This window comes from Exiguobacterium sp. BRG2 (assembly GCF_031844245.1).
In the GTDB taxonomy this organism is placed as follows: domain Bacteria; phylum Bacillota; class Bacilli; order Exiguobacteriales; family Exiguobacteriaceae; genus Exiguobacterium_A.
Window position 1 is genome coordinate 1 of record NZ_JAUZUW010000005.1, and the last position, 55179, is coordinate 55179.

A 55179-nucleotide genomic window follows, 5' to 3' on the forward strand; every position below is an offset into this window, starting at 1 on the left:
CTTTTCGATTATTCAGTTTTGCGTGTCGAGCCAAGCGATTGCCTCTGCCAAGTCGTCGGCGATATAGTCGACGTTTGCTTGATCCATCCGGTCAGCGTAATCACGAATGGAGCTCTCTCCAGCACCGGTTCGGACTAAGATTTTGATACATCCAGCACGAGCGGCTGCCACCATATCACTCCAGCGGTCTCCGATGACGACACATTGCTCGAGTCGGAGATCGTGTTTTGCTTGTGCTTGCCATAATAAATCTGGTGATGGTTTGCGACAGGTGCAGTGATCTTCCGCTGCATGCGGACAAATTAGTATGTCATCAAAGCCGAAGTCCTGTAATTCTGTCCGGAACTCCTCTTCACGCGCGAGTCCTTTTGAAATACCAGGCTGATTCGTAAACGCAATCAACAACATACCTTGGTTACGTAAACGTTCCATTAGTGAAGCGACGTGAGGGAATAACGTAAACGTTCCAGGATAGTGGACGGTGTTATCTCCACCAATCGTTCCGTCTCGGTCAAAAAATATTGCTTGAATAGAATTCATGTGTACAACTCCTTAGTTTACGAAGCATCTTTTAATTCTTGATACGGTTGAACACGTGCTGCCAGTTGTGCTGGGATGAAGGCAGCGATGACACCGAACAAAATCGGTAAGGCAAGTGATACGCCAAACAATAACGGTTCATTCCACGGAACAAGATCATACAGGAAGTAAATCGTTGTATAAGCGACAATCAGTCCGACGATGCCGGAAATGAGACCGACAAGGAATCCTTCGAGGACGATCAATTGTCGGATCGCGCCGTTCGTCCAACCGAGCGCTTTTAAGACAGCAAGTGATGCCCTGCGATCGGTGACGTTTTGCCACATGATCTCTCCCGTCGTCAAAATGGCGATTGTGATGGCAATACCCATCGTCACGTAATGCATCGGACCGACTTGCAGGGCGACGAATTGACCGAGCCACGATGTATAAAGCACTCCTTGTAAATGGAACGTCACGAATAAGAAGAACGTCAGCAATGCCGTCGGTAGAGCGATCGAGAGGACGGACAAACTGTTCCGCTTCCATTTCCCAAGTAGTTCTTTTAGCGCCAATGTCACGGTCGAACGAAGCTTCAGTCCGATACGAGCCGATTTCGCGTATTCGCCGGTCTTGATCGCTTCATACGGCGAGATCCGGCGAATCGTCCACGCCGACCAGGTCGCGCCAGCCAGGTAGATGACGAGACTGAATAGGGCAATCCAAACAAGACTCCAGCCGTTCATCGCTTCGTTCCGAACGAGCGAGAAAATGCCTTCGACGATCAAGGCGACCGTCGAGACGAATCCGGCTAGGATGGCTGCCTCAATCAAGACGATTTTATAAAGGTCCTTCGTCCGCCAACCAAGTGCGAGTAATACGGCAAACTCCTTCCGGCGAGCGAGCATCGAGACGTAGCTCGTTGCAAGGACATAAACGATGGCGACGGCGAGCATCGCGAAGATGACTCCTGAGAAACCGACACTTGTCTCACGGAAGATTGTCATCGCAGCACCGATGTGGATCCACGGTTGTTCGATCCAACCGAGCGTCTTGCCGTCATCGACGACCTTCGTAACGACCGGTTGTGGGGAGGAACCCTTGGTGATCGTAGCGATAAGACCAGTCTCTCGTTCGATTTCCGACTTGATACTTTGTAAGGTTTTATCTGATTGTTCACCGACAGAAGAAGCACCCTTTACTTTTAACCGGATCGATGAAATCGATTGATCGCCCATCACCTCTTGGACACTATCGACTGTCGTAAGAACGTTTGGAGAGTTCGTCAACAGACCAATTGGATTCCCGGTCGTGTTGATCGGTTGGGCAGGATTGACTGGTTCATTTTTTGAGTCAAGTACGATACTCGCAGCCGATGGTCGATAGGTCTCCATCGGTAATTCGTTCAATGGATCTTTGGAGACATTGATCTTGTTCGGATCATACAAACCGACGACATTAAACGTCAGATAAGGATTCATTGACTTAAAAGTAGATCCATCCGATTTTTTCATTTTTATTTCATAAGAATCTACCATCCGGAAGCCACGCTTCGGAAGATAAGAGGATGGTAATATAGCATTTTTGAATGCAGTAGGTGCTGTGTGTATTTCATAAGCATTCTCCCATCGTGTAGGGAACGGACTCTTCACCGTTTGATAAGTCAATGAGCCTGTCTGGGCGACGAGTTGAGCGTTAGTATTTGCTTCCGAATGCGGAAGTACCTTAGTTTTTTGACCGAGTAGGGAATCAAAAAAAGCGCTCTCGACTTTAGAGGCATCGACTTTAATATCTTGGATGATCTTTCGTTTTTCTTGATCGAGAGGTTGAGGAGCGTTCGATTGAGCTAGTCGTTGATAAAATGTGTCGCGTGCTTGTTTCGTTTTCAGATCGACGTTAACTTGTTCTAACTTGAATTGACTATATCCCGTATTGAAGGATTTTGGATTAATCAATACCGGAATATTGAATTCATTGGAACTCTTCTTGCTGACTGAGGAGACATCCTCTTGACTAAAGTAACGAAATTTCTTTTGATTCAGGATGCTCTTATCCAAACCGACGAGTTGCGCTTCCGCCTCCGGATCGATTCCGACGATAAGACTATAGGTAAAGGGTTGTATGGATGAAAAATCTTGCGGATTTTGAAGATGGATCAATCGCGTATTCGGAGGAACGAGCGGCTCTTCCATAGTTGAAAAGTAGGCACCATCCTGTGCGATGAGTTCTTTCGAAAATCCACCAGCACCATAATGTGAATTACTCAGTCGATAAATACCAGGCTCGTCCGGAAAGTGGATTTGATTTGGAATCGAGATGCCGATATTGGCGTACCCCATGACAGCAACCGGAGCTGCAATATCAATCGCATTCATTTGTTTGATTTGTTGGTATTGTTCAAAGGAAATTCCACCATTGATACCATTTAAATAGTTCGGTTCGAGTAAATCATTCGACTCACTTGCAAGCTGACTGCCTTTCGGTCGTACGACGATGTCATACGCAGATGACCATTTCTTTTGTAATGTTTGTTCGACCGTTCCCTGACTGGAGTCGGTCAAGTTGAACATCAGACTGAGTCCAGCGCTGATGATGAGCGCACCGACGAGCGTAAGGATGAATTTCCCGCGCTGCCGGCGCCATTGATTGATGACGAAACGAAGCATATGTAGTCTCCTTTGCTTGTTATTGGGGGATTTGCGTCTTTAAATAATGTGCAAGATCTTGTTCGAAATGGTGAATCGCTTGTGCATCGAGTGCTTCTACTTCTGCTTGCGCTGCGTAGCGGGTGACGAAGTAAGGAGAGAGTGGCGTCACCAGATGAATGCGCTCCGTCCAGTCTGTCAACGACTCATGACTTCGCCGCTTGAGGGCACGTGGTAATCGTTGGTTAAAATCAAATAGCATCAGGCGTAATGATTCTATAGGAGGAGTAGGCATAGACTGAGTTGTTGTAGACGAAGTTTTATTCTTGAAAGAAAGATTTGATTGATCTTCCATAGTCTCCGTAATGTCTAAAGTATGTTTTCCTGTGAGTCGCTTTCGTTTTTTGATTACAAAATAAATGATGAAACTTCCGACAAGAAGCAACAAGAGAAGGATGATTGAAAAACTAGAGCCTGCCTTTTCTTCGGCTGATTTCAAAAAGCCTGGCGACTTGATAGCATTGGCTTTTCCACGTGCTGTTCCATCCACTTTTTCCGTTTTACCTGTACTTATACCTAAAATTTCACCTTCAGAATTTTCGTCGATCGTGTTATCGAGTGTACAACTATTTTTTTTGAAAATAAGTTTTGATAAGTCATCATGATTACAATCTCGTACGATCGTCGTCTCCTGTTCCGAGAAGTCCGCATTCCGAAACGCTTCATACGCAGACTGCGTCGATACCGACAACAATAGAAAAACGACAAGTGAGCCGATAAAGCTCGTGATTAATTTGGCACGAAACGTGTGCAACGCGAGACACCTCCCTTTAAACAGTACTTAAACACTTTGCACCGTGCGTTTTCGGCGGTCTTCGACGATCCGACCATCCTGCATGAAGAGAATTCGGTCAGCGCGTTCGGCGAGTTCTAAGTCGTGTGTGACAAATAAAACGCCACATTTGTCTTCACGATGCAGTTCTAGCAACAGTTCAAAAATCGCGTCACCGGTCATGGAATCAAGATTACCAGTCGGCTCATCTGCAAGAATCCATTGCGGATGATGCAACAAGGCGCGGGCGATTGCCACCCGTTGTTGTTGCCCGCCGGATAGTTGAGCAGGTAAAGCATTTCGTTTGTCGTCGAGTCCGACCCGATCGAGCAGCTCGAGGATTCGCTCTTCTTGATTAAACGATGTCTTTTGTTTTAACAAGGCGACCTTTAGGTTTTCAGACACCGTCAGTGACGGTAGGAGATGAAACTGCTGGAAGATGAAGCCGATCTCTTGCGAGCGGAATTGCGATAAACGTTTGTTCTTCCAAGACGTGATGTCCTGCCCGTCATAGAGGATTTGACCGGACGTCGGACGATCAAGCGAACCAAGAAGACTAAGGAACGTCGATTTTCCGGACCCGGACGGACCGACGAGTGCCGTCACCTCACTTTGCGAAAACTGACCGTTTAGTTGATGCAAGACATCGGTCCGGACACCGCTTCGCTCGAACGAGTGCGAAACATCTTGAAAGGTAATATTCATGCGAGCACTCCTTTTACATAATTTGGTTAAATATAGTGTATTATTTTTAGAAAATTTTGTCTATTGTGTTTTTATTTTCGAAATTCTTACTCAGTTATGTTTTTCCCATAACTTCTCTCTAAGAACGGATAAACACCGATCAAGGAAGGCATTTAAAACGAAATGAAGATGCAAGAAAAGGCTATGGATCAGTGGAAGAATCATGCTGATGCTCCTGTGAATCGATACCACCATCTTTTTAGGACGATGAGAGACATAAGGAACGAAAAGAGTAGTGGAATCGAAGACATTAAAAATATTCTTCTATTTCTCAGAAACGCTTGAAACAAAAAATCGGTAGACGGTCATTGAAAGGAAACGGTACCGCCTCGATAAACAACCTCGGACGTCACACCTAATATTGGAACAACAGTGGACGAAGAAATCACTTCGAATTGTCCTTGATTTACTAGACGTATCTGTTAATCGTCAAACGGATGATCGATTCACATGATGGTGAGGTAACGATTGAGAATCATCTGCATCAAGGAACTATCGTGACCGTTTTGTTGATGATGCACGAGATTCGAGCATGATGACATAAAAAAAGGAGCGAGAACTCACACGAGATCTTCGTGAAGTGTGGCGCTCTTTTAATATGTTTCTAGTCTGATATGAATTGCTCGTAATTGTTTTTCCAAAACCGTTCTCGCTAAAGGTTCACCCTTTCCTGGACCAGGCTTAAAGGCATAAGGGCTAAAGACTTTAGCACCTTCTTTGAGCCAGTTCGCGCGATACAAGTCGTGTGTCTCACTTCTCGATAAAAAAATACCGTCTTCGATTTCGACATCATCGTCTACTCCGAACTGAAAGCCGCAGCAAGAACAAAGTTCAAACGAAGCGTCACCATTTTCGTCATAAGCAACGTCGTCCATTTGCGCATATCCGCAGACGGAACATGTGTATTTCATGAAAGCACCTCATTGTTCAAGAATCTTTTGATACGTGTATCCTTTTAAGATATCTGCTTGATCCGTATAGGTCCAGTCAGCAATGGACTGATCTGGATGCGATTCAAAATAGTGATTGAGGATATCACGCCCCAACATGTAGTTACTCCAACGAGGAATCTCTTTTTGTTCGTTACCTACGACGAAGTCGAGTTGTGATACTTCATTGCTGTTGACCAGATGTACGACATGTTTCTTCGTTGCTTCATCCATTTCGACATTCCATGGAGGGGAGACGCCTTTGACGATTCGGTCGGCAAAGGCATCTGCCTTTCCTTCGACGATGACGGAATTAAGAGTCGTACTTAAACTAAAATCAGGTGTATCCTTGAGGACTAAGTGATGATATTCGTGTGCCGTCGAATATGCCAGGATGTCTTGATCGTAGTTTGTATCCAGGTAGAGAATGAATGCATCTTTATAGGCTGCTCCTGTAACACCTTTCATCGACTGAAGATCGAAAGAGGATTCAGGATTAACCGGAGCGACGATAATGGTACTTTTCTTTTTGGGAAGGATCTTATGAGAAGCGATGTAATTTTTTTTGATGATTTTTGTAATGTCCTCTTGTTGTTTCATCAAGTTCTCGATTTTATCGAGTAGCTCTTGTTCGTACACGGTTGATTGCAACATCGGGAAACCTTTCAAGTCGGCTGTCGCAAACTGCTCCTTTTCCCCGATTTTGTCGATATAGCTTAAAACATATTTCGCATAATTCTTTTTATCTACTTCAGGATCATTGTTTTTTAAGGACGATTGTAGATATTGTTTATATGGTTCATAAAGAAAAACAATGTTCAATGTACTTTCGGCATCGATTTTTACAGATTCGGATTTTACTTTTGTACTCTTTGATAACATTTTAGTAGTGGGTTGTGTTGTCTTTTGCTCTTCTGTACAAGCAGATAAAAGCAGAAGGGGAGCAGTTAAAAGTAATATTAGTGTTTTTTTCAAGCTACGTTCATCCTCCTTTTTTTATGATGTAACAACTGGTGTTCAATCAATCCTCTTTCGCCATAAGATCAATGATGATTGGATCACTGTAGGACAGAATATAAAAATCTTGTTCATGCGTCCTGATGGCAAATAAGTGCAAGTCGCCCCGTTCCGTATAGATTTCCTTCGTTTTCATATACTTCGCAGCGAACTCTCCCAAGATCGATTCTTTTGATTTCACGACCGGGAACGGATTTCGGAGTCTGTCGTCGATGATGCCATGCTCTTGTAATGTCCCTAGGAAAACGGCGTACTTTTCAAAACGCATTAAAAAGTAATCGCGCGAAGGATCGTCAATCAAAAGCTTGAATGTTTCGTCAGCGCCATAAAAATAGAAATCAATCGCGTAATGGTCGTTCGCCTTTAACGACATTGTATCTAATTCGAGATCGTATTCTTCTATTGTCAGTAGAAAATCAAGATCAATCGTTTTCACGGGAAATCACTCCTCTATGAAGATCACGGACATCTAACGTGAAAGATAAACTGTTATTTTTCTGATGAATCTTTATCGATGAACCACTTCTCCCCATGTTCCGCGATGAAACGGTATTCCGCGCGGTAATGTGTGTCGTGACCTTCTTCTTTCATCTTGATGAAGGCAGCATCACCTTCCGTAGCTCTTTGATCAATTAATAGATAGAGGGCTTCGATGCGCAACAATAACATGGATCGCAGTTCGGAACGCGGTCCTTCATAGCCATACGCATCAAGGAACCGACTCACTCGCTTGGCGCAACGTGTGTCATCTTGCTCCGGTGAATAAGCAAGAACGGATCCGTCAGGTGCTTGTCGTCTGCTGCTAAGCGGAACGAACGTATAGAGCGTGTAGACGATATCCCAAGCACGTGGACCGGGTGCCGCGAGGTCAAAGTCAATCACGCCACTCAGTTTTTGATCCTGAAAAATCGTATTGTAGACGGCAAAATCGTTGTGACAGATGACTTCGTATGGAGTCGGGGTATTGAGCAACGGTGCCCAGTCCGGTGAGACGTCGAAGTCGACTGTCGCGTCATGATACTGGCGCATCAGACGTGCGACATCGTCCAATACGTCATCATGCCACATGTATGCTTTTAGGGGATAATCGGCCGTTTCGCCAGGGAGAAAGGTCAGGATCTCTCGATTTTGTTCGTCGATACCGACGAAACGGGGAACACCGGATAGGCGTTTCGCTTCTAAGTGGCGTAATAACCGTTGGACGTTGTTGCTGTTCTCTTTTTGTGAGCGATAGACATGCTCACCTTTTTGATAGACAGCGGAGACATTTCCGCCGGTCAATCGTTGTTCTTCAGACATGAGTGTTCCTTCTTTCTTTTGTAATCGGTTACATATCGGCTAGTCTTTTTGCATGCGTTGATGAAGAAGCGGGTGCTTTACGTGCGATTGTCATGTTCTTCAATCAGTCGACACCGCATCGAAGAGAGCATCAAGCGACGGATTCGTGACATGGTCGAGGAGTGTGTCAACGTCTTCCGTCGAACGAAGACGAACGATTTGGTCCGCTTCACCGGAAACTGGCGGCTCGATTCGTTGCCGCTGATAGATGTCGTAGTACAACGAGTCGCCACGAATTTCTCGTCCATCGCGTTTGGAGTGAGTCAGTCGGTCTGCAATTGTCACTTCGGGTAAATCGAACCAGATGAGGATCGAGCGGAACGTCGAAAGGGGAAATTGATTTAACAGCTGTTTCCGACCGGTCCTTGTAGTGTTGGCATTACATAAAATGATTGTCTCAACGGAGGAAGTAATCGCCTTTTCGATCAACCATCCCGTCAAGTCATGTTTGATCTGATTCGGTCCTTCTGTTGGAACGAGGTCTGGATAATGTTCGAGCAAAAAACGTGCTTGAAGATCCTGATCGATGACAAGGCTTGCTGGTAGACGTTGAGCAAGCTGTCGTGCGAACGTCGTTTTCCCGGCATGGGTCGGTCCAATCGTCAACAGGACGGTCATCATGACGTCAGTTGTTCTTCCGGTAAACGATCGGCAAGAATTTGCGCGAGCCAGTCTTCTTTCGTTCCGAAGCAAGGAGTCGTCCGTCCGATATGATAAAACGTACTGGCCAATGGTCCGGTGAAGTACGTCGCATCCGGCATGCATAAGTAAATCGGGCGATTCGTCGCGAGCGCAATCCCGAGTTCGACGTGACTACTTTTCCCTGCTGGTAACACGAGGACGAAGGCGTCCGCTTGTTGCACGGCTTCGAATTCAGCAAGACCAATCTTTCGCAATGCCTCAGGATCCTTTGCCCGATTGTTCATCGTCCAGTCGTATGTTACATCGTGTCCACGCAAGCGGAGTTCATCGCGGAGCCAGCGGACGGTCAACGTGTGATCAAACCGAGAAGCAATATAAAGGTTCATGTATGGATTCCTTTCTCAAGTAAAAGTAGTTCGATGGCCTGAACGAGCGCGTAGGCTCCGTCAGACGTATTCGATAAGACGGTGACGATCGTTTCCGATTGTGGATAATAGGCGGAATGAAAGCTGACACCCGGGTCGTAACCCATGATGTGCCACTTCTCGCGTTTGGCATCGAGTCGTTTCAGCCAGACGCCGTAACCATAAGACGCAATATCGTTGACTTTGACGTGGGGATGAAACAGTTGAGTAGTCATCGATTCAGACAGCAACTGATGCGTCAGAAGACTTCGCCAAAAACGTTCCATATCTGATGCTGTGAGGAAGGCACCGCCATCTGGTCCGCCAATGATTGGTAACGCATAGTGATTCGTTCGTCACGTAATCCGAGAAGGGTTGTTTCGTCAATTGTTCGATCACGAGACCGAGCAGGATGTATCCCGCATTGTTGTAATGAAAACGTTCGCCCGCAGTGAACTGTCTTTTTTGGTCCTGAAACAACGGTAAAAAATCGATGGGACGACGCAAACGGTACATCGGGAAATCTTGAAAAACCTCCTCGAAATCGGTCATCGTCGCTTCGTCAAAATAATCACCGATGCCTGACGTATGGGTTAACAGATGATGCACGGTCACGCTGTCTAGATCGATTCCTATGTCCGGTAGAATCGTCGCGACGCGTTCGTCGAGTGCTACCTTTCCTGCCTCGACTAACCGTAAGATGGCGACCGCCGTGAAGAGTTTCGCACCAGAAGCAATTCCGAATCGTGTCGTTTCTGTATTCGATGCGCGGTAGCCCCGATGTGCGAATCCGTTAGCATGGCTAAAGATTTGTTCACCTTGCTGGTGGATGGAGACCGCCCCTTCGAGTTGCGTAAGCTCCGGTAAAGCAATGAGTTTCTTGTACACGTTCATCACCCTCTCTGCTTCCCATCCTATCGAATTCATTCATGCAAGAAAAGGGAATTATAAGAAAAATTTGAAAAAATGAAACTTTTTAAACGTGTCGCGTATCTAATAGGGGAGTGATTGTAAAAAAGGAGGATGCCGATGTGTTTCGAAAGTCAGGTGCAGCATTATCCGACGCTGCTTTTGAAGCAGCTTTATTCGCAGAAGAAGACTATGTGTACCGTATTTCCTTCATTTATCTGAAAGAGGAGGTGGCAGCGCTTGAGAACGTCCAAGAGGTCGCGTACCGGGCATGGCGTGGGCGAAAGAGTTTACGGGATGCTTCGTATTTTAAGACGTGGTTGACGCGCATCACGATGAATTGCGCTTTCCAGCAACATCGAGCGTCGTTTCAGCCGCTCGCGATCGAACCCAGTCAAACGACGTCGTTTGAAGAGCGTCTCGTCGATCGCTTGTACTTGGACGATTTACTGGATGTCCTCGAGCCGACCGAGCGATCAATCGTCTACTTCCGGTATGAAGAAGATTTGTCATTGCAAGAGATTGCGCAAACCTTCAATGTGCCACTGAGTACGATCAAAAGCACGTTGTACCGCGCACTCGAGAAAGTACGACGACAGAAGGGGATGAGTCTATGAATCACGAGCCAAAATTCTTGATCGACGTACCGTCATCCGTCAGGCAACGAACAATTCAGGGTATCCGAAAAGCAAAACGGCGCCGGCGCTCGGTACGAGCTGTTTGCCTTGCTGCAGGTCTGACGATCATCGGTTTCAGCTCCTTGCATGAGACCGTTCCCGAGCAATCGTCGCAATCGATGGTCGTCGGCATGTATTATGATGAACAGTTTTACAAAGTAGCAAAAGAGATGACGAATTTAGACTGGCAACAGCTGAAAGGGAAACGACTTGGGGTCACGGATGATGTCTTGACCGATACGGGACTGGAACAGGACACATCTGATTTTGCGTCGAACCTTGATGCGTTTACCGTCTATCAAATCAAGGATGATCCGGTATCTGAGCACGTGCTGGTCGTCGGTGAGGAAGAGGGTCGAGAACGGGTGATGATTCTGTCGCCCACACGATAATGGGGGGAGAGAAATATGACCATCCGGTCTTGGACAACAGACGATCTACCACAATTGGTCGGATTGATGACGCAGCTTGGTTATCCGGCAAGCGAGGACGTCTTACGCGAACGATTTTCGCGGGTCACCCGTCATCCGGATTATGAATTGCTTGTGTTAGAAGACGACGATATTCTTCTCGGCTGCGTCGGTCTGTTTCAGGCGCAAGCGTTCGAGCATGATACGACCTATGTCCGAATCGTCGCGTTTGTCGTCAACGCGAAACATCGTCGGCAGGGAATTGGACGCCGTTTGATCCGAGCAGCGGAAGACTGGGCGCATGCAAGAGGAGCAACTGCCGTTTTACTGAACAGTGGTAATCGACCAGAACGCGAAGCAGCCCATCACTTTTATCAATCGATGGGCTACAGCGTGACGAGCACGAGTTATTCGAAATCACTCGCTTCATCGTGATTTACGGAAACCATGGAAAGCACGAAATCCTTGTTGTTCATAAAAGGAAGCAGCTTGACGGTTTGCCAGGAGATCGATCCGCGTCGGATAGGTGAGTTGCAAGTGATCGAGCAACTGTTGCCCATACCCACGCTTGCGTGCGTCTCGGCTGACGAGGAGCTCACAGACGAACGTCGTCACTGAACCGTCCGTTAAAGCGCGGACATAGGCAAGGATTTCTCCGTCAGACTCAAGGACGAAAGCGGCATTTGCATTCATCCACGCGTTGCGGGTCCGCTCTTGATCAGCGACGAGATCCTGCCATCCTTCTAATGCGTTCAATCGATGAATCTGCTCAAAATCGTCAGGTTGGAAACGGCGAATCTGTTCCGTCATGGCTGGTTCTCCTTTCGTATCAAGTCTTGGAGTGGGGCAGGTAACTGGCGCCAGTCCGAAAATTGCGTGTCAGTCAATGGAACATCGCCTGTGCGCTTCCAAAGCGCCTGCATACCGAGGGCGCGCGTGCCGGTAAGATGTCGTGGTCGTAATTGTCGCCAACATAAAGGACTTCGTCCGGGCGAACACCTAAACGATCCGTTAAGCGAAGGAAAAATGTCGGATCCGGTTTACGAACGCCTTCTTGTTCCGAGATCCCGATCTGCGTAAAGGAGGGAGACAGTCCGATGGCGTCACAGACGGCACGTTGGTACGTCGTCCGACCGTTCGACAGTAAGCCGATGGGTAGCTCAGGCGATAATTGCGCAAAAAAGGTGTCGACTCCCGGAAAGCTCCGTGCGAAGAACGGATAACGCGTCACGTAGTCGTGTAGCAGTACTTCAACAGAAAGCGACAACTCGAAGCGACGAATCATTTCCGTATAGACGACGTCCTTCCAGACGCGTCCTTCTTGATCAAGCAATAAGAACGTCGTGATGTAGTCGTCGATCGGAACAGGCGCAACTTCACGAAAACGTTGATGCTGATCCCGAAGGAAACAGGGAAGAGAACCGGATCGGTCATGTAACGTCTCGTCTAAATCAAACAATAAAGCACGAATCAAGATCAACAACACCTTTCATACTATAGAGGAGTGATTTCATTGGAACGAATGATTCAGCAACAAGAGAAACAAGTGACGTACTACGATGACGGTTCGACAGGTCGACCTTTGTTAGTGTTACCCTCACTCGGTGGAACGTATCAAGACTGGGCGGACATTTTGACGAAACTAACACCGGACTATCGCGTCGTCAGCTTTCATCCGCACGAATGGTCGGACGATTACATGGACGGAACGACCGGCATCTTACGCCAAATCGACCAGTTCCTCAGCGCGACGAATATCACGACCCCGGTCACACTCGTCGGTCATTCCTACGGTGGTCTTGTCGCGCAAGCTTTTGCTCTACATCATCCAGAACGTGTCGCCGGTCTCGTTCTCGTGGATGCGACGTCCGTTGATTTAGCAGAACTCGATCAGCTGGATACACCGATGCTCGACCGGGAAGGGGATGACGCCGTCTGGATCGATCGGTTCGAAGAACTATCAAAAGCAACTGATTTACGTGACCGTTTCCCGGACGGGGATGACCGCACGGATTGGAACCCAGCGTATTACCGGGCGATGCATGCGATCATCTCGCGGTGGAAATCTGATGCGAAAGATCTTCAACCACGCATGCGCGATCTCGGTGTTCCGTTGACCGTTCTTGGACGGGACAAAGCGCAGTCGATCGAAACGATGAGCGCTGCTGGTTTTCCAAAAGACGAACTGGAGCGAATGGAAGAAAAATGGCAGGAACTGATTCAGCGACAGGCGAAACTATCCGATCAGGCGAACGTGACGTTCGTTCCGGGCACATCTCACCTGATGCATCGCGATCGTCCGGACGTCATCGTAAACGCGATATTGACACTACATCAACCGAAGGAGTTTAATTTATGACACGCATGTACGTATTACATGGATTAATGGGAACGGCAGCAACACACTTTGCACCACAGCTCTCCGCTTTAGCGGATGATTTTACGTTCATTCCGATCAATCTACCTGGTCACGGAATGACGACGGAACCGGCAACGGAGGATTATCTACAACAAGCAACACGTGCCATCCGCGAACGGATGGCACAGGAAGGTCCAGGATGGATTCTCGGGTTGTCGCTCGGCGTGACGCTTGCGATGCAACTGGCACTCGACCCACCGGACGAACTCGAAGGGGTATGTATCACGGGTTTTTCACCATTCATTCCTAAAGCGATGGAACCGCTGATGCGCGAACAACGAGAGTTTTTCCTTAACATCGATCAGCAAGCACCGGAAATTGCCGACCAATTTGAACAGTTGCATGGTCCTGCCTGGAAAACGACAGCACGGACAGTCCTCGATTTGATGACGTTCCGTTTCCCGGCACTGACGGAAACGATGTTGCAGTCGATCACCTTGCCGGTCGTCATCCTAAACGGAACGAATGAAACGTACGAAGTCGACGCAACCGCGTTCGTTGCGGAACACGTGCCGAACGTCATCGTCTTACCGGTCGAGGAAGCAGGGCATACGGCAAATCTCGATCAACCAGAACGCTTCAACACCTTACTGCTTCAAGCGCATCAATCCATGCTGGCGACCTAAGCGTTTTTTCATCTTCTCTTGATACATCCGTGCATCTGCCTCATGCAGGACGTCGTCGATCCGGCGTCCTGTTGTCGCATGAACGGCACCGATCGCGAGTCCAATCTCGTGCGTCGCGAACGTCGAGCGGACGTGTTCGACGAATGCCTCAAACGTGTCAATCGACGCACTATCGTCGATCAAGACGAATTCATCACCACCAATCCGGTAACCATGATTTGTTAAGCTGCGGATGCAAAGTCCTGTTTGTTCAAGCAAGGCGTCACCGACCGCGTGACCGAACCGGTCGTTGAGCTCCTTTAGTTCATTCAAGTCAAGTAGAATCAATCCATACGTCGCCTTCTCTTGATCGAGATCGCGGACAGCCTCGTTGAAGGCATGGCGATTCCCAAGCCGTGTCAAGGCATCGATACGGTATTGATCGAGCAATGCCTGTTGTGATTTCAACTGCTCGTCAATGTTACGGATCACCCCTTGGATGGCAACAATCTGTCCATTTTCGCGAATCGGTGTCGCATATTCTTCGAACCAGACGTACGTCCCGTCATTTGTCCGCCAGCGTTGCCGGAACGGTTGATCGTAGTCACAGTCGCCCGAAATCTTCGACATCAAGACTTCGATGTCTTCCGGATGAATCCTTGCAAAACACTGATCCGGATCCATATAGCTGGCTGCTGCCACTCCCTTGCCGATATGGTCATCGAGGGACGGACTGATATATTGGAATCGATATTCCGGATGGACTTCAAACACATAGAAGATATCTTTACATAACGCAATTGTATCCGGTTGTTGCTGGTGGAATAACCGGAAACTGAGCAACATTAAAAGACTACCCATAATCAATCCCAATACAAATATGACGTCCACCTCCTGTACTCAACGTCCATCATATCACGATTGGGTATTATTTCCTATTATTGTAAAAAACCGCTTCGTTTAGACTACGAAGCGGTTTTTGGTTTATTCCAATTCAAGTAAAACACGGAATCCGCGGCTCGCATAATAGGAATCCACTCCGTTGTGATAGATGAATGTCGTCTCATAACGACGATCTCCAAACAAAGCGCCACCTTTTTGACGAATCACGTCTGGTGTTGCGAGCCAACTGGAAGTCTTTTCGTCAAGCGAAAACTGTGTCTGAAGTTCTTGATATTGTTCTGGTGTCAACAGGTCGAGATCGAGTGCTTCAATCATTGACTCGACGCTAGCTTCGGGCGCATTTTTCTTTCGACCGAGTCGAGCGACTTCGTCAAAACAAACGCTTCGTCGACCAGCTGGACTCTCTTTGACCGTATCGATGATGACGAATCGTCCATCAAGGTTTACGACATTCGGTTCTCCTCCTGTTTGTTCCATCCAAGCGAGTGCTTCTCGTTTTGAAGGTGTCAGACGTGACTCGACCTCAATAAACGAAAGACCATCGTGGTAATCAGGTGTAGCTTCAAAGCGATCACGAAACACCGTTAATTGTTCATCCATCGATAAAACCTCACTTTCTTATTCTCTTTTTTCATTATTCTATGAATTCGCTCTCATTACAATCGTACATAGACTGAATAAGTCAATCTGAAGATAATTGACAAATGAAATCGAACTACCTACACTAATTGTACATATTAGGTTTCTGTCACGATCGCGTGTACAGGAATAACATTCAGGAGAGGAGCCAACCGTATGCGCTGGATCAGTTATGCGGCTGTTGTGACGATTCTTTCGTTCTTAGCGTTCACGGCGTATTCGTTCCTGACAACGATTGACTTTGAGATCGTCTATCAGTTCGGGACGTTTGCGATGACGTTATCCTATTTTATCTTTGGATTACCGATGTTATGGATTGTCCGACATTATCCATTGACCCTTCGGTTGCTTATCTACGTGACGACGAGTAGCGTCGTCCTGTTTTTGTTCATTGGTCTATATGAAGTGTGGCATGAAGCATCGCTGTCTCCACTACCACCAATCGGTAGCATGATTCAGTTCACGACTCTTGCATGTATATTGTTCGTCTTACCGTATGAGATCGTCTATCGTAAAAATTTCGTTTCTATTCAACCGAGAGTTTCCTGACAGTATTCTTGTTCCATAAGAGTACTGTTTTTTATTTCCTTTCATTTAGAAGGAATTACCAATCTATTCTTGAATAGTACGTTATCAAGAATAATGGAGGGGTACATATGGAAGGAACATTTCAATGCAAACAGATGGGAAAATCATTTTCAGGAGACGGCGTCGAGACACATGCGTTACAAGACATCGACGTGACACTTGAGGCGGGCGACTTCATTTCGATCATCGGACCTTCGGGATCTGGAAAATCAACGTTACTCAGTCTAATCGGCACGCTCGATCGACCGACGAGCGGGGAGTTGCATTATGACGGGAAACCAATCAACAAATTGAACAGTAAAGAATTATCCGACTTTCGCTTCGAAAACATTGGCTTCATCTTCCAGCAGTTTAATTTGATTCCGACGCTGACGGCGCTTGAAAATGTCATGGCGCCACTGTTCGGTCGGAAAGTACCGTATGGTAAAAAAGAACGCGCCGAGCAGTTACTCGCGCAAGTCGGTCTCGCCGATAAAGCAGGCAGTTTGCCGTCGCAACTTTCCGGTGGACAACAACAACGGGTCGCCGTTGCCCGAGCACTCGTTCATGAACCGAAATGGTTGCTTGCCGATGAGCCGACAGGGAACCTCGATACGGATACGGGAGAAATCATCTTCAATCTTTTACGGTCATTAAACGAAGAGAAGGGATGCGGCGTCTTGTTCGTCACCCACGACCCGGCACTTGCGGAACGAGCGAATCGAACGATCGAGATGCGAGACGGCGTTATTATCAAAGATCGTCTCGTCCGTGTCTGAGCCTCGTTTTTGAACTCCGTTCCTCCACCCTTTACACTTAAGAGGATAGAGGAGGAATGCGTGATGCGACTAGGAATACTGGATCAAGTGCCGTTACATGAGGACGATACGGTCGAAGCGACGATGGAAGCGACGGAACGACTCGTCTTAGAAGCCGAGCGACTCGGTTACGAACGGTACTGGTTCGCTGAACACCATAATACGAACGGGTTGCTCAGTGCGGCACCGGAACTGTTCATCGCCCGAATGGGTGCGAAGACGTCAAAAATAAAGCTTGGTTCAGGTGGAGTGTTATTGCCGCAGTATCATCCGCTGAAAGTCGCCGAGAGCTTTGCGACGCTTGACGCCTTTTATCCGGGACGGATCGAGCTCGGAATCGGTAATTCTCCGGGTGGAAGTGAGCGGACACGACTTGCTTTGACAGATGGTGAAAAAAACCGGGCAGCTGAGTTTAGTCGACTCGTTCAGGAAACGGCTGGCTTCTTGACAGATAGTCTATCGAATCGACACCCATACCGGATCGTCAAGACGACACCGCGTGATCGAAAAGCGTCTCCGATCTCAATCCTTGGTCTGTCGCCACGTAGTGCGAAAATTGCTGCAGAACAAGACCGTGGTCTCGTTTTTGGTCACTTCATCAATCCAGATCGTTGGGAAGAGACACTTTCCACTTATCGTGAGGCAGGAGGAACAGACGTCATCGTCTGCGTTTTCGTCATCTGTGCCCCGACGCAAGAAGAAGCAGAACGTCTCGCTCGAACTCAAGATGCCTGGATTCAAGGCGTTCGACTCGGCAATTCAATCGTTCCGTCGTTTGCCTCGACTGAAGCAAAAGTCTGGAATGACGTTCAAACGGAACGGATCCGTAAAGATCGACGGCGAGCGATTGTCGGTACACCGGACGTTGTTGCGCAGGGGCTTGAGGCATTAGCAACGCGTTATCAAACAGATCAGTTTTTACTGATCAACAATGCCTTTGATCAAGAAAAGCGATTACAGTCGTACCAGCTCATCGCGGAGCGACTTCTTTAAACAGAACAGGACCCCTCAATAGCTGTTTTGCTAATGAGGGGTCCTGTCTACACATCTACATTCAATTAACGTTGCGCTGTCGGACGAATTAGATCTCGTTGACCGCGACATCTTCTGGTTCGTTAACAGCATATGCGATGGCACGCGCAATCGCGCTCGCATCAATGGCTTTCAAGTCACCAATTCCTTGTTTGATCTCTTCATCCGAGATATGGTCCTTCAATTCCGTATCGACCGCTCCCGGTGAGATGAATGTTGCACGGATGTGATTGTCGACCGATTCTTCCTTACGAAGACCTTCCGTGATGGCGCGCACCGCGAATTCGTACCGCTGTAGACGGCGCTCGACAGCATGACTTCATGACCGGCGACAGAAGAGATGTTGATGACATGTCCGCTTTTTTGTTCGCGCATATACGGCAGACTGCTCCGATTCCATGGAGGACGCCTTTAATGTTGACATCGACCATCGTGTTCCATTCGTCCTGCTGATTCTTATGGAGGTGCGATAGTGGCATTAATCCAGCGTTGTTGACGATGGCATCAACAGAACCAAACTTACCACTCAGCTTATCTTTTACTACTGCCCATTTCACTTCACTTGAATATACGTTTTTGCCCATGCAAAAATACCTCCGATGTTAGTACTTTTTAAAAGTGTACCACTCCGAAGGTGTTTTATATTGTCTTAAAATTTTAGGTTAGCCCATAGGAGGTTTGTCTATGAAACGTTTTTTATTTATTGGATTGATTGCGATTGCAGTCGGATGTTTTTTTTTACTTGATCCATTTCGACATCAACCACCAGAACCAACCGTGATAATCGAAAACCGTGAAGTAAAGGTATATAGAGGTACCTATAGTTGGTCAGGCATGTTTCGCGGAGAAACAGCTGATGCAAAGGCCGAAGCCGTCGATTTAGTAAAAGGTGATCCGAGTACGCGAACAAATCCTGATGATCGATTGACGATTCGTTTTGAAGACGGACCAGCTCCGAAGTCCGTCGCGATTGTCTTATGGTCGGTCAAAGATCATAAAAAGATGAAAACATATAAGAAGATTGAGCGGGTTACCGTTCCTTCGACTCCCGGAAAGTACGTCTATCAGATTAAAGCCGATTGGAAAGAAGGTAATGGCGATTTTGCCTTTCCAATTGATGTAAAATGAAAAAACAGAAAAAACGTATTGACGGGATATGTGTTTAATGATAAATAAATCGAATACTGACCTCTTCTTAAGTTGGAAGAGGTTTTTTTCGTGAAATATAGTAATTAAAGCACTAGTTTTGATTGATTTAGTCTGAATAATCAGAATATATGAACATTTTAACGAACGTGTATTTAAATGATTCGGGTTCTAATGAACGGGGATAAACACACCACACACATAATATTTCATGTGTTGAATCACCTAGGTGAAAGAAGTCAATAATCGTAAAGCAGAGGTGCAGATGAATGGGTTCAAACGATTCTTACTCGTCATCATAGGCATTACTCGGACTAATCAGTGTCGGGCTGCTTGTGCTCGGTGTGTATGATGTTCCACGGTTTAGTTCGTTAATCGAGCAATGGCAGGATCAGCAATGTTATATCTATACCGTTCTATCCATTGGAGGATTTTTAGCATTCATATTCGTCATTCTATTATTCACAGGATTATTTAGCCGCTCGAAAGGTCAACGACTGTTAATCCAAACGGGTGACGGAACGATTACGATTTCGGATGGGGTACGATAGATATAAGAATGATCATTTGTTTAAGGAGGCATCACATCTTTGAATCAAAACGATTCGTATTATATGTGTCCCGTATGTGGATGGAATAAACTCGAGGGTCCACCATATTATGAACACTTTGCGGGGAGTAACGAAATTTGTCCATGTTGTGGTTTCGAGTTCGGTGTAGATGATTTCGACTGCACGGAAATAGACATGGAACAGTTGTCAGACGAAGAAATCGTTAGACAAGCACATGAAATCTATCGACAAAACTGGATTGATAGTCACTTTAGATTATTTGATCCAAGTATATTCCAAGCATCGTTGAAAATCGGACGGCGACTACGTGCTGAAGTCGCGATGAACCAATTACAACGAACTAGCTATAGGACCTGACGAAAATCGTCGGGTATTTTTTTCATGGAATCGCACCTGGCGCTGTCGAGACGAACATCGGACAATCGATGTCGAACCTGAATGAATTCGGGATGGGGCGCGCGATGCTTGGCATGGGTCTCAATCCACGAGCCGGTCAGCCGAATGAAATCGCAAATTTGGCATTGTTTCTCGTGTCTGACGAGGCGAGTTTCATCAACGGGGCAATCGTCGTCCTAGATGGGGGATGGAGTGCATATTAAAATGAACACTTTATTTACTAGATTTTATTTAAAATAGCAGGAACTTGTCGATATAAGGGATAATATGACAATAGGTAAATCATGACTTTAGTTTGAATCCAGGGAGGAATCGGCATGTCGATGCATGAGCAAGTAACACAGGTCACCGACACACAAGTCATCCGGGCAATCGAACAAAATCTAGCCATCATTCGTTTTGACGATCGACGCAAAGTCGCATACGTAAATGAATTGTTTGCCCGGACGATGGGGTACGAAGTGGAAGAGTTAATCGGTAAATACCAGCGTGATCTCTGTTTTCCGGCTTTCGTTAATAGTCCAGATTACGAGTTGTTTTGGCGAAAATTGATGCAAGGCATCACGTATCAGGATAAGATTGAACGCCGGGCTGCTGACGGACAACAGAAGTGGCTCGAAGCGACATATATGCCGATTTACTCGGATGACGGACGCCGGGTCGTCGGGGTCTCGAAAATTGCATCGGACATCACGATTCGCCAGCAGGACGTTTTACGAATGGCGGCCGAACTCAATGAGACATCAGCCTTCTTGACGGTCAAATCGGAAAGTGGTCGACAAGACGGTTTGAACGTTCTTGCGACTATCCAACAAATCGAGTCGGAATCCGTCGAGAACTTATCGAGTCTTGTCGCCTTGCGTGAAGACGCAAACTCGATCACTGACATCGTCAAGACGATCCGTGAAATTGCAGCGCAGACGAATCTACTCGCCTTGAATGCGGCAATTGAGGCAGCACGTGCTGGAGAACATGGACGTGGATTCGATGTCGTCGCGACCGAAGTCCGAAACCTGTCGAATAAAGTCTCGCATTCGATCGGAGAAATCAAGGAGAATATCGAAGGGATCGTTGAGCGGATCAAGGAGGTCTCGCACAGTATCGAACGGATTTCAAGCAAGGTAAAGGACAGTACCGGTCAGCTTGAACATACGGTGAGTGAATTCGATCAGTTGGCTGATTCTGCGAAACAACTGGAGCACCAGGCAAAACAATTCGTCGATGTCTTATGAACGAGTGACACTATTTAAATAGACTTAAGAAGTCAGACCCTAGGTCCGGCTTCTTTTTATGCATTTACAAAAAATATGGCAAACAATTAGCAATGCAATGCTGTTATAGAGGTAGAAAAAGAATACGAAAAGATCGCAAATAAAGAAAATATCATACTATTTATTTCACTTACCAAATTCATTCTTGTACTTTTAAATACAACATAAAGTTTAATCTATACAATTGGTTCATGCTACTAAAACCATAGTGTTTAGAAAAAGAGTTTGATATCCTTAGGGCTTACATACCTTGTATGTTCGAAAATTACTTTGAAGGGATGTGAACCAATGATTTTTGAACCCACTACTACATCATTTGTCTTACATATGAAGGTCCAGCTAGTATGGTGAGTACTCAACCGAACCACAAAACGTTTTGGTTACTTGCCTATCCGCTCATTCTCTCAAGTATTGCGACTCCGTTGCTTGGTGTGACCGATACCGTCGTCATCGGTCAATCCGGTGATCCGCGCGCGATCGGTGGCATTGCTGTTGGTGCCGTTTTCTTCAATACAATCTACTGGTTGTTCGGCTTTTTAAAAGTCAGTACGACAGGATTCAGTGCTCAGGCAAGCGGCGCGAATGACGCCCATGCCTTACGGATTTCGCTCTACCGACCGCTGTTCCTAGCAGCTTGTATCGGTTTGCTCATTTTATTATTCCGCCAGCCGCTCGAGCAGCTCGGACTCTATTTACTTGCACCACCCGTTGACTTGCTGGATGCGGTCAAGACATACATCTCGTACCGGATGATTGGCGCACCGTTCGTCTTGATGGGTTATGCGTTACTTGGCTGGTTAATCGGAACGGGACAAGTCAAACATGCTTTGTTCGTCCAATTATTCAGTATCGGGGTCAACGTCGTACTCGATATTGGATTCGTCTACGGATTGAACACCGGTGTTGCTGGAATTGCGCTTGCGACCGTCATTGCGGAAATCAGCATTGTTGCCTGCAGTCTCTATCTGATTCGGAGTCATTTGTTGATGACGCGCGACGAACTGCGTGCCTTGACGGATTGGCACGCCTACCGGAAATTCTTTCGTGTCAATCGAGATTTATTCATTCGAACGATTTTCCTGTTACTCGTTACCGGCTGGTTTACACGAGCGGGAGGACAATTCGGACCGGATATCCTTGCAGCCAACGCAATCCTACTGCAGATTCAGTATCTGATCTCTTATTGGTTCGGTGGACTCGGTCATGCGTCAACCGTTCTTGTCGGTCGGGCGAGAGGGTATCAAGATCAGGAAGCATACCGGACGAGTGTCCGTTTGGCACGGACGTTCGGATTCTACTCAGTCGTGTTCTGGTCACTTGTGCTCCTATTCCTTGAAACACCGCTGCTTCAGTTATTCACTTCAGAAGAAGCGATCCTAGACGTGGCGCGCGACTATTATCTCTGGATCATCATCCTACCGCTGATTGCCGGGTGGGCGATGATTTACGAAGGAATCTTTGCTGGTCGTGTCGAGGCAACTCCAGTCCGGAACTCGATGATTCAAGCAGGGATCGGTTTTGCGATTGTGCTGCTGTCGACATCAAGTTTTGACAATCAAGGAGTCTGGGCAGCATTTCTGACGTTCTTTTTAATCCGCTCCTTATCGTTGATCCTTGTAGAAGCGAAACAATGAATAACCCGAAGTTCCCTCATGTAGATGAAGGAACTTCGGGTTATTTGTCGTCGATCGCTAAAGGACGGACGAATAGGGCATTCAAGTGATGGACAAGGACATGACGCAATCGTTCTTTCGGGAGACGTTCTGGTCGAAACAGCGCATGAAAGGCTAATCCATCAACGAGTGCTGCGAGACGTTCGCTCTCAAGTTCGATGTCTATATCTGCTCGGAACGTACCGTCCGGAATCCGCGTCAGTAATACCAGACACATGTGGTAAATGTCGTCTGGATTCTCTGTTGATTGAGACGCATATGCAGACATCATGAATTGGAACCAGACCTGCATCTCAAGCTGATGCTCAGGTGCATACGGCAAGACTTCTAGTAAGACGTTGCATAACGTCTCTTCTGGTGTTCCTCCTCTCTCGAAAATGGTTGTAATGCGTTCTTGGACCCTTTCTTGAACGAGTTGCATCGAGAAACGGAGCAATTCTTCTTGGGTCGTGAAGTAATACCGTAAGGCACCAAGGGACAGACCTGCTTCCTTGGCGATCGTCCGGACGCTAGCTTGTTCGATACCGACATTAGAAATCGTGCGCCACGTCGCTTCTGCGATGAGGTGTTTTCGTTCTTCGTGATTGACTTGTTTTGGCATACATTAAGTATATCAGCTTTTTTAGCACGAATGTATTAAAAAGACTAGCCAAGTAATGAAAGTGATGTTATCTTTATAATACAGTCGTATTAAAAAGGAGAGGATCACGATGCAACTCGTCGCTTGGGCAATCGTCTGTTGTGAAATTCTATTTTGGGTAGTCATCATCTCAGGACTGATCATGCGTTATGGATTCAGACGAGAGAAGCTTGGTTTTCGATTGATGGCGATGTCACCCGTGATTGATATCGTCTTACTGGTCTTAACAGTGTTTGACTTAAGTCGCGGTAGCACAGCTACGCTTGCACACGGACTTGCTGCGATTTACATCGGCGTATCGCTCGCATTTGGGAAGCAGATGATTGCTTGGGCGGATGGGGTGTATCGCCGAGTGATCCTCAGGGAACAAGTAGCAAAAGAACGCATATCGCGTGCGCGACGCGAACGCAACGGATTCTATCGGCACATCCTGGCATTCTTGATTGGTGGTGCCTTACTCGGAGCAATGATTCTCTGGCTCGGAAATACCGAACAAACTAAAAGCCTCTTGCGGACGTTACAACTGTGGGGACTCGTTCTTGTGATCGACGGCGTCATCTCGATGAGTTATACCGTTTTTCCAGCTCGCTCTAAATAAAAACGAACCTTGGCTGTCAGCGGTCGACAGTGAAGGTTCGTTCCCGAATCGTATTCGTATGTACTTCTTTCCGGGCGTCGATTGAATCCCGAATGTGGATGATGTAGCGACGCCCTTTTTTATATCCAGTACGCGGTGGTTTGATTCGGATTTCTTTGCCGTCTAGGACTTCAATCTCCGTTTGCATCCGCTCACCATTTGAATCCGTCACGGTAACCGTACGGTTTGAGACTTGTTCCTTGCGTAGTCCTTTTGCGTATTCGATGTCGAAAGTATGATACGAGGAGATGGAGCGGGCACGTGATTTGAAGTGTGGCTCGTCCGTCCGTTCGTCGAGAGTGCAGTAGCAACCCGTGATCAAGAGGCTCGCCGAGAGGAGTATCGAAAATAGATGTTTCACGAAAACGCTCCTTTATGTATTTGGTAATTTTAGTATAAGACAAATTTTGGGTTACGACAATCCTTCTTGAGACCGAGTCGTTGACATCTATTAAAATGGAACAGGTCCATGCTATAATCGACCGAGAGAAAGGAAGCGATACACCATGCCAGTACAACCAGACCAACGTGAAATCATCGTCTCGATTCGGACGAGTTATGACTTTAAAGCCGATACCGGACGCGCAATCCGCGTCATCGAGTTTCACGGACGCCGGACGACACTGTTCGATACGTTCGAAGCGTCGTCACCAAAACGAATGATTTTGATCGAGATGATCCGCGCCGTCCAATCTTTCAAGGAACCCTTCCACATCATCTTCAACGTCGAGTGTAACTTTGGCTTCAAGTATTTGACGGATCAGCGGAAATGGGAAAACCGGGACGTCGGGAATACGTTCCTCGACTTGATTGAACAAGGCGGTCATACGTATGAATTACGGGATTGTTCGTTCTATGAAGGCGGTAAAGCCCTCCAAAAATGGCTTGGCAACACATTAAAGCAAAATAGCTGACAAAAAAGGCTGACTCCATTGTGGAATCAGCCTTTATCCGTTGCATCGATCGTCTCGCTTTCGAGATATCGGTATAACGTACTTTTACTAATACCGGTCTGTTCTCGGATATCAGCGAGCGAATACTCTTTGCTTTGATACATCGCAATCGCGCGGCGGACATTTTCATCGGGTTTCCGCGGTCGACCCGTCTGTTTTCCTTGCTCTTTTGCTTTTGAGAGTCCGGCACGCGTCGACATGCTGATGACATCACTTTGCAACTGGACCAGGTGGCGGGCCGTTTCAAGGAACGACAAAGATGCCCGTTCGCTCGTGCGAATGTGTTCGCGGAGCGACCACAGTGTCGCGCCACGTGTCTCCATTTGTTCGAGCATCTCAATCAAGTGCCGCGTCGAGTCTGCTAGGACGTAGAGATGCGTGACGATGACTTCGTCTCCCGCTTGCAGCGCCTCAAGCATCTGTTCAAGTTCCATTCGGCGTTTGGCCGAATCATGGGTCTCAACGACACGTACCGTCACATCAATCTGATCCGCCTCTGCTTGTTGCGCAGAACAGTCTGGATCATCCGGATAGGGTCTCATATAGAAATATTGCATAAATGGAGCTCCTCTCTGTCGATCACGATCGACGTCAGTTCCTCATCAGTATACCGTATTCTCACCTTCGTGCCGCAGAAAACCAAAAACATGCCTTTCTTCTCATGTTCGGATCGACTAATTTGTGGTAAATTGAGTGGAAGTAAGTTTCTCGGACTCATCCTTATACCATTCATTCTTTTTAAATGAGGTGCTCATCATGAACAAAGAAGATCATCAACTCGCCCGTCAGCTTTTGACGACCTATTTCATCGGCACACAATTGGCGACGGTTCATGTCGCAGGCTACGTCACGCTCGAATTCATCAATTTGTTCGATACGACAGCGCCTGAACTGCGACTTCGGATCGAGACGGACCGTCTATTTTATGGCGATGTCGAGACGACACAGAATTGGGTCGTCCGACATGCGACAAAGGAAGAGATGCTACACTTGATCGTTTCACTGCACGCGGAACGGATCACCGGTGTCCGGATCGGCAAGACGGCACCACATTTATTCTTGACCTTCAGTAACGGACAAACGCTCGTCCTGAATGGATCGGATACATATTACGAATCGTGGGCGATTGATATCGGTCTCGCGCCACACCGAGCCGACGCGACGATCGTTGCCGTACCGGGTGACGAACTAGCCGTCTTCTCCGGGATTGGTGAACAAGTTGAAGACTAAGTGGACACGCATGGAGTGGTGTGATTGGATCATGCCGCTCGTCGCGTCACGTTATCCGGATCATTGTGCCGTCTTACTTGCCGGTAGTCATACGCGAGGACAAGCGACCGTACAATCAGATGTCGATTTAATCATCTTTGAAGCAAGGCGACGGCAGGCATACCGGGAATCGTTTACCTATGACGGTGTCCCGATCGAAGCATTCGTCCATTCCTTTGAGACGATCGCGCATTTTTTCGAGAGTGACCGGGAACGTGGTCGCCCGTCCTTGCAACGCATGATTGCTGACAGCTGGACGATCGAGGATCATCCACATCTTGCCTCTGTCCGCAAGGAAGCCGTTCAACAATTGGCGGATGGACCTGTTGCGTGGTCGAATCCGGAGCAACAACGCGCTCGTTATTTTTTAAGTGACTTGCTCGACGACTTCGAGAGTGTGACGAACCGCGCAGAAGGTCTAGCGATTGCGTCACGTTTATATGAACAGAGCATCGAGTTCGTCCTTCGTGCCAATCAATGCTACATCGGACAAGGAAAATGGTCGATCCGCGCTCTTGCAGAGTTTGACGAAGAGTATGCCAGTCGACACACAATGGCTTTTGAGTTATATTATCAGTCGAATGACCGCCGAGTCGTCATCGCGTTAGTCGACGATTATCTCACACCGTTTGGCGGGCGTTATTTTGACGGCTTTATGCTCGGCAAAAGATAACAAGCATACAAAAAGAGACACGTTTTCGGTCGATGATCCGAAAACGTGTCTCTTTATCGTTCGCTTCTGTTTAACGCCAATGGGACGGACGGAGCAAACGCGGCGGTAACTGTGTCGCCGCGTTGCCGATCGCGGCATTGATTTGTGCTTGTGTCAAAAAGAGCGCGTCTGTCAGATCCGCGTCTTTGACGTTACAGTCTCGCAGATCAGCTCCGAGAAAGTTGACACCGCACAAACGGCTATTCGACAAGTTCGTCGCCAGCAACCACTGGTTCTGAACGCTGGCGCCTGAAAAATCTCGTCCTTGTAGCTGTTTTCCGACCCAGTCGCGTGGTGTCTGGTCGCGTCTTCCGCTATACTGAACTTGAACACGAGAAGCGATCATTTCAAGGAGGGGTCGGACGATTTGACGGATTGACATCAGGTCAAGCCGTGCAAATTGATCCGCCGGTAAGGCAGCGTATCGGGTCAATGCGGCAAGCATCTCATCGAGTTGATTGTGGATGTCACGCGTGACATCACGTTTTCCGTCCGTTACGTACCACATCATCTCAAACAAGTGAACCATCTTCGGGAAGGCAGCATAAATCGCTTGGCGTCGCTTTGGTGCATCATCGCCTTGGAACGTCCGCTGTGACAAATGTTGCCCGGCACCAAAACAATCATAGACGGTACAGCCTTTGTAGCCGCTATCGCGTAACCGGTCATGGATGCGGCAGCTGTAATCCGCGTCAAGATTGCGACACGGTGTCGCTTCCGGTTTATCATGACCGAAATCACTGGATTTCGAAAAAGCGAGTGCCGTACAACATAAACCAAAACAATTTGTACAATCAATTTGGAATGTAGGTTCCATCGTATTCACCTCCACTACTACTATAGCAAGAAAGGAGTCCGGATATGCTGCAATTTCAACTCAATGAAAATGAAGACGGACAAGATTGGATCAGACAACAGGTGCGACGCTATAACGTCGAGACTTCGCCGTATCATGCCATAAAACGGTCAAATGGAACACAAGCCGTCACTCTGCTTGCGAAGCGAAACGATCAACCGATCGGTGGCATCACAGGAGATGCGTATTGGGGCTGGTTACATATTGAATGGTTCTTTGTCGTCAAGGAGGAGCGGGGAAGTGGACTCGGCACGACGTTATTTCATCGATTGGAAACATGGGCACGAGAAGCAGGAATCGACCGAATCCGTGTCGAGACCTTTTCATTTCAAGCGCTCTCGTTTTATGAACGAAAGGGATTCATCGAAGTCGGGCGAATCGATGATTATCCACCGGGTGCTAGCTATCACCTGCTCGTCAAGCAGGTCGACCGATGAAACGCCGACTTCTTTTTATCTTAGTTATTGGATTAGTACTCGGAGCATTGACGGGGATGTACCAGCGTCCAGAGACCCCTTCCTTCACTGCAAAAACGGTCACGAAGTTATATAAACAAATGACGAACACGTCGATCGAATCGCGTGATGTCTACTTCGTCGAACGATTGTCTGAACATTATGCCGTCGCATATCTTGAAGCGAAACATGATCGCTTGTTTCTGCTCCTGCAACAAACCGATGAGGCACAACGAATCGATCGAATCATTCGCACCAAGCAGACGACGGAGGCGGATTGGTTCGAGGGACGGTTACTTGCGACACCGGAAGGTCGGTATCTCGTCGCCTACGGCATGAATGGCTCAAAACAAATGAAAACGATTCGGTTCGAGCCGTATAAGATGACGGCTGATGGGGAAGTACCATTACGTCCGATGCAGCGCTCGTTAACCGTCGCGGGTCAGGAACGTTTCCATACCATCCAACCGTTACCGGATGCCTTCCCACATTCGCTCTACTTCGAAATGATCGCGACGCGTATGGATGGAAAAGAGACGATCCAACGCTTGACGTCATGAAGCGAAAACGCATCTGCGTTTTCTATGACCCGTGACTTTTAGTATACTGAAGACGAAAAAGGGGGAAAAGAACATGTGGATCGTCATGAATCAGCTACACGTCGTGAAGGGCGCAGCAGATCAAGTCGCAGCGCGTTTTAAGACGACGAAAGGAATCGAACAGATGGAGGGGTTCCACCGGATGCAAGTCCTCGTCGACATTAGTCAGGAAGAAGAAGACATCGTCACGATCATGACGACATGGTCGAATCAAGCGGCGTTTCATGCATGGCAGGAGAGTCAAGCGTATAAAGGGGTTCACCATAAACGAGATAACGGAACGTCCGAAGTCAAACCGCTCGTGACGTCGAATACCGTCACGGAATATGCGATCGTCGCCGACCATAGCGCTGCAACCGAATAAATACAAGACCCCTTGGGAGGACGTCTCTCAAGGGGTCTTGTCTAGTAAGTTAAAATAGATTGTCTTTCCGTAATCTGGGTATATTCTAACAAACTAGATGAAACGAGGTGGCATCGTATGGTCTATCGTAAACCTGTCGTCTCTAGCCTATCCGTCCTCGGTGGTATGATCCTGCTCTTCGGTTTCTTGACGAGCGGTGGCTTCATTTATCTCTACTTCTTCGTCTTACTGTTTGCTTGCGTCTCCTTCTTACGTGAACCGCTGACACGTAAAGAGTGGTTGCGAGAGGGGATCGCTTTCATCTGCTGGTGTTCCTTGATTTATTTACTGCAACACCTCGTCTTCATGACATAAGTCATTTTTCATACTGCTCGAATAAAGGGAGGATGATGTCACGACCCGTTGCTGATAAGTGGATTGACACGTCACGCTTTGGATCCTTTAAGTAGATGTCAGTCTTTTTGACGCGTTTATCAAGATAGACTTCGTACTGTTGACCAGTCACGCCTTTTCGGAACGTCAAGTATTTCCACTTCGCCCTCTTGCCCCGCACATCAGCCTGTTCACTCGTCTTGATCGCTTTTTTTAATTTTCCGGATTCATCACTTGTCATCATGATCATGTTTTCCCAATCAATATCTTTTTCCGAAAACTGATTTCCTCGATCATCTTCTTCAAAACGGATATGCGAAAACTGTTTTTGATGGAACAGTGTCTCGTTTTGGTTTTCCGCAACGTCGTCGTCTGTTGTTCGATCCGGTCCTTGGAGTTCAGTCGGTTGTTGCATCGTATGGCGAATCGATAATTCGTAGCGGAATTCGCGTCCGTTTTTCTCCGTTGCGATGACCGTTCCATAATGTTCCGGCGTGCCGTCACCCGGAACGAATCGGACCTTTCCTGGTTGTTTCATTGAATGGATCGGGTGTTCCGCACGGCGTCCACCATACAACTGCGGTATACGAACCGAAACGTCGTATGTCGAATCGTATTGCTGATTGTAGACGAGGTAGAGATTGACATCACGGGTGAACGGTGTCAGAGAATTCGCGTATGCGAAAATCGTCGTCCGTGCATCTTTTTTTGTGACATCCGTTGCCTCGATGACGAGGTAACCTGATCCTGGAAGTTCTAATTTTCGAGCAGAATGGTCTGCGATCTTCTCATCAGGATTGAACCAGTCGTCTTTTTTTAATACAACAGGCTTCATGCTAAAGTTCTTCCGTTGTGGAGTCAGAGTAGTCTTCTTGAAGATGTCTTCTTTCTTTGGTAACGGATAATACCCATCTTTAGACGATGTCTGACAATATAAATACGTCTTTTTCCCAGCTTTCACGTAACGAACGGTTTGACTATCATAATCTTCGAATGGATTCGTCATCATGACGGAATAGATGTTACCGACTGCGTAATTGACGGGTGCATCGCTCGCTTTAGATGCGCATGTTTTTTGGATGACGGTTCGCTCTTTAGCTGACAAAGTGCGAGATTCTTTTTCGTTGAATTGCCCTCCATCATACATTTGTGATAAGTAATCCCATTTAAAATTCGGGGCGTCACTTTGGCAACCGCTTAATGCTAGCGTCGCTCCAAGTGTTAGTCCGATCCAGTAACGTTTATTCATTGATTGAGCACCTCACTAAGTGCTTCACTTGTCGTACCTGACAGCTTCGCACCTTTCTTTGATCCCGGTTTGACAACATAGATTTCAAGCTTTTTAGCTCGTTTGCGTTCGAATAGTTCGAACGTTTGACTTTTTCCTTTGCGGATCAAGGTCAATTTTTTCTGTTTCAGCTTTGTTCCTTGTGGCTCCATCACATCGGTCTCTTTTAATTCTTGAGCCATTTTATTTGCTAGTTTATCCGGAATGGCCGAGATGAATTTAAAATCGTTATCGACGAGCTGCTTTGGTGAGTCGTGAATGTAGCCGACATATGTGGTTGGTGATGCATCAAGAAAGCCATATTTGTAATTCGCAGGTTTTTTGTAGGTCTGATTGAGACGCATATATAGCGATGTTTCTTGAACGATTTTGCCTCCTTCTTTCTTCCAAACAGTCGCAAAAGGAACCGTCTGTCCCATTGAAAGCGTAGCAGGAAGTTGCTTTCGCTCGATTTGATATGATTGCCCCATTACATGGTCTTGAATGACGGATGGAATCCCAATACGATCACCACTGGTCATGAGTTCAATCGATGTGTGCTGCAAACCACTATTCGGAATGACACGAAAAGCTAAATTCAATTCGGAACCGACTCGGGACTCGGTCGTCTCGAAGAGTGTTTGTTCTTTATCCTTATTTTTGTCTTTCATGAAGAGAACGAATTGTCCTTCCGGTGGTAAGGACAATTGATACGATGGGAAAAGGTAACGACCAAGTCCTTTCGTGTCTTTACTTTCTTCATTTTCTTGTTTTTGTTGATCCGTCACTTCTTTTGGGACAGGCTTAAAGCGAACGTCTGTCGATTTAGCTTTAAGCGGTTGGTTCGACCAATCGACGAATGGGTAATCACTGCGCTTGATTTGGTGGACCGCATATTCCGCGTGGCGAATCGGCTGACACGCCAAATAGTCCTTTTTTTCGTCTGACAGGAAACGAACGTGTTGGAACTCGCGCCCTTGGACACTCGGAGGTAGGAAGTATAAATCAAATCCTTCGTGTTGCACATATCGATCTGGCAAGCGCATCTTATCTGGTTTTTGCTGACAAACCTTCAACAAAGCCGCCGTTTGTTTTTTCGGGAGATCCGGTATCTCTTGACCATCAAAGGTAGTCGAGATACCGCCCCAGTAATTGGCATCATATGTAAGATCTAAGTATTGTTCTTTTCCGCACCCGGCAAGGAGAACTGCTCCTGCGAGAATACTGGTATGTATATAGCGTCTCATGAAAAACCTCCTCTATACGATTGTCTGTATTTTACCATATTTTCTATAATAGACAGAATTTTCTATAACGTTTCAACATCAAGATGTTTGACATCCATTAACTCGGGAATAATAGAGGCATGCATGGTCAATCTGTTACTATGGGGGTTTTATGGTGGGTACATTCATTCAAGCAGTTGATGGCACGAAGATTTACGTTGAGGATGTCGGTTCGGGTCAACCGATCGTCTTTTTACACGGCTGGCCGGCAAACAACAACATGTTCGAGTACCAAAAGAACCTGCTCGTCGAAGAAGGGTATCGTTACGTCGGAATCGATTATCGTGGTTATGGCAAATCAGATGCACCAGCAACGGGATACGATTATAAGACGATGGCGTCCGATGTCAATGAAGTCATCGAACAGCTGAAATTAGCGAATGTCACGTTGCTTGGCTTCTCGATGGGAGGAGGAATCGCCTTGTCCTATCTCTTGCACTACGGGGATTCAAAAGTCAGTAAGCTCGTTCTTGCGGGAGCTGCGGCACCGGTCTTTACGCAACGCGACGGTTATCCATACGGGATGACAAAAGAAGAAGTCGATGCGTTGATTGCCGACACGAAACAGGATCGTCCGTCGATGCTCAAAGGATTCGGGAAAATCTTCATTGCGAAGGAGCATCCAGAACCGCTACAACAATGGTTCCATGGTCTTAGCATCGCCGCTTCATCCCACGGAACGATTCAGTCAGCAATCGCATTGCGTGACGAAGACTTACGTGGAAAACTCGAGAACATCAAAGTCGATACGTTGATCATCCACGGTAAAAAAGACCAAGTCTGTCCGTTCGAGTTTGCGGAAGAGATGCAAAAGGAAATCCCACATGCGCGACTCGAAGTCTTCGAAGAGAGTGGACACGGGATGTTACTTGACGAACAAGAGAAGTTCAACGAGACATTACTGACGTACGTTAAAGGAAATCAAACCGTCTAATTTAATAAGCCATGGACACGCGTCCATGGCTTATTTTTGTGTACAGAAAAAGCGTGCGCCGGCGCACGCTTTTAAGAGCGATACTTCCGCATGAACCGTTGATCGATCCAGCGCTTCAGGTACCAACCGAACGGGTGAGTCGAATAATGACGACCATATAGGGAAACCGCATGACGCGGTCCCATCGATAAAATCGTCAAATAGTTCGTTTGCGGACGATAGATTTGCAGTGCTTCTTCCTGGAGGTATCGTAAAAGGTTCGTAAGCAAAATTGGCGCTTGTCGGACAGCCGTGACACCATTCTTCGGAATGTCGGGGTAGGCGACGAGGGTCGCCGCGTCACCCGCAGCAAACAAGCTTGGATGATCGAGCGCTTGTAACTGTTCATTGACGAGTAAAAATCCGTTTTCCGTGAAGAGATTGCTGTCTGCAAACAATGCCGGAGCTTTGGCACCCGTCAAGCGGACGATTGCATCTGACTCGATTGGTGGGTGTTGCTTAAAGCGGAGTGGTAGTTCGTCATCTATAGGACGTTCCCTGATCCAGTACACTCCGAGTTCTTTTAACCGTCTCGTAATGGCTTCCGCTGCCGGATGACGAGAAAGGATATCTCGATCCGTGATCAATGTGATCGGTACACCCGCCGCTTTCAAGGACGCCGCCATCTCGACGGCAGCTGGTCCGCTCCCAATCACGACCGGACGCTTTGCTTGTTGCAGTCGCTTTAATGTATCCGGTAACCGGTAGTTCGGTTTAATCGATAATCGCGTCGTATCTTCCGACCAGTCGAATGAACCGATATTCGTTGAGACGACGTCATAGGTGTAACGTCTGCCGGATGCACCGAAGACGACCTTTTCAACAGGGTCGACTTTGATGACGGTCTCCTTGATGAATGGTTTATCATAGGCACGACATAAGGCGGCGACGTCAATACGCATCTCATCCATGTCGTATGTTCCGTCAGCAAGTCCAGAGTACATGCCCGAGTAATATTGGTACGTCGAGGCGTTCAGGACCAGCCACTCGACGTCTTCTGTTGGTCCGTGTGTAATGCAATGCAGGTGAGCGTGACCTGCACCAATCAAGAGGATACGTTTCATGTCGTTCTCCTTCAATCTGTCTTGCTAGAGTGTACCCGTATACGGGTGGCGGTAATCATAGCCAAAAGACAAGACTAATGAATAGGAGGATGACCACAAGATAAATAATATCCTGACGCTGAACGACCGGTACCTCGTAATACGTTCGCTCTGCTGAAAAGTGACGGGCTTCGAGAGCAATCGCCATCCGTTCTGCCCGCTGGATCGACCGTGAGAAGAGCGGTAAGCCAATTGAAAGAAATCCATCACCAGGAAAGCGACTGTGCACATTGCGAATCATCCGGACTTGCCGCAAAACGCGGACTTCTTCGACCAGTTGCGGCAGAAAGCGAATCCCGGCAAGGAATCCGTAAGCAAAGCGGGGCGATAACTTCGCCTGATGGATCAAGCTCATTACGAAACGGGTCGCATCGGTCGTCGTGACGAAAGCGAGGCTCAAGCAGACGAACGTGGCCATCCGCAAGGCAAGTAACCAGCCGTGCGTGACGCTTTCCGACGTGACATGAAACCAACCGAACGACCAAAGAGTATTCGTTCCTTTGCCGAAAGCCGCCATCATCCAGAACGTCAATAAGAATAATAGACTATACGGCGCAAGTCGCTTCAAGAAATCAAAAGGACCCCATCCGGAGAGGAGTAGCAGTGCGATAGCAAAACTCAGGAATACTAACGTTTTGACCCAGTCATTCGTTGCAATCAAGGCAAACATGATCAAAAACAATCCGCTTCCCTTAATGACGGGATTGAGTTCAGCGAACGGGGACACGTTCGTTTGCATCACGTTTCACCTCCTGGAATTGGTACGAAAGTGGACGTTGTAGCTGACAGCGCTCGAGTAATGGAACGTCAGCGAATAACTCGCTTGGGCGACCGTCAAAAGCAATCCGTCCTTGCTCCATGACGAGGACACGATCCGCATACCGGGCGACGAGCTCCATATCATGCGTCGCCATGACGAGTGTCGTACCGTTCTGTTGTTCCATCTGTAACTGTTCCATTAAGCGTCGTGTCGTCAATCCATCTTGTCCGAAGGTCGGTTCATCGAGCAACAACAAGTCTTTCGTTTGTCCGAGCATCGTTGCGACGCTGAGCCGTCGTTGTTGCCCCGTACTAAGAGCAAGTGGTGACTGCTGTTTGACAGATGTCAGTTCCAGCCGTTCAAGCAACGCCGCGCGCTTAACATTCGTCGCTGCCCGGTGACTCCAGTCGATTTCCGCTTCGACCGTCAGCTTAAGAAACTGCAGATCCGGTTGTTGAAAGACATAGCCAACGTGCTCATAAAAGCGACGCCGGGAGTAACGATGAACCGGACGCCCCTGGAGCTGATACGTTCCACGATTGGGAAGCAACCGCCCGAGTGTCGCAAGCAATGTACTTTTCCCGGATCCATTTGCCCCGAGCAGCATCACCCATTCTCCTGTCTGCATGGAAAATGTCGCATCGGTCAACGGATATGGCGCTTTCGTCGATAATGCAGCGACGTGTAACAAAGAGCGCCCAGCTGTAGCGACAGCGGAAGGCACCTGAAGTCGCGCCGCTTGCGGTCCATCTATGGGTAACGTCTCTAAGGTATACGGATACAAAGAGGGAACGGAAATACCTTTCGTTTGAAGCTCTTTGTAATCCTGCGGGAACAGATCCCGTGGATCCGCCGTCGCAGTAATCGATCCGTCCTCAAGTAAGACGATTTGGTCGACGTACGGCAAACAGACATCAAGTTGGTGTTCAATCAAGACGATCGTTAAATCGTGTTCTTTTTGAATCCGAAAAATCAACGCCATCAGCTCATGTTGTCCGATTGGATCAATCTGAGCCGTTGGTTCATCGAGTAATAAGATCGTCGGCTCAAGTGCTAGGACCGCTGCGAGCGCGAGACGCTGTTTCATTCCTCCGGATAGACTCGCGATCGGTGTCGAGAAGGGGAGAGGGAGACCGACGAGTGCGAGTAAGCGTTCAATTCGTTCATCCATCTCCACGCGTGGAATCGAGCGATTTTCTAAACTAAAAGCGATTTCCCGTCCGATCGTCTCCATACAAAACTGTTCTTCTGGATTTTGGAACAGCACTCCGACCGAACCAGAGCGGGTAACAGTTCCAGTCTGTTCGACTTCAATCGTTTCCGGTGTCAGTCCGGCAAGGGCATGAAGTAATGTCGTCTTGCCACTCCCACTGCGACCAAGCAAAAGGGTCGTCCCGTGCTCGATCGTCAGCGATACATGATTGAGCACCGATTTCATCTGACCCGGATAGCGGATGCTAAGGTCGTCGACAGTAATCATGCGACGTCCCGTTTCGCTCGTCCTGCCGCAAACCCGTTCAAGACACCGGTCGCAACAAGGCGACGGACGAGAATTGCTGCAAGCAAGCCACCGAGTAATGCGCCGCTGATCAATTGTAAGCCAGTTGTCGCAAGCAACGTCGTCGTTGTGTAGTAACCGAATCCGTTCGCGATTAGACTATAAACGATGCTACCAATCGCGGCTCCGACACCCGATAACATCAAGGTCCATGTGTCATAACGACGGTAACGCGTCATCGCGAAGACGAGTTCCGCACCAAGTCCTTGGCAGACTCCGATCAGAAGAGCGGATAAACCAAAATGACTTCCCGTGAACAGTTCGACGGCTGCCGCGACGACTTCCGCAATTAAAGCGGCACCTGGCTTTTGAATGATTGCTGCGACGAGCGGACTCGCAATGATCCAGATACCAAACATCCAGTTGGCACCGACAGGTCCGAAGACCGCTGAGATCGGTAACCAGAGTGTTGACCAACCGAGATAGATGACGCCGCAAGCGACGGCGAGCATCATCATGACCATGATTTCTTTCATTTTCCAGTGTTGCATCAGATACGTCCTCCTTTGAATGGGGGAGACGCCAAAAAAGACCGCCCTCCGTAAAAAAGAGAGCGGTCCTCAGAAAAACTGCGCGCAGCAGGAGTCATTGGATGTGATCGCTCCACTTTCCTACGCTAGTATGAACTAGATCAGGTTCGAAGGGTCCGAAGTGAATCGTCTCAGCCAATTGGGCTCCCCTAGTGGATATGGTAATAGGTGATACGCTGTTCACTTTAGGCAATCCAGCGTCTGTTGTCAAGACATAAAAAAACGATACGCCGCAAAGGGCGTATCGTTAAACGACTTATTTGTTGTCTTCGTTCTCTTCCGCTGTTTCTTCTAAAGACGCTTCGTTGTCCTCGCCAGCTTCTGCTTGTCCCTCTGCTTCCTCGATTTCTTCAAGATCCTGCTCGAGTGTCGATTCGACGACAGCTGCGACTTGAATATCGCCTTCTGTAACGATGCGGAAATCTTTTTGCTCTGGAAGATCAGCTATAGAAATCGAATCGCCGATTTCGAGGTTCGTGACGTCGACTTCGACGTTCTCTGGTAATTTATCTGGTGTAGCGGCGACTGTTACTTTAAAGAGTGTTTGTGATAGGAAGCCGCCAACTTTTGCACCGGCTGCTTCACCAACGAGTACAACGTCTGCTTCGACTTCTGTTTCTTCATCCATTTTCACAGCGATGAATTCAACGTGATCGACGGTTGGTGTGAAGACATCCATATCACGGCGATTGATCAAGACGTTAATATTTTTACCGTCGAGTTTGAGTGAAATCAAGACGTTTTCACCGTTTTCTCGGACGATTTTAAGCAATTCTTTTTCTTCAAATGCGATTGGTGTACTTTCCACTTTGTAACCATACACGACGCCAAGAGCTTTTCCTTCATGACGCAATTGTTTACGGAGTGAGCGTGGACGTACCTCGCGTTTTTCGGCTGTTAAATTAACTGACATGTTCATTTCCCCCTTGAATTTGGTATAGCCCTCAAAAGGTAATGAATGTAGGAGCAGGACGAATCCTGAACAATATGAATCATGCTAAGACAATCGGTTTCAGACTCTAATGAATCTGACGCTTTCGTGACTTTGCATTTCTCTCCCAGGTCATTACGCTGATATTGAGAAACATGTGTGAGTAAGTCACCGGTTTGATGCGGTGCTAGTGATTTTATACCCCTATGTTTTAAATCCATAAACCTCTTTTTTTATCTTTTTGAAGTCGAAAGACCTCCAAACTGCTTGAAATCAGGGGTTGAGAGGTCTTTCATTTTTTTCATTCTTTATGGTGATTCGTTGATTTTCACGAACTAAAACATGAACGAGACGTTCAATTTGTCGCATCGTCGTCTGTCCCATCGTCGAAATTTGAAGCCACTGATTGTAAACGAGATAGTCGCTTTCGTACTGGACGTGATACCCCTGAATGCGCAGAGCGTCGCCTAAATCAGTTGCGGACGGATGAACGATCGTCAGTATTCCCGGCGCTTGTGCTTCTTGTTGTGCGAGGAGTTGGAATCCAGTTGCGCGGACGGCTTGTTCGAGATAGGTCATCTTGATTGCTGCTTGATTAAGATCGAGGGCATCAAGCGCTGCCTGACAGGCAAGCAACAGGTTCGACGAGCCGGAAAAGGCAACCCCTTCCGCGTAGAGCCCTAAATCCAGATAACGGGGAATACAGAGAGAAGGTAGGACGCGATCTGCGTGACCAATGAACGCAAGACCCGGTAAACCACCAATCGCTTTCCCGGAAACAGTCGTGACGAAAGTGCAGCCAGCGTATGAGAAATGTCCGGTTCCAACAGCGCTGATCGCATCGACGACGAGTGCGGTTCGTTGATCTAACAGCACTTTTACTGCATCAAGATCGTAGAGAACACCTGTTGACGTCTCACAATGCGTCAACCAGATCCAGTTGTATGCCGTTTGCCTCAATTGATGAGCGAGTAGCCCCAAGTCGATCGGGTGACCGGGGGGAAGCGTATGGACATCAAAAGACTTGCCGGCACGTGCCGCATGGTCAATCAAGCGTTGACCGAACTCGCCACCGTTTAGGATCAATCCATGCCCAGTGAGTTGTTGCGCGACAATATCATTGGCAAGCGTACCGCTGCCGACGGCCATCGAGACATGTGGCAAATCCAGCAACTGACACATTCGGCCACGTAAATCTTGATCGAGCTGACGCATCGAGGCCGTCCGGTGTGGACGCGGTGCTTGTTGCGCCGCTTGACGGACCGTCGGCGCAACCTCGACCGGACCGGCTAGAAAATGCAGGGGACGTAAGACATCCGCGATGACGGATCGTTCGTATGTTGCGCGCGACAACAACATCGGTACAAACTGGGCGTCACCACTACCAAGCGTCGCTGCAATCGGTGTGAAGCCGAACCGCGCGTATAGTTTTGCTTCTCGCGTCGTACCACTGATATAGACATGATCAATCGTCTCCCGCTCGAGGTAGACCATTAGAAAGCGCATCAATTGCATGAACGTACGACTATTGCGGTATTCGGGACGAACGCTAAGTAAGCGGATTTCTGCTGGATCCGTCAGTGTCTCGTCTAGCGTCACGCCCTTTTCCTCAAGCGAAAAGGGACGATGCTTTCGAATGGCGATCATCGCGACGAGTCGATCGTCTTCCTTGCCAATCAGATAAGTATTTTGATCATGAAACCGGTCAATCCGTTTGCGTTCGGTGTTCGGTTGATGTTGTGGAATCTCTTCTGTGAAGGTGAGGTAGTTCAATTCATGGATTGCTTCCGCGTCGTCCGCAGTTGCAATGGAAAAGTCGATCATGGAGACGTCCTCCTTATGTAATGGCTGGCTTGTGGAGTGCATCATGAGCCCACAGGACAAGTAGACTTACGGCAACGGTACACAAGATATTGACTGACCCTGCGTCTAAGAAGACGGGTAGTAACGGAAGTAAAACGACCGGAATAAGCCCCGCTTTGACACTATCTTTCGTTACGAGATAAGACAAACCGAGTATGCCTAATCCGGCAAGATATGCCCACGGCGTGATAGCGAAGACGATTCCGGAAAATACAGCGTACCCTTTACCGCCGCATCGTGGGTGAAACAACGGAAACAAGTGACCGATGAGCACGGTGAGGGCGACCGGATAAAACATGTCTGTGATCTGTAGTGCAAGGACCGTCTTCGCGGCATCAAACAGATAAACGAATACAAAAGCCGGAAGCCCACCGGCACGATGGGCATTGCGGGCACCGATGTTTCCGGAACCAACCTGAGCCAAATCGGTACGACTGATGTACTTAAAGAGCGTACCACCTAAAATACTACCGATGAGATAACCAAGCAGGAGATCAAGGATCACCGTTGTTCCTCCTTTGTTTCTACGAGATGTACGAGTTCTTTGACGGTCAAGGCGTCACTGTCTGGAGCTGTCAGGACGGCATCGACCATTTTGGCTTTTCGATCTTGCAATTCGGTCATCTTCTCTTCGATCGTTCCGCGTGTCAGCAATTTAATGACGGTCACGTCGGATTGTTGTCCAAGCCGATGGGCGCGATCGGCTGCCTGTTGTTCAACAGCCGGATTCCACCAGCTGTCAAACAGGATGACGGTATCAGCAGTTGCGAGATTCAGTCCCGTTCCGCCGGCTTTAAGCGAAATCAAGAAGAGATCGACTTCACCGTCATTGAACCGGTCGCATAACGCGACCCGCTCTTCGAGCGGTGTCTCACCCGTCAATAGGAAGTGGGGGAGGTGACGTTGCGCGAGATCCGAGCGAATGCGCTCGAGCATTTGCGTATACTGCGAGAAGATCAAGATCCGTTTTCCGGCTGCCCGTTTTTCTGCAATCAGTGAGAGCAGACGCGTTCGTTTCGTTGCTTCCCCTGTGTACCCTTCGACGAATAATCCCGGATCGTTGCAAATTTGCCGCAACCGCGTTAAGCCCGCCAGTAACTTCAAACGATCTTCACGTTTCGTTTCGTCTAAATGCTGCAACGTCTCGAGTTGCGATTTGGCGAGATACGACGCATATAACCGTTTTTGATTCGGTCCAAGCTCGACATAATGATGCTCGATCTGCTTCTTTGGTAAGTCCTGTAAGACATCTTTTTTCTCACGCCGTAATAAAAATGGTTGAATGAATTGTTGCATGTCATCAAACGACCATTTCTCAAACGTCGCTAAATCCGGCAGTAATTCCGGAAACAAGACATGGAAAATCGACCAGATGTCGCGCGGTCGATTCTCAAGTGGAGTTCCCGTCAAGGCGAACCGGCGTTTTGCTTGCAGATGTCGTAGTTGACTGACCGTTTGTGACTGCGGATTCTTCAAGTGCTGTGCTTCATCAAAGAAGACGACGTCATATACGGGGTGGCGACGGACGTCGGTCCGAAGCGTCGTGTAGGAGACGATCGTCACTGTGTTTTCAGCCAAGTACTTCAGTTCGGAAAGTCGGCTAGTTTGAGATCCCGTCACGACATGAACCGGTCGACCGGGTAAAAAGCGCTTCAGTTCCGCCTCCCAGTTGCGGAGCAGTGATGCCGGTGCAACGATCAGTGCACGACTATCCGAAATCGTTGCTATATAACCAATCGCTTGAATTGTCTTTCCAAGCCCCATCTCATCGGCCAAGATGCCGTGACAACCTTGCGCGTCCAAATTCTTCAGAAATTGAATGCCCGTCCGTTGATACGGATAGAGTCGTGACTCTAACGAATTCGGCAAGTTGAGCCGGAATCCTTGTCCGGATTTCAATTCGATCCATTTCTCGAGCAAATCGGCATGGAGATGCAGGATGGAGGCACCGATCAGATGCTTCATGTTCCGGACGGCAGGTAAGACGAGTCGCCCGTCGCGTAAGTCGCGTTCACTCGCTTCCATCTGGGCGAGAACCCGTTGCAACTGCTGAAAGGCCCGTGCCTCTAAAGATACGAACTGTCCGGATTTCAAGCGGTGATAGCGTTTTTGTAAGACGAGCGACTTCAGGACACGTTTCAGCTCGTCTTCCGGAATTCCGTCCATCGAAAAGTTGAACACAAGCCAGTCGAGGCGGTCTGTCACGTCGACTTCGATCCGCGGATGAAATGGTCCTTTTGGTAACGTCGTTCGGATGGCTTGCGTTGCAAATAACTCTAGTTGACCAAGCGCAACCCGTTCGTCAAGCAGACTCCGCAAAAAAGCATACTGCGCGGCGTCACTGGTGATGACATAGTGCGAATTCGATGGTGTTGCTTGGAATTCACGTAAATAGCGTAAGACACTTTGCTCCGTTACTTGATCCCGTCCAGCATAAATCGTCTCATCGAGCGGATTCAGTTGAATCCCTTGATAATCAAACGACACGCGGACTTCGACTTCTTGAGCCGTTCGGTCGAGATGGAGCTTAACGATCGGGGTACCGGAAACGATCCGTTCCTGTAAATCAGGACTGAACGAAACATCCGCAACCCGCTGTAAATACTCCGTCTGTCTAAGCAAACGATCGAAGTAGGGCAAGGACAGTTGATGCTGCTGTTTATCCGTCAATCGGTTGAGCGTCACGACGGGTCCGGTCAGTTCGAAATGGATCGCCACCCGACGATCAGGTGTGAGACTGCGTAAATAGTTGCGCGCGCCTGCGTCGTCGACTTGAATCGCCGAGAACGGACGAATCTGTGGTGAGAGCGGTGTTGGTGTGCCGTGTGCCTGTACATGATGCATCGCCAGCAAAACAGCGACGATATGTCCACAAAATGACGTATCCATCGCAAGCGACGGACAATTACAGCCAGCGTCGACGCCGTGCGCCTTGACGCGGACCGTCACCGTGAATCGTTCCTCGCCGTCGACGCTCGCTTCAATTAGCTCGTCACCCATCCGGTAATTGTGTAACGTGACCTTTCGGGCAGCGACATACTTCTTTCCCCGTCGAAAGGCATAGGCATCAGACATCTGTTTGATTTTGCGTTCACTGAGCCCGTAATTCATGAGATCCCTCCTTTAGTTAACATAATATTATTATCGTTCACCATCAAATAAATCGACGGCGCGTTTTTTCTCCGAATCACCGATATGGGCATAGACCTGCGTCGTTGCGACGGATTCGTGACCGAGTAACTGCTGGATCGTCAGGACGTCGACCCCGCCGGTCGCAAGTCGTGTCGCAAACGTATGCCGCAGTTTATGTGGCGTAATTTTTTTGCGCTCTAAAAAGGGGAGGACTGGCTTCAGCCGTTCCGTGTGCCGCTGCAAAATATGCTGGACTGCCCGTGGGCTGAGTGGTTTCCCGTGTTTTTGGAAGACAGGTACGGCGCCGCTCGTTGGCATCTGATAATGGATCGCGTATTTGCGTAAGGCAATTCGTGCTGGTTTCGCAAGTGGAATCAATCGTTCTTTATTGCCTTTCCCGATGACGCGGAGCGTGTTTTCGTGGAAATCGACATCGTTCCAGACGAGTTGCGTCATCTCACTTAAACGCATCCCGCTATAGCCAAGTAATTGGAATAACGTCACGTCGCGAACACGATCCCGTTCATAATGCGACGCTTCACGGGCATTCATCTCAACGTTTGACGGTAATAACTGAATCAATTCGTCCCATTCGCGTTTTGTCAGATAAACCGGTTCCCGTTTCGCTTGTTTCGGTCGATTGACTTTGGCGACCGGGTTTTCCGACAACTGACCGGTATCGACCAAATAACGAAACAGTGACTGTAACGCTGATAACTTCCGGTTGATGACGCTCGGTGCATTTTGTTTCGTTAAGGCAAGGTATTCGGCGTAGGCTTCGATTCCTGCTGCATCGATCTCGACGAATGCTTCAAGCGGAATATCTCGCGCTGTTACCTCTTCACCTGACGCCGCAGCGACGAATTGAAAGAACGCCTCATAATCGTAGACGTAGCGGCGCATCGTTGCTAATGAGAAATGTTTGGCTGTTAACTGATCTAAATAGGACTGAATGAAGCGTGGCATCCGCTCATAACCGGGAATCGCTGGTGCTGTAGCCGAAACGGTCGTTTTATGTATCGTTTTTCCTAGGTTTTTAAATAAACTCATCCGACAATCACCCCTCTAGTAGTAGTATACCAAACGTTGGTACGTCAGACACTTGTTTGCGTGAAATAGTTATTTCACGCAACATTAAATTGTCAGACAGGGAGCGCTCAGTTGCATCGACAAGGTGATAGACGGGTCGTTGGTCAACTCGATGCACGTGAGAATTTAACTTATTTTTAGAGGTTTAAGGGTTGTAGAGTCTATTTAATAACAATAATAGTATTATGTCACCTAAATCACTAAAAAAGAATGAATAGTCAATTTCGCTCTCAGTTGCATCGAGAAGACGTCTGATGGGTCATTGGTCGACTCATTTGATTTCAAGACGATTTCTGAAAAACGACGAAAACGTGCTCGATTTCGCATACTTCATCTTGGTTCGGGTATAGAGTGTTAGGTAAGAGTTATTTTCATAAGGGGGAGTTCTAAATGATTACCGATCAAGAAGCACGTCAGTATTTGAAGGATGCAAAACGCATTGCCGTCGTCGGTGTCTCAAGTGATTCTGGGAAGACGGCGAACTGGATTGCTGACTACTTGGTTCAAAACGGGTACGAAGTCATTCCGGTCAATCCAACGTTAAACGAGTGGAACGGTCAAAAAGTCTATCCAAGTGTTGCAAGCATTCCAGGACACATCGATATCGTTGACGTTTTCCGTCGGTCTGAGTTTTTGGCGGATGTCGCGAAAGATGCTGTCGCTCACGGTGACGTCGGGATGATTTGGAATCAACTGGGTCTCTCAAGTGTCGAAGCAGAGAGCCTGGCGCTCGGCGCTGGCATTCCATATATTGAGAATCGTTGCATCAAAATCGAGCATCAATACCTGTGAATCATCGCACGACTTTAGGCATCTTCACCCGTTCGTGAAGGTGTCTTTTTTCATGCCCATCACAGGTTATGCTTGTCAGGAAGCAAGAAGATGCCTACAATTAGAGACAGACTACTTGAAATAACGAACGAACGTTTGTAAAAACGACGTCGTAATTTTGAATTTTGAGGTGAAATGAATGGCGACAGACTTAAATAACTACAATGATGATGCCATACAGGTGCTCGAAGGACTCGAAGCAGTCCGGAAGCGCCCTGGTATGTATATCGGTTCTACCGATCACCGTGGACTTCACCATCTCGTCTACGAGATCGTTGATAACGCGATCGATGAAGCACTCGCAGGATTCGGGGAACAAATTGATGTCACGATCCATAAAGATAATGCGATCACGGTCCGTGACCATGGACGTGGGATGCCGACGGGGATGCACGCATCGGGAAAACCGACTGCTGAAGTCATCTTCACGGTCCTTCACGCCGGTGGTAAGTTCGGTCAAGGTGGATATAAGACGTCCGGTGGCTTACACGGCGTCGGGGCGTCGGTCGTTAACGCCTTATCAACGGATTTGAAAGTAACGATCTTCCGTGACGGGAAACAATATGAGCAAACGTTTGAAAACGGCGGGATTCCGAAGACGACGTTGCTTGAAACGGGTACGACGCGTCAAAAAGGAACGAGCGTCTACTTTAAACCAGATGGCTCGATCTTCAGTACGTTGACATACAACTACGATACGCTTGCGGAACGCTTACGCGAATCAGCCTTCTTGCTAAAAGGTCTGAAGATTACGTTGACGGACGAACGGTCCGACAAACAGGACATCTTCCAGTACCAAGACGGTGTCAGCGAATTCGTTCAGTACTTGAACGATGATAAAGATACGCTTCATCCGACAGTTGCATTCGAAGGAACAGAAAATGAGATCGAAGTCGATATCGCCTTCCAGTTCACGGATGCGTACTCGGAAAACGTCCTTTCGTTCGTCAACAACGTCCGGACACGCGACGGCGGCACACATGAAGTCGGGGCAAAAACAGCAATGACACGGGTCATGAATGAATATGCCCGGAAAAACACGCTCTTGAAGGAAAAGGATAAGAACCTTGACGGAAATGATATCCGAGAAGGGTTGACGATGATCGTTTCGATCCGGATCCCAGAAGAATTCCTCCAGTTCGAAGGACAAACGAAGTCGAAACTCGGCTCACCGGAAGCGCGGACGAGCTGTGACGCTGTCATCAGTCGTCGTCTCTCGACATACTTGGAGGAAAACCCGCAAACGGCGACGCTGTTAATCAAAAAAGCAATTCGCGCTGCGCAAGCCCGGGAAGCGGCACGGAAAGCGCGCGAAGAAGCACGAAACGGGAAAAAGAAAAAACGTTCGAGCATCTTGAACGGAAAACTGACGCCTGCGGCTTCAAAAAACGCGGACAAGAATGAATTGTTCCTCGTCGAGGGTGATTCTGCAGGTGGTTCTGCGAAACAAGGACGAAACCGGACGTTCCAAGCAATCCTTCCACTTCGTGGGAAGGTCTTGAACACAGAGAAAGCGAAACTTGCCGATATCATGAAGAATGAAGAAATCAACACGATCATTCACGCGATTGGCGGCGGTGTCGGAGCTGATTTCGACTTGTCAGATTGTAATTTCGATAAAGTCATCATCATGACCGATGCCGATACCGATGGCGCGCATATCCAAGTCTTATTGCTGACTTTCTTCTTCCGCTACATGCGTCCGTTGATTGACGCTGGGAAGGTCTTCGTTGCCTTACCACCGCTCTACCGCGTCTCAAAAGGGAAAGGCAAATCGGAGAAGTTCGAATACGTCTGGGACGAAGAGACGCTTAAGAAAACGACGAAGAAGTTCGGTAAAGGTTATATGATCCAGCGTTACAAAGGACTTGGGGAGATGAACGCACCGCAGCTCTGGGAAACGACGATGGATCCCGAGACACGGACGTTGATTCGGGTCACGATCGACGATGCTGCTGTTGCGGAAAAACGCGTCTCTGTCCTCATGGGCGATAACGTCGGGCACCGCCGGACGTGGATCGAGGACAACGTCGCCTTCGGTCTCGCAGAAGACCTCTCGATCATCGAGAATGAGCACGTGACGAAAGAGAGTGTGAACGAACATGTCTAATCTACAAAACATCCTGAACCTGTCGCTCGAGCAAGTCGTCGGCGACCGGTTTGGTCGTTATTCGAAATATATCATCCAAGATCGTGCCTTACCGGATGCCCGTGATGGTCTGAAACCGGTTCAACGCCGGATCTTGTATGCGATGCATACGGAAGGCAACCTGTTCGACCGGGCCTACCGGAAATCGGCGAAGACGGTCGGCGTCGTCATCGGTAACTACCACCCGCATGGTGACTCATCGGTCTATGAAGCAATGGTCCGCTTGAGCCAAGAGTGGAAGCTCCGCTATCCGTTGATCGATATGCAAGGAAACAATGGATCAATCGACGGCGATAGTGCGGCAGCGATGCGGTATACGGAAGCCCGTCTGTCGAAAGTCTCAAGCCTCATTCTTGACGGAATCAACAAACAGACCGTTGATTACACGCTCAACTTCGATGATACGACGGAGGAACCGCTCGTCTTACCATCACTACTGCCGAACCTGCTGATGAACGGTTCGACGGGGATCTCCGCTGGTTACGCGACCGAGATTCCACCGCATCACGCGGGAGAAGTCCTCGATGCTGCGATCGGTCGGATCTCAGGGACGGTCCAGAACGTCGATGACTTATTGACGCACATGCAAGGTCCTGATTTCCCGACTGGTGGTGTCGTCCAAGGGCTTGACGGCATCAAGAAGGCGTTCGAGACAGGACGCGGGAAAGTCATCATCCGCTCGCGCTCAACGATCGAGACACTGCGGGGCGGTCGCCAGCAAATCGTCATCACGGAGCTCCCGTATGAGGTCAATAAAGCGAATCTCGTTAAACGGATGGAAGAACTCCGTCTTGATAAAAAGGTCGAAGGTGTCGCTGAAGTCCGTGATGAGACCGACCGCGACGGCTTACGGGTCGTCATCGAGTTGAAGAAGGAAGCGGACGCAGAAGGTGTCTTACACTTCTACCTCAAACAGACTGACTTACAAATTGCCTATAACTACAACATGGTCGCGATCCACGAGCGGACACCGCGGCAAATGGGCGTCTTGACGCTCCTTGATGCGTATCTCGCACACGTCAAGGAAGTCGTCATCCGTCGGACGGCGTTTGATCTTGAGCAAGCGAAACGCCGCCAGGAAGTCGTCTCCGCCTTGATGACAGCGATCTCTGTCCTCGATGAGACACTTGCCTTGATCCGTTCTGCATCGAATAAAGCAGATGCGAAGGAGAAGCTGATCGCGCGCTTCAACTTCACGGACCGTCAAGCGGAAGCCGTCGTCATGCTTCAACTCTACCGGTTAACGAATACCGATATCGTCGAGTTGCAGGAAGAAGCGGCGAAACTCGAGAAGGAGATCGCTCGTCTTGAGAAGATCCTCAACGATGAAAAGACACGTAATCGTCTCATCATCAAGGAATTGACGGTCTTGAAAGAACAAGTCGCGGACAAACGTCGCTCGACGATCGAAGCGGAAGTAGAAGAACTGAAGCTGAAGACGGAAGTCATGATCGCTGTCGAAGAAACGATGGTCTTCCTGTCGAAGAACGGTTACGTCAAACGTTCATCACTCCGTTCATTCGGTGCCTCGAACGACTTACCGGACTTGAAGGAACAGGATCGTCCGTTGCTCCAAGGGCAAGCGATGACGACCGATCACTTGATTGTCTGGACCGTTCGCGGAAACTACTTGCTGATTCCGGTCCACCAATTGCCGGATACGAAATGGAAAGATGGCGGTCAACACGTCGCGAACCTCGTCCCTCTCGAACCGGGTGACCGGGTTCTTTCAGCGGATCTCGTCCGCTCGTTCGATGAAGCCCATCACTGCTTGTTCGTTACCCGTCAAGGGATGGTCAAACGCTCGAAACTGAGTGATTACAATGCCCAGCGGAAGTCAAAACCACTCCAAGGCGTCCGTCTGAAGGCAGACGACGAAGTCTTGTACGCTCAGGTCTCGACGGGTCAAACGGATCTTTTCCTTGCGACACAGAACGGTTTCGGGCTCTGGTTCACGGAAGATGACGTCCCGGTCGTCGGTGTCCGGGCTGCCGGTGTCAAGGCGATCAACCTAAAGGATCAGGACGTCGTCGCGGGTGCGATCGGCTTCAAGGAAGCGCCGCAGATCGTTCTTTTGACGCAACGGGGTGCCTTGAAGAAGATGCGTCTCGCGGATCAGTTCCAAGTCTCGAGCCGTGCGCTCCGTGGCTTACAGTTACTGCGTGATTTGAAGTCCAAGCCACACCGGGTCGCAGCATTGATCGATGTCACGCAAGCAAAGGAATTGGTTCTCAGCGGGAAAGAGCAGGAGAAAACGATCCAAATCGGTTCGTTATCGTTCCTCGACCGCTTATCGAACGGTTCATTCGCCTATGATGAAGAGAAATTCGGTCCATTGCTCGACTGGTATACACGATGAGATAAGGCTCCTCCGGATAACGGGGGAGCTTTTTTAGATTTAGCAGGGCAGGAGAGGGGATTTTGAGACGAATGCTCGGAATTTTGAGATTTATCGCGAGAAATATCGTTTACAAATTGAAACACTGACCAATAACGGCTACAATAGAAGAAATAGTCAGGTCACGATTCGTCACGAACAAGCGTCGGGTCACGCGTCTCCGCAGCTTTGCTTATAGCGTCAATTGATCAAGCAGCTACGGGACCGTCCCTTTAGCTGCTTGTTGTGCAATCTGCCGACCTTGGAGAGGTGATGAAGATGAAATTCAGACGTCGCGAAAAAGTAGCAATCTATATCACTCGGGAAAAACCTAACGGATGGGAACTACTTGTTTTTCATCCACAATCGGCTCCTGAGAGTGATTGGCAGATTCCTGCAGGTACGATCGAAGATGCTGAAATCGCAAAAGAAGCGGCTGTCCGTGAGACGCTTGAGGAAAGTGGTCTCTCGTTAGCATCCGTCCAGTACATCGGTGAAGAAGAGATGCGCTATCCGGAGCGAATGCGGGTGCATTACACGTATTTCTATCATGCGCACATTGAATGCCAAGAGAACCGCTGGACGCACTGTGTTGCTGGTGACGGTCAGGATTGCGGTGATTTCTTTGATTTCGCGTGGTTGCCGCTTGAACGGATCACGCAACTCGAACGCCGCCATCATATATTCTTGGATCGTTTGATTCATCGATTGGAACGGACACGTCCGTATGATTGTCGAAAACACGGTTAATCCCGTGTTTTTTATTTTGTCTCACTATCTTAAGTTTACCTTGATTATGAGACAAATTCTCATAACTATTGATAATATATGTTATGTTAACTTGAATAAAAAAATGATATTTTAGTCAGATCCATTTATCCCCCTGCCATTTAAAAATCGGTCTATCGTCCTGTTGGTCTTCCTCCTTATTCTTTGTTACTCTAATAACAGTAACACTGCAAATGTTACCTTTTTAACGGTAACAAATTAAATGTTTCCATGATTGTGGTAACAAATGAACAGGAGGAATCGTCATGCAAGCTGTTGCTTTGTCGTTTGATGTCAAAGGCTCCCGCGATTATCCGAGCAAAGAAGAGTTACTTCAAGCGCTTCGTGTACTCGCGAACGATCTGAATACAGCATTTCCATTGAGTATCGTTCCGTTTCAAATCAAATCCGGCGATAGTTTACTAGCGGTATTCGCAGATTATCCGGTTAGTTATCCGGTCATTCTGCACTTATTGAATCAAGAATTGCCAGGTTACATCGGGATTGGATTTGGTCAATATGAGACGATTTCGACGACGCGGGCTGAAGAAGCCAATGGTAGTGCAATCATTCATGCCTTTGAAGCACAGAAACTGGCGAAGACGCTTCCATCGCGGATTGCTTTTGCTGGACCACCCTACTTACCGACTGCCTTGCTGAACGGTTATCTCGAAATGCTGTATCCGGCTTACTTCGGGAAGACGGACCGTCAGATTGAACTGCACCGGTTGATGGATCGATATCCAGATGATACGTATGAGGAGATCGGACTGAAGATGGGCTTCAAGGAACAAGATGCCCGCGTAAATGTCGCAAAACTCGTCTCCCGCTCGCAGCGTAAGCAACGGAAGCGACTTGAAGCTGCCTTGACCCAGGCACTGGAGCAATTCCAAGTCTGGGAGGCGATTCGGTGACCGTCTTACTTAGTCTTTTACTTGTCCATCTACTTGCTGATTTTCCATTACAGACGAAACGAATGGCGCAACTGAAACATCGACACCAACGCATCTTACTCCAACATCTTGCCGTTCATGTGGCTCTGATGCTACTTGTGCTTGCGTTCTTCGTCATCCAAGGGGAATTGACCATCGACATCGCCGGATGGCTTGGAGGCAGCATTCTCGTGTTTCACGCCCTACTCGATGCTTCACCGCTCAAACGCCGCGTCAAACAAGCAGTAGCGTACTGGATCGATCAAGCGTTACATATCGTTGCCATCATCGCCTTGACATGGGTGTTCATTCCGATCGATTGGTCGTTGTCATTCTCGCGACCGGAGCAGATCCTGTGGATTCTTTGCTTTAGTTTAGTGACGACGGAGTTACTCGGTCACGGAATCGCCTTGATGCTCGCACCATTCGCGCCGCGGTTGATTGAAGCGCATTTCGAGCGGACAGTGAGACGCAAAGAGCAGTTAGACGGCATCTCGCGGACCGTCACGCACGAAGTCGAAGATTCTGCACGCAGTTATACGACGGAATTAAGCGGGATCGGACGTTATATCGGTCTCGTCGAACGCGCAATCATCACTCTGCTCGTTGTCACGAATGCAACTGGAGCCATTGGCTTCATCATTGCCTTGAAGGCACTGGCTCGTTTTAAACAGTTTGAAGATCGCCGCTTTGCGGAATATTACATCATCGGGAGCTTGCTCAGTATCTTAGGAGCGATTTTATGTGGACTGGCGATCCGTGTCGCTTTGTAAACGATGAATGAAAGTGAGGGAGACGGTTTAGGTTTAATCCGTCGTACGACATATGAAACAAATTGGATTAGTCAGGCATCACCGGGTGACGGAAGGATATCCGACGAAAGGCTGGATTAGCGCTAGCGATATTGAAAAATGGATTGAACGGTATGATACGTCAGAGATCGATATTCAACCGGTCGAGCTCGGTCAGATTGACTGGACCGTTTGTTATGCCAGTAGCATGCCGCGTGCCGTCCAGACGGCGCAGAGCGTTTATGATCAAGAAATCATCGTGACGGATCTGCTGCGTGAAGTGCCGTTTCCGACGATTCGGTCGAATCTCCGATTACCGTTCCTCGGCTGGGCGGTTCTCGGTCGATTCGCAGCCCCGTTCAGTAAACGAATTCAAGCCGAAATCAAGGATGCGAATGAACGGATTGAAGTGCTCTTAAATCAATTAATGTTCGAAGACGACGAACGGGTTCTACTCGTCGGTCACGGCGGCATGATGATCCTGATGCGCGCTGCCTTAAAACGACGCGGTTACAGCGGACCACGATTCGGTCATCCGCGCAATGGTATGCTGTATCTGTTTGAGAAAGAGGAACCGACATGTTGAAATAGGGATCAACGATTCTATTAGCACTCTGTTTAATCGTCATCTTCTATACGACACGGGACGAAGAACCCCCTGCCCCGACGGCAGGACAGATGGAGATCTATGGTTTTGACGTCGGTCAAGGAGATAGCACGTTCATCCGAACGAAGGAAGATACGATCTTGATTGATGGTGGGAATAACGGCAAAGGCGAGGATGTCGTCCGCTACCTGCAAAAATTGGGTATCAAACGTTTAACAGCGGTCATTGCGACACATCCGGACGCCGATCATATCGGTGGACTCGATACCGTCCTCGATGCCTTTCCAGTCGACAGCGTCTATGCCCCGCGAGTCACGCATACGACGGAGACGTATCGCGATTTCCTCCTTGCCGTCAAACGCGAAGGAGTGACGATCAAGTCAGTTAAGGCAGGTCTTAAAATACCGAGTGAAGCCGCACGCTTTACGTTCCTTGCTCCTCTAACAGACGGGACACAGGATCTTAACAGCTGGAGTGCCGTCCTCCGGGTCGAACATGGACAAGACCGCTTCCTCTTCATGGGCGACGCGCCGATCCGAACTGAACAACAATTACTCGAGTCAAACGCCGATGTACGTGCTGATGTCTTAAAGCTTGGGCATCACGGGGCAGACACATCGTCCTCCCTGCCCTTCCTACAGGCTGTATCACCAAAACGTGCCTTGATCTCAGCCGGAAAGGACAATGCCTATCGTCATCCACGTCCTTCCGTCTTACAAGAACTGAAGGCAGAACGGATTACGATTGACCGAACCGATCAAAGTGGAACGATTCAGTATATCTCGACTGGTGACGGTATCAAGGAATCGAACCGTCCTGATTTACGACCGGAATAACTAGACGCGGAGGTGTATCAGATGCGATTGACCGTAGCTGATTTTGAAGATGATTTAGCAATTTGTGAGACCGACGACCGTGAGACGATCACGTTACCGAAAAGTCGTTTACCGCGCCAAGCGACGATTGGCGACCGACTCGATTGGAGCGGACGCTCGATTCGAATCTTACGCGATGAGACGAACGTGCGTAAAAAAGAGATCACCGAGCTGATGGATGATCTCTTTGAAGAATGATGGGATTCCTTCGGTGCGCTGAGGGAGTCTTTTTTAATCAAGTAGACTGATGATGAGTCCAGTGAGGATGCTTGCTGTGAATAAGAAACCAAGCGTATACGTAAGCAAACGTAATCCGATTGGGAGTCGACGAATCGCGGCAAAGGCACGACAATTCGGGGGACCTCCGGAAACGACGCGTTGGTAATCATCGAGCGGACTATGGACGACGTCATGTTGAACGACTGGAGTGGTATCGGATTCCGTAGTGTATGGTTTCATGAGTCCATTCCTCCTTATCTTAGCAACCCTAAATACATTATTCGATCAATGACTTCCTAATCCTGTTTCAATGTTTTTGATATTTCACGAAACTTTTGGATGATAATGGTAGTATAAAAGGTAGACGTATTTCTAGACCAATCGTTTTAGGAAAATCACTAGCGATTTTTTCTGAATTTTCGTACACTTTAGAGATACAAAGCATCTTAAAGGGGGAATCATTTATGTTTCAAACGTTACGGACATCACTTAAGCAATCCGTCCTTGGTCAGGACGATGTGATTGATCATTTGTTGATTGGTTTACTTGCCGAGGGGCATATTTTACTCGAAGACCGTCCCGGGACTGGTAAGACAACACTAGCAAAAGCGCTCGCGCAGACACTCGATGCAAAATTCTCACGTGTTCAATGTACAGCAGATACGTTACCGACGGATTTACTCGGAATGGAGCTGTTCAACCCACTCACTGGGTCGTTCGAACAACGGTTTGGTCCGCTGTTTGCCAACATTGTCCTCGTTGATGAGATCAACCGAACGACTCCACGGACCCAGTCCGCTCTCCTTGAAGCCATGGCAGAGGCGCAAGTGACAATTGGTGATATGTCGTATACGCTACCCCAACACTTTCTTGTCATCGCGACACAAAACCCGTTCGACGGACACGGCACATTCCCGCTCCCCCATGCGCAACTCGACCGCTTCTTGTTCAAGTTGTCGTTCGCTCCCTTGACGCGTCAAGCGGAAAAAGCATTGTTACATGGAGCGCATCTGACCGCAGCCGATCTACACATTCCACTTGAACAACTCAACGACTGGAAAGGGGAAGTGGTTGCGGTCTCGATTGAGGACAGCGTCGAAAATTACTTACTTGATGTCTGTGATGCACTCCGCGCCCATCGTGACGTTGAGATTGGACCAAGTCCACGAGCGAC

General features: G+C 48.2%; 64 protein-coding genes, 2 pseudogenes and 1 riboswitch (1 of these 67 only partly in view). Of the genes and pseudogenes, 32 read left to right on the top strand and 34 right to left on the bottom strand.

Features of this window, described 5'->3' with window-relative positions; all coding sequences use genetic code 11:
• Window positions 1–12: 12 nt before the first annotated feature.
• The 12 genes from Q9R23_RS08020 to Q9R23_RS08075 all read right to left on the bottom strand — a co-directional run bounded on the left by Q9R23_RS08020 (window position 13) and on the right by Q9R23_RS08075 (window position 9958).
• Window positions 13–540: an HAD-IIIA family hydrolase gene (locus Q9R23_RS08020; protein ID WP_214853976.1), complete on the bottom strand. Its 528-nt coding sequence runs from the start codon at window positions 538–540 to the stop codon at window positions 13–15.
• Window positions 541–557: 17 nt separating this feature from the next.
• On the bottom strand, window positions 558–3185 hold the full coding sequence (locus Q9R23_RS08025; protein WP_311246793.1) for an ABC transporter permease: 2628 nt from the start codon (window positions 3183–3185) through the stop codon (window positions 558–560).
• Between the two features lie 19 nt (window positions 3186–3204).
• Entirely contained in the window at window positions 3205–3978 is a 774-nt protein-coding gene (locus Q9R23_RS08030; protein ID WP_311246794.1) for a hypothetical protein, read from the bottom strand.
• Window positions 3979–4005: 27 nt separating this feature from the next.
• Window positions 4006–4701 carry an ABC transporter ATP-binding protein gene (locus Q9R23_RS08035; protein ID WP_311246795.1) on the bottom strand — a complete coding sequence of 232 codons (696 nt, stop codon included), beginning with the start codon at window positions 4699–4701 and terminating at the stop codon, window positions 4006–4008.
• Between the two features lie 632 nt (window positions 4702–5333).
• Window positions 5334–5651: a hypothetical protein gene (locus tag Q9R23_RS08040; protein WP_311246796.1), complete on the bottom strand. Its 318-nt coding sequence runs from the start codon at window positions 5649–5651 to the stop codon at window positions 5334–5336.
• A gap of 9 nt (window positions 5652–5660) precedes the next feature.
• Window positions 5661–6644 (bottom strand): DUF2268 domain-containing putative Zn-dependent protease, encoded by a 984-nt coding sequence (locus tag Q9R23_RS08045; RefSeq protein ID WP_311246797.1) that lies wholly within the window; start codon window positions 6642–6644, stop codon window positions 5661–5663.
• 46 nt (window positions 6645–6690) lie between these two features.
• Window positions 6691–7122 (bottom strand): hypothetical protein, encoded by a 432-nt coding sequence (locus tag Q9R23_RS08050; protein WP_311246798.1) that lies wholly within the window; start codon window positions 7120–7122, stop codon window positions 6691–6693.
• A gap of 53 nt (window positions 7123–7175) precedes the next feature.
• Window positions 7176–7985 (bottom strand): phosphotransferase, encoded by an 810-nt coding sequence (locus Q9R23_RS08055; protein ID WP_311246799.1) that lies wholly within the window; start codon window positions 7983–7985, stop codon window positions 7176–7178.
• A 99-nt stretch (window positions 7986–8084) separates the two neighbouring features.
• Window positions 8085–8645: an AAA family ATPase gene (locus Q9R23_RS08060; RefSeq protein WP_311246800.1), complete on the bottom strand. Its 561-nt coding sequence runs from the start codon at window positions 8643–8645 to the stop codon at window positions 8085–8087.
• Window positions 8642–9052, bottom strand: a complete 411-nt coding sequence (locus tag Q9R23_RS08065; protein ID WP_311246801.1) for a group-specific protein — start codon at window positions 9050–9052, stop codon at window positions 8642–8644. Before Q9R23_RS08065 ends, Q9R23_RS08060 begins: the two co-directional genes overlap by 4 nt.
• Window positions 9049–9306: a serine hydrolase domain-containing protein gene (locus Q9R23_RS08070; protein ID WP_396136362.1), complete on the bottom strand. Its 258-nt coding sequence runs from the start codon at window positions 9304–9306 to the stop codon at window positions 9049–9051. The genes Q9R23_RS08065 and Q9R23_RS08070 overlap by 4 nt, the downstream gene beginning before the upstream one ends.
• Before the next feature lie 4 nt (window positions 9307–9310).
• Window positions 9311–9958 (bottom strand): serine hydrolase domain-containing protein, encoded by a 648-nt coding sequence (locus tag Q9R23_RS08075; protein WP_311246803.1) that lies wholly within the window; start codon window positions 9956–9958, stop codon window positions 9311–9313.
• 143 nt (window positions 9959–10101) lie between these two features.
• Between Q9R23_RS08075 and Q9R23_RS08080 the strand changes: the two genes are divergently transcribed.
• The 3 genes from Q9R23_RS08080 to Q9R23_RS08090 are packed head-to-tail and all read left to right on the top strand — an operon-like array spanning window position 10102 to window position 11501.
• On the top strand, window positions 10102–10596 hold the full coding sequence (locus Q9R23_RS08080; protein ID WP_311246804.1) for a sigma-70 family RNA polymerase sigma factor: 495 nt from the start codon (window positions 10102–10104) through the stop codon (window positions 10594–10596).
• Complete coding sequence (locus tag Q9R23_RS08085; protein ID WP_311246805.1) at window positions 10593–11048, top strand: hypothetical protein; 456 nt, start codon at window positions 10593–10595, stop codon at window positions 11046–11048. The genes Q9R23_RS08080 and Q9R23_RS08085 overlap by 4 nt, the downstream gene beginning before the upstream one ends.
• 15 nt (window positions 11049–11063) lie before the next feature.
• A complete protein-coding gene (locus Q9R23_RS08090; protein ID WP_064299835.1) occupies window positions 11064–11501 on the top strand; it encodes a GNAT family N-acetyltransferase in 438 nt (145 codons plus the stop codon).
• Here Q9R23_RS08090 and Q9R23_RS08095 read toward each other — a convergent pair.
• Both Q9R23_RS08095 and Q9R23_RS08100 read right to left on the bottom strand, forming a co-directional pair.
• Entirely contained in the window at window positions 11493–11876 is a 384-nt protein-coding gene (locus Q9R23_RS08095) for a GNAT family N-acetyltransferase (RefSeq protein ID WP_214853951.1), read from the bottom strand. The genes Q9R23_RS08090 and Q9R23_RS08095 overlap by 9 nt on opposite strands.
• Before the next feature lie 73 nt (window positions 11877–11949).
• A complete protein-coding gene (locus tag Q9R23_RS08100; RefSeq protein ID WP_311246806.1) occupies window positions 11950–12540 on the bottom strand; it encodes an HAD family hydrolase in 591 nt (196 codons plus the stop codon).
• A gap of 48 nt (window positions 12541–12588) precedes the next feature.
• On the opposite strand from Q9R23_RS08100, the gene Q9R23_RS08105 reads away from it, so the two are divergent.
• Both Q9R23_RS08105 and Q9R23_RS08110 read left to right on the top strand, forming a co-directional pair.
• Window positions 12589–13425, top strand: coding sequence for an alpha/beta fold hydrolase (locus Q9R23_RS08105; RefSeq protein ID WP_311246946.1), 837 nt, complete (start codon window positions 12589–12591; stop codon window positions 13423–13425).
• On the top strand, window positions 13422–14111 hold the full coding sequence (locus Q9R23_RS08110; protein ID WP_311246807.1) for an alpha/beta fold hydrolase: 690 nt from the start codon (window positions 13422–13424) through the stop codon (window positions 14109–14111). Before Q9R23_RS08105 ends, Q9R23_RS08110 begins: the two co-directional genes overlap by 4 nt.
• Here Q9R23_RS08110 and Q9R23_RS08115 read toward each other — a convergent pair.
• On the bottom strand, window positions 14073–14951 hold the full coding sequence (locus tag Q9R23_RS08115; RefSeq protein ID WP_311246808.1) for a sensor domain-containing diguanylate cyclase: 879 nt from the start codon (window positions 14949–14951) through the stop codon (window positions 14073–14075). The genes Q9R23_RS08110 and Q9R23_RS08115 overlap by 39 nt on opposite strands.
• A gap of 123 nt (window positions 14952–15074) precedes the next feature.
• A complete protein-coding gene (locus tag Q9R23_RS08120; RefSeq protein WP_311246809.1) occupies window positions 15075–15593 on the bottom strand; it encodes a DUF4256 domain-containing protein in 519 nt (172 codons plus the stop codon).
• A gap of 195 nt (window positions 15594–15788) precedes the next feature.
• Here Q9R23_RS08120 and Q9R23_RS08125 point away from each other — a divergent pair, with 195 nt between their 5' ends.
• The 3 genes from Q9R23_RS08125 (at window position 15789) to Q9R23_RS08135 (ending at window position 18010) form a co-directional block, all read left to right on the top strand.
• Window positions 15789–16181: a hypothetical protein gene (locus tag Q9R23_RS08125; RefSeq protein WP_290750545.1), complete on the top strand. Its 393-nt coding sequence runs from the start codon at window positions 15789–15791 to the stop codon at window positions 16179–16181.
• 107 nt (window positions 16182–16288) lie between these two features.
• Complete coding sequence (locus Q9R23_RS08130; RefSeq protein ID WP_311246810.1) at window positions 16289–16978, top strand: ABC transporter ATP-binding protein; 690 nt, start codon at window positions 16289–16291, stop codon at window positions 16976–16978.
• Between the two features lie 63 nt (window positions 16979–17041).
• A complete protein-coding gene (locus tag Q9R23_RS08135; RefSeq protein WP_311246811.1) occupies window positions 17042–18010 on the top strand; it encodes an LLM class flavin-dependent oxidoreductase in 969 nt (322 codons plus the stop codon).
• A gap of 88 nt (window positions 18011–18098) precedes the next feature.
• On the opposite strand, the gene Q9R23_RS08140 is transcribed toward Q9R23_RS08135, so the two are convergent.
• A complete protein-coding gene (locus Q9R23_RS08140; protein ID WP_251137894.1) occupies window positions 18099–18326 on the bottom strand; it encodes a Rossmann-fold NAD(P)-binding domain-containing protein in 228 nt (75 codons plus the stop codon).
• A pseudogene (locus tag Q9R23_RS08145) lies at window positions 18230–18633 on the bottom strand (SDR family oxidoreductase). Before Q9R23_RS08145 ends, Q9R23_RS08140 begins: the two are co-directional and overlap by 97 nt.
• A gap of 100 nt (window positions 18634–18733) precedes the next feature.
• On the opposite strand from Q9R23_RS08145, the gene Q9R23_RS08150 reads away from it, so the two are divergent.
• The 5 genes and pseudogenes from Q9R23_RS08150 (at window position 18734) to Q9R23_RS08170 (ending at window position 23068) form a co-directional block, all read left to right on the top strand.
• On the top strand, window positions 18734–19177 hold the full coding sequence (locus Q9R23_RS08150; protein WP_214853928.1) for a hypothetical protein: 444 nt from the start codon (window positions 18734–18736) through the stop codon (window positions 19175–19177).
• Window positions 19178–19785: 608 nt separating this feature from the next.
• Complete coding sequence (locus tag Q9R23_RS08155) at window positions 19786–20124, top strand: hypothetical protein (RefSeq protein WP_311246813.1); 339 nt, start codon at window positions 19786–19788, stop codon at window positions 20122–20124.
• Between the two features lie 23 nt (window positions 20125–20147).
• A pseudogene (locus Q9R23_RS08160) lies at window positions 20148–20366 on the top strand (SDR family oxidoreductase); the annotation flags it as partial.
• A 114-nt stretch (window positions 20367–20480) separates the two neighbouring features.
• Entirely contained in the window at window positions 20481–21395 is a 915-nt protein-coding gene (locus tag Q9R23_RS08165) for a methyl-accepting chemotaxis protein (RefSeq protein WP_311246814.1), read from the top strand.
• 383 nt (window positions 21396–21778) lie between these two features.
• On the top strand, window positions 21779–23068 hold the full coding sequence (locus Q9R23_RS08170; protein WP_214853922.1) for an MATE family efflux transporter: 1290 nt from the start codon (window positions 21779–21781) through the stop codon (window positions 23066–23068).
• A gap of 40 nt (window positions 23069–23108) precedes the next feature.
• Here the strand turns inward: Q9R23_RS08170 and Q9R23_RS08175 are convergent, their stop codons facing one another.
• Entirely contained in the window at window positions 23109–23708 is a 600-nt protein-coding gene (locus Q9R23_RS08175; RefSeq protein ID WP_214853918.1) for a TetR/AcrR family transcriptional regulator, read from the bottom strand.
• A 109-nt stretch (window positions 23709–23817) separates the two neighbouring features.
• Between Q9R23_RS08175 and Q9R23_RS08180 the strand changes: the two genes are divergently transcribed.
• A complete protein-coding gene (locus Q9R23_RS08180) occupies window positions 23818–24345 on the top strand; it encodes a hypothetical protein (RefSeq protein WP_311246815.1) in 528 nt (175 codons plus the stop codon).
• A 16-nt stretch (window positions 24346–24361) separates the two neighbouring features.
• Here Q9R23_RS08180 and Q9R23_RS08185 read toward each other — a convergent pair whose 3' ends face one another.
• Window positions 24362–24745: a hypothetical protein gene (locus tag Q9R23_RS08185; protein ID WP_214853912.1), complete on the bottom strand. Its 384-nt coding sequence runs from the start codon at window positions 24743–24745 to the stop codon at window positions 24362–24364.
• Between the two features lie 145 nt (window positions 24746–24890).
• Between Q9R23_RS08185 and Q9R23_RS08190 the strand changes: the two genes are divergently transcribed.
• Window positions 24891–25298, top strand: coding sequence for a hypothetical protein (locus tag Q9R23_RS08190; protein WP_035407875.1), 408 nt, complete (start codon window positions 24891–24893; stop codon window positions 25296–25298).
• A 26-nt stretch (window positions 25299–25324) separates the two neighbouring features.
• Here the strand turns inward: Q9R23_RS08190 and Q9R23_RS08195 are convergent, their stop codons facing one another.
• Entirely contained in the window at window positions 25325–25894 is a 570-nt protein-coding gene (locus Q9R23_RS08195) for a recombinase family protein (RefSeq protein ID WP_311246816.1), read from the bottom strand.
• 199 nt (window positions 25895–26093) lie between these two features.
• Here Q9R23_RS08195 and Q9R23_RS08200 point away from each other — a divergent pair, with 199 nt between their 5' ends.
• Together Q9R23_RS08200 and Q9R23_RS08205 are read left to right on the top strand one after the other, a co-directional pair.
• On the top strand, window positions 26094–26567 hold the full coding sequence (locus tag Q9R23_RS08200) for a hypothetical protein (RefSeq protein WP_035407879.1): 474 nt from the start codon (window positions 26094–26096) through the stop codon (window positions 26565–26567).
• 10 nt (window positions 26568–26577) lie between these two features.
• Entirely contained in the window at window positions 26578–27279 is a 702-nt protein-coding gene (locus tag Q9R23_RS08205) for a nucleotidyltransferase domain-containing protein (RefSeq protein ID WP_311246817.1), read from the top strand.
• A gap of 70 nt (window positions 27280–27349) precedes the next feature.
• Here the strand turns inward: Q9R23_RS08205 and Q9R23_RS08210 are convergent, their stop codons facing one another.
• Window positions 27350–28135 carry a pentapeptide repeat-containing protein gene (locus Q9R23_RS08210; protein ID WP_311246818.1) on the bottom strand — a complete coding sequence of 262 codons (786 nt, stop codon included), beginning with the start codon at window positions 28133–28135 and terminating at the stop codon, window positions 27350–27352.
• A 44-nt stretch (window positions 28136–28179) separates the two neighbouring features.
• On the opposite strand from Q9R23_RS08210, the gene Q9R23_RS08215 reads away from it, so the two are divergent.
• The 4 genes from Q9R23_RS08215 to Q9R23_RS08230 all read left to right on the top strand — a co-directional run bounded on the left by Q9R23_RS08215 (window position 28180) and on the right by Q9R23_RS08230 (window position 29946).
• On the top strand, window positions 28180–28611 hold the full coding sequence (locus Q9R23_RS08215; protein ID WP_311246819.1) for a GNAT family N-acetyltransferase: 432 nt from the start codon (window positions 28180–28182) through the stop codon (window positions 28609–28611).
• Window positions 28608–29189, top strand: coding sequence for a hypothetical protein (locus Q9R23_RS08220; protein WP_311246820.1), 582 nt, complete (start codon window positions 28608–28610; stop codon window positions 29187–29189). The genes Q9R23_RS08215 and Q9R23_RS08220 overlap by 4 nt, the downstream gene beginning before the upstream one ends.
• Window positions 29190–29262: 73 nt before the next feature.
• Window positions 29263–29592, top strand: a complete 330-nt coding sequence (locus tag Q9R23_RS08225; protein WP_308101560.1) for an antibiotic biosynthesis monooxygenase — start codon at window positions 29263–29265, stop codon at window positions 29590–29592.
• A 117-nt stretch (window positions 29593–29709) separates the two neighbouring features.
• Window positions 29710–29946 (top strand): hypothetical protein, encoded by a 237-nt coding sequence (locus tag Q9R23_RS08230; RefSeq protein WP_214853868.1) that lies wholly within the window; start codon window positions 29710–29712, stop codon window positions 29944–29946.
• A 1-nt stretch (window position 29947) separates the two neighbouring features.
• On the opposite strand, the gene Q9R23_RS08235 is transcribed toward Q9R23_RS08230, so the two are convergent.
• Both Q9R23_RS08235 and Q9R23_RS08240 read right to left on the bottom strand, forming a co-directional pair.
• Window positions 29948–31213, bottom strand: a complete 1266-nt coding sequence (locus Q9R23_RS08235) for a hypothetical protein (protein WP_311246821.1) — start codon at window positions 31211–31213, stop codon at window positions 29948–29950.
• Complete coding sequence (locus tag Q9R23_RS08240; RefSeq protein ID WP_311246822.1) at window positions 31210–32478, bottom strand: hypothetical protein; 1269 nt, start codon at window positions 32476–32478, stop codon at window positions 31210–31212. Before Q9R23_RS08240 ends, Q9R23_RS08235 begins: the two co-directional genes overlap by 4 nt.
• A 154-nt stretch (window positions 32479–32632) precedes the next feature.
• Between Q9R23_RS08240 and Q9R23_RS08245 the strand changes: the two genes are divergently transcribed.
• Window positions 32633–33451: an alpha/beta fold hydrolase gene (locus Q9R23_RS08245; RefSeq protein WP_311246823.1), complete on the top strand. Its 819-nt coding sequence runs from the start codon at window positions 32633–32635 to the stop codon at window positions 33449–33451.
• A 71-nt stretch (window positions 33452–33522) separates the two neighbouring features.
• Here the strand turns inward: Q9R23_RS08245 and Q9R23_RS08250 are convergent, their stop codons facing one another.
• The 9 genes from Q9R23_RS08250 to Q9R23_RS08290 all read right to left on the bottom strand — a co-directional run bounded on the left by Q9R23_RS08250 (window position 33523) and on the right by Q9R23_RS08290 (window position 44417).
• Window positions 33523–34554, bottom strand: a complete 1032-nt coding sequence (locus Q9R23_RS08250) for an NAD(P)/FAD-dependent oxidoreductase (protein WP_214853847.1) — start codon at window positions 34552–34554, stop codon at window positions 33523–33525.
• 55 nt (window positions 34555–34609) lie between these two features.
• A complete protein-coding gene (locus tag Q9R23_RS08255; RefSeq protein ID WP_214853844.1) occupies window positions 34610–35332 on the bottom strand; it encodes an energy-coupling factor transporter transmembrane component T family protein in 723 nt (240 codons plus the stop codon).
• Window positions 35304–36833 carry an ABC transporter ATP-binding protein gene (locus Q9R23_RS08260; RefSeq protein ID WP_311246824.1) on the bottom strand — a complete coding sequence of 510 codons (1530 nt, stop codon included), beginning with the start codon at window positions 36831–36833 and terminating at the stop codon, window positions 35304–35306. The genes Q9R23_RS08255 and Q9R23_RS08260 overlap by 29 nt, the downstream gene beginning before the upstream one ends.
• On the bottom strand, window positions 36830–37402 hold the full coding sequence (locus tag Q9R23_RS08265) for an ECF transporter S component (protein ID WP_311246825.1): 573 nt from the start codon (window positions 37400–37402) through the stop codon (window positions 36830–36832). The genes Q9R23_RS08260 and Q9R23_RS08265 overlap by 4 nt, the downstream gene beginning before the upstream one ends.
• Before the next feature lie 100 nt (window positions 37403–37502).
• Window positions 37503–37602, bottom strand: a riboswitch (TPP riboswitch).
• A 95-nt stretch (window positions 37603–37697) separates the two neighbouring features.
• Window positions 37698–38354 carry a 50S ribosomal protein L25/general stress protein Ctc gene (locus Q9R23_RS08270; RefSeq protein ID WP_290758496.1) on the bottom strand — a complete coding sequence of 219 codons (657 nt, stop codon included), beginning with the start codon at window positions 38352–38354 and terminating at the stop codon, window positions 37698–37700.
• Window positions 38355–38645: 291 nt separating this feature from the next.
• Window positions 38646–40196 carry a GNAT family N-acetyltransferase gene (locus tag Q9R23_RS08275; protein ID WP_311246826.1) on the bottom strand — a complete coding sequence of 517 codons (1551 nt, stop codon included), beginning with the start codon at window positions 40194–40196 and terminating at the stop codon, window positions 38646–38648.
• A 13-nt stretch (window positions 40197–40209) separates the two neighbouring features.
• Window positions 40210–40740 carry a glycerol-3-phosphate acyltransferase gene (locus Q9R23_RS08280; protein ID WP_311246827.1) on the bottom strand — a complete coding sequence of 177 codons (531 nt, stop codon included), beginning with the start codon at window positions 40738–40740 and terminating at the stop codon, window positions 40210–40212.
• Window positions 40737–43346 (bottom strand): DEAD/DEAH box helicase, encoded by a 2610-nt coding sequence (locus tag Q9R23_RS08285; RefSeq protein ID WP_311246828.1) that lies wholly within the window; start codon window positions 43344–43346, stop codon window positions 40737–40739. The genes Q9R23_RS08280 and Q9R23_RS08285 overlap by 4 nt, the downstream gene beginning before the upstream one ends.
• Before the next feature lie 30 nt (window positions 43347–43376).
• Entirely contained in the window at window positions 43377–44417 is a 1041-nt protein-coding gene (locus tag Q9R23_RS08290; RefSeq protein WP_290758487.1) for a tyrosine-type recombinase/integrase, read from the bottom strand.
• A 429-nt stretch (window positions 44418–44846) separates the two neighbouring features.
• On the opposite strand from Q9R23_RS08290, the gene Q9R23_RS08295 reads away from it, so the two are divergent.
• From Q9R23_RS08295 to Q9R23_RS08335, 9 genes are all read left to right on the top strand, one after another.
• Window positions 44847–45248, top strand: a complete 402-nt coding sequence (locus Q9R23_RS08295) for a CoA-binding protein (RefSeq protein WP_311246829.1) — start codon at window positions 44847–44849, stop codon at window positions 45246–45248.
• Between the two features lie 178 nt (window positions 45249–45426).
• Window positions 45427–47397 (top strand): DNA topoisomerase IV subunit B, encoded by a 1971-nt coding sequence (gene parE / locus Q9R23_RS08300; protein WP_035407952.1) that lies wholly within the window; start codon window positions 45427–45429, stop codon window positions 47395–47397.
• Complete coding sequence (gene parC, locus Q9R23_RS08305; RefSeq protein WP_311246830.1) at window positions 47390–49795, top strand: DNA topoisomerase IV subunit A; 2406 nt, start codon at window positions 47390–47392, stop codon at window positions 49793–49795. Before parE ends, parC begins: the two co-directional genes overlap by 8 nt.
• A gap of 297 nt (window positions 49796–50092) precedes the next feature.
• Window positions 50093–50563 carry an NUDIX domain-containing protein gene (locus Q9R23_RS08310; protein WP_230088538.1) on the top strand — a complete coding sequence of 157 codons (471 nt, stop codon included), beginning with the start codon at window positions 50093–50095 and terminating at the stop codon, window positions 50561–50563.
• A 284-nt stretch (window positions 50564–50847) separates the two neighbouring features.
• Window positions 50848–51495 carry a hypothetical protein gene (locus tag Q9R23_RS08315; RefSeq protein ID WP_311246831.1) on the top strand — a complete coding sequence of 216 codons (648 nt, stop codon included), beginning with the start codon at window positions 50848–50850 and terminating at the stop codon, window positions 51493–51495.
• Window positions 51492–52286, top strand: coding sequence for a DUF3307 domain-containing protein (locus Q9R23_RS08320; RefSeq protein ID WP_311246832.1), 795 nt, complete (start codon window positions 51492–51494; stop codon window positions 52284–52286). Before Q9R23_RS08315 ends, Q9R23_RS08320 begins: the two co-directional genes overlap by 4 nt.
• Window positions 52287–52338: 52 nt before the next feature.
• On the top strand, window positions 52339–52890 hold the full coding sequence (locus tag Q9R23_RS08325; RefSeq protein WP_035407960.1) for a histidine phosphatase family protein: 552 nt from the start codon (window positions 52339–52341) through the stop codon (window positions 52888–52890).
• Window positions 52891–52982: 92 nt separating this feature from the next.
• Window positions 52983–53747: a ComEC/Rec2 family competence protein gene (locus Q9R23_RS08330; protein ID WP_311246833.1), complete on the top strand. Its 765-nt coding sequence runs from the start codon at window positions 52983–52985 to the stop codon at window positions 53745–53747.
• Window positions 53748–53768: 21 nt separating this feature from the next.
• Entirely contained in the window at window positions 53769–53984 is a 216-nt protein-coding gene (locus Q9R23_RS08335; protein WP_214853815.1) for a DUF3006 domain-containing protein, read from the top strand.
• A 33-nt stretch (window positions 53985–54017) separates the two neighbouring features.
• Here the strand turns inward: Q9R23_RS08335 and Q9R23_RS08340 are convergent, their stop codons facing one another.
• Window positions 54018–54245 carry a hypothetical protein gene (locus Q9R23_RS08340; protein ID WP_311246834.1) on the bottom strand — a complete coding sequence of 76 codons (228 nt, stop codon included), beginning with the start codon at window positions 54243–54245 and terminating at the stop codon, window positions 54018–54020.
• 224 nt (window positions 54246–54469) lie between these two features.
• On the opposite strand from Q9R23_RS08340, the gene Q9R23_RS08345 reads away from it, so the two are divergent.
• Window positions 54470–55179, top strand: partial view of an AAA family ATPase gene (locus tag Q9R23_RS08345; protein WP_311246835.1) — the 5' portion only. The gene runs 199 nt beyond the window's last position; 710 of the gene's 909 nt are visible here — the first part of the coding sequence; its start codon is at window positions 54470–54472; its stop codon lies off the right edge, out of view.

What these genes read in the sequence shown, in the direction of transcription:
- Q9R23_RS08020 (WP_214853976.1), bottom strand. Translation starts at nt 540, where the DNA reads ATGAATTCTATTCAAGCAATATTTTTTGACCGAGACGGAACGATTGGT.
- Q9R23_RS08120 (WP_311246809.1), bottom strand. Translation starts at nt 15,593, where the DNA reads ATGGATGAACAATTAACGGTGTTTCGTGATCGCTTTGAAGCTACACCT.
- Q9R23_RS08215 (WP_311246819.1), top strand. Translation starts at nt 28,180, where the DNA reads ATGCTGCAATTTCAACTCAATGAAAATGAAGACGGACAAGATTGGATC.
- Q9R23_RS08275 (WP_311246826.1), bottom strand. Translation starts at nt 40,196, where the DNA reads ATGATCGACTTTTCCATTGCAACTGCGGACGACGCGGAAGCAATCCAT.
- Q9R23_RS08035 (WP_311246795.1), bottom strand. Translation starts at nt 4,701, where the DNA reads ATGAATATTACCTTTCAAGATGTTTCGCACTCGTTCGAGCGAAGCGGT.
- Q9R23_RS08315 (WP_311246831.1), top strand. Translation starts at nt 50,848, where the DNA reads ATGCAAGCTGTTGCTTTGTCGTTTGATGTCAAAGGCTCCCGCGATTAT.
- Q9R23_RS08125 (WP_290750545.1), top strand. Translation starts at nt 15,789, where the DNA reads ATGCGCTGGATCAGTTATGCGGCTGTTGTGACGATTCTTTCGTTCTTA.
- Q9R23_RS08235 (WP_311246821.1), bottom strand. Translation starts at nt 31,213, where the DNA reads ATGAATAAACGTTACTGGATCGGACTAACACTTGGAGCGACGCTAGCA.
- Q9R23_RS08105 (WP_311246946.1), top strand. Translation starts at nt 12,589, where the DNA reads ATGATTCAGCAACAAGAGAAACAAGTGACGTACTACGATGACGGTTCG.
- Q9R23_RS08290 (WP_290758487.1), bottom strand. Translation starts at nt 44,417, where the DNA reads ATGAGTTTATTTAAAAACCTAGGAAAAACGATACATAAAACGACCGTT.
- Q9R23_RS08025 (WP_311246793.1), bottom strand. Translation starts at nt 3,185, where the DNA reads ATGCTTCGTTTCGTCATCAATCAATGGCGCCGGCAGCGCGGGAAATTC.
- Q9R23_RS08095 (WP_214853951.1), bottom strand. Translation starts at nt 11,876, where the DNA reads ATGACGGAACAGATTCGCCGTTTCCAACCTGACGATTTTGAGCAGATT.
- Q9R23_RS08270 (WP_290758496.1), bottom strand. Translation starts at nt 38,354, where the DNA reads ATGTCAGTTAATTTAACAGCCGAAAAACGCGAGGTACGTCCACGCTCA.
- Q9R23_RS08175 (WP_214853918.1), bottom strand. Translation starts at nt 23,708, where the DNA reads ATGCCAAAACAAGTCAATCACGAAGAACGAAAACACCTCATCGCAGAA.
- Q9R23_RS08090 (WP_064299835.1), top strand. Translation starts at nt 11,064, where the DNA reads ATGACCATCCGGTCTTGGACAACAGACGATCTACCACAATTGGTCGGA.
- Q9R23_RS08065 (WP_311246801.1), bottom strand. Translation starts at nt 9,052, where the DNA reads ATGAACCTTTATATTGCTTCTCGGTTTGATCACACGTTGACCGTCCGC.
- Q9R23_RS08110 (WP_311246807.1), top strand. Translation starts at nt 13,422, where the DNA reads ATGACACGCATGTACGTATTACATGGATTAATGGGAACGGCAGCAACA.
- Q9R23_RS08200 (WP_035407879.1), top strand. Translation starts at nt 26,094, where the DNA reads ATGAACAAAGAAGATCATCAACTCGCCCGTCAGCTTTTGACGACCTAT.
- Q9R23_RS08265 (WP_311246825.1), bottom strand. Translation starts at nt 37,402, where the DNA reads ATGCAACACTGGAAAATGAAAGAAATCATGGTCATGATGATGCTCGCC.
- Q9R23_RS08330 (WP_311246833.1), top strand. Translation starts at nt 52,983, where the DNA reads ATGGAGATCTATGGTTTTGACGTCGGTCAAGGAGATAGCACGTTCATC.
- Q9R23_RS08220 (WP_311246820.1), top strand. Translation starts at nt 28,608, where the DNA reads ATGAAACGCCGACTTCTTTTTATCTTAGTTATTGGATTAGTACTCGGA.
- Q9R23_RS08195 (WP_311246816.1), bottom strand. Translation starts at nt 25,894, where the DNA reads ATGCAATATTTCTATATGAGACCCTATCCGGATGATCCAGACTGTTCT.
- Q9R23_RS08310 (WP_230088538.1), top strand. Translation starts at nt 50,093, where the DNA reads ATGAAATTCAGACGTCGCGAAAAAGTAGCAATCTATATCACTCGGGAA.
- Q9R23_RS08070 (WP_396136362.1), bottom strand. Translation starts at nt 9,306, where the DNA reads ATGACTACTCAACTGTTTCATCCCCACGTCAAAGTCAACGATATTGCG.
- parE (WP_035407952.1), top strand. Translation starts at nt 45,427, where the DNA reads ATGGCGACAGACTTAAATAACTACAATGATGATGCCATACAGGTGCTC.
- Q9R23_RS08230 (WP_214853868.1), top strand. Translation starts at nt 29,710, where the DNA reads ATGGTCTATCGTAAACCTGTCGTCTCTAGCCTATCCGTCCTCGGTGGT.
- Q9R23_RS08325 (WP_035407960.1), top strand. Translation starts at nt 52,339, where the DNA reads ATGAAACAAATTGGATTAGTCAGGCATCACCGGGTGACGGAAGGATAT.
- Q9R23_RS08115 (WP_311246808.1), bottom strand. Translation starts at nt 14,951, where the DNA reads ATGGGTAGTCTTTTAATGTTGCTCAGTTTCCGGTTATTCCACCAGCAA.
- parC (WP_311246830.1), top strand. Translation starts at nt 47,390, where the DNA reads ATGTCTAATCTACAAAACATCCTGAACCTGTCGCTCGAGCAAGTCGTC.
- Q9R23_RS08180 (WP_311246815.1), top strand. Translation starts at nt 23,818, where the DNA reads ATGCAACTCGTCGCTTGGGCAATCGTCTGTTGTGAAATTCTATTTTGG.
- Q9R23_RS08340 (WP_311246834.1), bottom strand. Translation starts at nt 54,245, where the DNA reads ATGAAACCATACACTACGGAATCCGATACCACTCCAGTCGTTCAACAT.
- Q9R23_RS08130 (WP_311246810.1), top strand. Translation starts at nt 16,289, where the DNA reads ATGGAAGGAACATTTCAATGCAAACAGATGGGAAAATCATTTTCAGGA.
- Q9R23_RS08060 (WP_311246800.1), bottom strand. Translation starts at nt 8,645, where the DNA reads ATGATGACCGTCCTGTTGACGATTGGACCGACCCATGCCGGGAAAACG.
- Q9R23_RS08205 (WP_311246817.1), top strand. Translation starts at nt 26,578, where the DNA reads ATGGAGTGGTGTGATTGGATCATGCCGCTCGTCGCGTCACGTTATCCG.
- Q9R23_RS08285 (WP_311246828.1), bottom strand. Translation starts at nt 43,346, where the DNA reads ATGAATTACGGGCTCAGTGAACGCAAAATCAAACAGATGTCTGATGCC.
- Q9R23_RS08190 (WP_035407875.1), top strand. Translation starts at nt 24,891, where the DNA reads ATGCCAGTACAACCAGACCAACGTGAAATCATCGTCTCGATTCGGACG.
- Q9R23_RS08240 (WP_311246822.1), bottom strand. Translation starts at nt 32,478, where the DNA reads ATGAGACGCTATATACATACCAGTATTCTCGCAGGAGCAGTTCTCCTT.
- Q9R23_RS08150 (WP_214853928.1), top strand. Translation starts at nt 18,734, where the DNA reads ATGAAACGTTTTTTATTTATTGGATTGATTGCGATTGCAGTCGGATGT.
- Q9R23_RS08085 (WP_311246805.1), top strand. Translation starts at nt 10,593, where the DNA reads ATGAATCACGAGCCAAAATTCTTGATCGACGTACCGTCATCCGTCAGG.
- Q9R23_RS08295 (WP_311246829.1), top strand. Translation starts at nt 44,847, where the DNA reads ATGATTACCGATCAAGAAGCACGTCAGTATTTGAAGGATGCAAAACGC.
- Q9R23_RS08260 (WP_311246824.1), bottom strand. Translation starts at nt 36,833, where the DNA reads ATGATTACTGTCGACGACCTTAGCATCCGCTATCCGGGTCAGATGAAA.
- Q9R23_RS08055 (WP_311246799.1), bottom strand. Translation starts at nt 7,985, where the DNA reads ATGTCTGAAGAACAACGATTGACCGGCGGAAATGTCTCCGCTGTCTAT.
- Q9R23_RS08165 (WP_311246814.1), top strand. Translation starts at nt 20,481, where the DNA reads ATGTCGATGCATGAGCAAGTAACACAGGTCACCGACACACAAGTCATC.
- Q9R23_RS08135 (WP_311246811.1), top strand. Translation starts at nt 17,042, where the DNA reads ATGCGACTAGGAATACTGGATCAAGTGCCGTTACATGAGGACGATACG.
- Q9R23_RS08225 (WP_308101560.1), top strand. Translation starts at nt 29,263, where the DNA reads ATGTGGATCGTCATGAATCAGCTACACGTCGTGAAGGGCGCAGCAGAT.
- Q9R23_RS08170 (WP_214853922.1), top strand. Translation starts at nt 21,779, where the DNA reads ATGGTGAGTACTCAACCGAACCACAAAACGTTTTGGTTACTTGCCTAT.
- Q9R23_RS08210 (WP_311246818.1), bottom strand. Translation starts at nt 28,135, where the DNA reads ATGGAACCTACATTCCAAATTGATTGTACAAATTGTTTTGGTTTATGT.
- Q9R23_RS08255 (WP_214853844.1), bottom strand. Translation starts at nt 35,332, where the DNA reads ATGCAAACGAACGTGTCCCCGTTCGCTGAACTCAATCCCGTCATTAAG.
- Q9R23_RS08335 (WP_214853815.1), top strand. Translation starts at nt 53,769, where the DNA reads ATGCGATTGACCGTAGCTGATTTTGAAGATGATTTAGCAATTTGTGAG.
- Q9R23_RS08040 (WP_311246796.1), bottom strand. Translation starts at nt 5,651, where the DNA reads ATGAAATACACATGTTCCGTCTGCGGATATGCGCAAATGGACGACGTT.
- Q9R23_RS08250 (WP_214853847.1), bottom strand. Translation starts at nt 34,554, where the DNA reads ATGAAACGTATCCTCTTGATTGGTGCAGGTCACGCTCACCTGCATTGC.